The sequence below is a fragment of the Longilinea arvoryzae genome (genome assembly GCF_001050235.1).
Lineage (GTDB): Bacteria > Chloroflexota > Anaerolineae > Anaerolineales > Anaerolineaceae > Longilinea > Longilinea arvoryzae.
Genome location: NZ_DF967972.1, coordinates 893028 through 950698 on the forward strand (window position 1 = coordinate 893028; position 57671 = coordinate 950698).

Here is a 57671-nt window from a genome sequence, read left to right on the forward strand (position 1 = left end):
GCTCCGCTGCACCCTCAGCACCTTGCACATCCGCTTCACCGCGTATTCTCCCTCGTGCGCTGCCATGAACATGTACTTCATGCGTCTTTCTTTGAGAAAATACTCACCACTTTTTTTAGGATCTCGCGCTCTTCGGCCATCTCCTTTAGCTCGCGCTGCAAGCGTTGGATTTCCCGTTTCGCCGCTTCCAAGTCACTTGGCTCTAGCCGTGGCGGTTCTTTCTCGCTCGTCACCATCTGGTATTTGGCCCGCCACTTCAACAGCATTCCCGGCGTGATCCCCAGTTCCCGTTCCAGCTGCCCCGCACTTTTTCCGCTGTTCTTCAGTAGTTCCAGCGCTTCTCGTTTGAACTCCGGCGTGTATGTCCGATATCGTTTGTCTCTCATTTCCTCGCTTCCTTCCCGTTTAGTTTACCGGATTCTCCCTTTTTCCGTGTCCACTTTTTCGGGGGAAGCCCAGACCTCTCCCTAAGAGGGAGAGGGATTAAGCCGTTTTTGATCCAGATGCCGCTTTTTCCAGAAGCCCCGAATTGCACGCCCTTCTCCCTCCGAGGGAGAAGGGTAGGGATGAGGGTTCGATTGAAATACGCTGTATGCGCCAGCGCTGACTCGGGTGTGCGCTCGTAGCCCGGCAGCAAACCGGGCGGCCGTCGGGCAATTATTGGGAAGCGCGCCTCGAAGCGGCGTTCGCCGGAAAAGATATCCCTGTGCGCCGGCCCTCCCGTTTCGATGGAGCCGGCCAGGGACACCACGCGATCGACGGCACGACCCTAAGGAATGGGTTTGGCCAGGAATAATTGATATCCGGAACTTAACTCTTCAACAAGGGGCAAGTCTCGGACGCTCTGCCACTCTTGCGGACAATTCTGGCAAATCACCGCGCAGGGTTTAAAGTTGGCTTTGGCGAATTTTCTCGTCGGCCCTGAAACGATCCATTCGATCTGCAAATCTTTACGCGGCGCATCCATCGCAACCCAGATCGGGTATTCGACCGAAGCGCCGGAAATCATCACGCCGATACTGGAACAATTGGCAGCCCGAATTCGCCCCAGCATTTCGTCATAGATTACTTTTGAATTACGAATGCTGGGCGAAAAATACAGGTCCTCTCGCGATTGCTGGAAGATCGATGGGTAATCGGTGTCGCCTGGTTTCTGGATCACCGGGCGTTCGACCAGATGCACCAGCCAGGTCCAGGACAGCGCTAGCAAGGTCAGCCCAACTACATCCAGACTCCAATCCGGTAAAAACCGGCCGAGCAGCACCCCGAACACGGGAGCAGAAAGCACAAAGAAGGGCAGGTGATAGCGACTGCCAAAAATCTGCCATTTGAACATGGCGCTGAAGAAAATGAAGGTCGAAATAACGATCAAAGTATAGAATACGACGTTCCTGCCCAACTTTTTTCCCAAAATGAGGGTGATCGGAAAACAGAACAATATCAAAACCGCATGCACGGGATTGCCGACATTATTCTCACTCAGATTCAGGGTAATTCTTCGATACGGGCCGATGGAGGTGGTGCGTGGATCATCCATATCCACACCAAGTTTCACATGGACCTTGAGCACAAACATCCACACCTCTTCGGTCACCTTTGGCCAGGGTGTGCCTGTTTGCAGGGCGGCATTTCGAGTGACGTTGGAGAGAATCCCTTGCGGGGTGAGTAAGGCATTGGCATGTTCGGAAACGTGCGTCGGATCGCTGATCAAATTATGATAAGTGAGATAGGTGCGCGAAATGTGGCCGGCCATCACGCTACACGCCAGAAGGATGGCCAGAACCGCCCATCCGATGGATCGTTTCCAGCCAACGCGCCGCACCAGGACAACCGCAAACAGAATTCCAAAAGGAAACAGATAGGCTGCTGCTATTTGTTTGGTCAAGACCGCCAGACCAGCCGCCAGGCTGGCCAGCGCAGGCATGCGCCAGTCGAATGATTCGGTAAGCGCGGCCAGAGTTTCGCTGGCCGCGCAGATCACCCAGAAGGTCACCACATAATCTGTCATGGTGCTGGACGCCTGGGCAATGCCCATTGGCAGCGTGACTGCGAATACGGCCGCAAAGAACTGCCCAATTTTTCTTGCGCCCAACTGAGCCGCCAGCACGCTCACTCCGATCAGACTTCCCAGCATGGCCAGCCATTCGACAAAATTGACCAGGCGATCGCTTTGCGCAAGCACGTAAAATTGCAACAGGATCATCTCTGCCCCGGGCGGCATGTTGTTTTGAGCGTACATACCGGTGGAGTAGAAATGGACAGCCTGATCTTGCGCCCAATGAGCCACTTTTGGCATGTGATAGGCCAATGAATCGATCGTGTTGGGCGGCGCGACCCAGGCGATGATCGCAGTCGCGATACAAATCACGCAAATAATCGATAACAGGATTGAATTTTGAACGGTCAACCGGACTTTAAGGCGTGAGAGGATGATGGGTTTTTTCTGTAATCGGTGAGTTATCGTCATCCATGCCGCACTTGCGACCAACCCTGCCATCCAAAACAAGGCCAATCCCACCTGGGTTACCCAATGAAAGAGGCTGAGCAGCTCTGTGCCAATCACCAGATACACTCCCCAGACCACCGCGGTACGCAGGAGAATTCTGCGCCGGTCGATTTCCGGGTTTCGGTTGTAGAGAAACAGAAAATAGCCACCGTACGTAAGCAGAGGTAGGATTGCTAGCATTTACACTCCAAACAGCCTGAATATTCGCAACAGAATAACTTCGTTTCGTAGAAGAGAATAACCTTTTACGCTATCCAGGAATCCCTGACCCGGCCAGCTCGCGAATCCGATCCGCCAATGCCTGGTTGACCGGGAAATGCTGCTCCAGGAAGGTCAGGATGGCCAGGGCTGACTCGGGTGTGCGCTCGTAGCCCGGCAGCATGCCGGGCAGCAGTTGGGCAATCACCGGGAAGCGCGCCTCGAAACGGCGTTCGCCGGAGAAAATATCTTTGGGGGCCGGCCCTTCCGTTTCGATGGAACCGGCCAGGTCCACCACCCGGTCGACGGCATAGCCCTGGATGAAGCGCGCCGCCGAAAGTTTTTCTCCGCGCCGATAACGGCACAACCCGACGTACAGGTTGGTAAGCGCCTCGCCCAGCAGCCAGTCCACCGATTTCTCTTCCGGCGCGCCGCCCGCCACCGTCGGGTTGGCGATGCTGTCCGGCACATCCGGGCGCTTCCAGACGATTCGCCCCGGCGCGTAGGGCACGCGCAGCAGTTCGCCGCGCTCGAATACCGCGAACTCGCAGAAGATGCCGTCTGCAAAGAGCAGTTTGAACCCGTCCACCGTGTTCCGGAAGGCGTAAACCACGGGGGCTACCTTCTCCAACCAATCGAGGTGGGTAATGTAATGCTCCTTCCAGCCCTCCTCGACCACGGCGAAGAAATCCAGATCCGAATAAGTGTCCAGGCGGTCGAGCTCGATGCCGACCGAGCCGCAGCTGATCAGGGCTTCGGCATGGCCGCTGTTCTCCAACGAACGGGCGATGGCTTCCAGGCGCGCCAACAAGACCTCAGGGCTGTTCATAGTATAACCTCCGAATACAGGTGTATTGTAGCGAAAATAAAACGGAAGGAACCGAAAAAGGGCCTTGTTTTTCCTGCTGTTGTTGTTATAATACAAATAACTTTGTGATGCAAAGTATATTTGATCACAAATGGAGGTAAGGATGTCAACTCCCCTCGATTTACGAAAGCTTGAAAAGAAGACTTTTCGCACGATCTACGAAGATGGCCTTTTGGATATCGACATCGCTGGCGTCGTCGCCAGTATGGCTTTGATGGCTTTCCTGCCGGAGGAGGATGCGGGCCGCTGGTTGCGCTACGGTTTGTTTTTTGGCGGGATGATTGCCAGCACATTAATTTATCAGCTTGGCAAGAAATTCATCACCGGACCGCGGCTGGGACAGGTCGTCTTCGGGCCGGCGCGCAAACGGCGCGGGGCCACCCTGGCCGCCATCCTGGGCGTCATCATCGTCATCCAGGCCCTGGTCGTTCTGGGTTCGGTGGTATTCTGGAACAACCCCGGATTGGCCCAGCGCCTGGGATTGGCCGTCTCACAGCCGCAGCAGGGAAAATTGCTGGTCGCGGTGATCGGCGCGCTGTTCGTCGGCCCGAGTATGACGTTGATGGCTTATTTCAATGATTTCCCGCGTGGCTACTACATCGCCGTGTTACTGTCGCTGGGGGTTTTCCTGCTCATCTGGTTCCGTTCGCCGCTGATGATGCTGGCGGCGGCCGTTCTGATCTTCATCCCGGGCGTGGTGTTGTTCATTCGCTTCCTGCGCAAATACCCGCTGCCCATCGATAAGGCGCCCCATGGCGAATGAGCAGTGGGTTCCGGATCTGTCAACCTTGAACGAGATCGACCGGCTGGTGCATGAGCCTGCCCGCCTGATGTTGATGGCGGTGCTGTACGTGGTCGAAAGCGCCGATTTCATCTTTTTGATGAACCAGACCGGAATGACCTGGGGCAACCTCTCGGCGCACATGAGCAAGTTGGAAGAGGCCGGCTACGTGAAGGTCGAAAAGACCTACAAAGGCAGGCGTCCCAACACGATTTTGCAGCTCACCCCGCAGGGGCGGGATGCTTTCCGCACCTACCGCAAGCGGATGCTGCAGGTATTGGACGATTTACCGGAATGACCGGGGTCAACCGCGAATCAGGTAAATCACGCCGACGATGACACCGATGGACACCACCATCCAGCGCAGGACGACGGGCTTGATTTTCCCGGCCAGTTTGCCGCCCAGCACGCCGCCCAACAGGGCGCACACTGCCATCACGCCCGCCGCCGGCCAGTTGACCTTGCCGGAGAACACGAAGAACACCGCAGCGGCGACATTGACCACCAGCGAAACGGATTGTTTGAGCGCGTTCAGTTTGGTGAGCGAATCCGAAAGCACCAGGCCCAACACGGCCAGCACGATCACGCTTAACCCGGCCCCGAAATAACCGCCGTAGACGGCCGCCAGCGCCACCGGCAGCACGCCCCAGATTTCCATCTTCGATACGTCCGCGCCAACCCCGGCGGCCCGGCGCAGCACCCAGTTGCGCAGCGGGTCGGAGACGGCCAGCAGCAGCGCAGCGGCCAGGATGAGGAATGGCACGACCGAACGGAACAGGCGCTCGCCGGTGTTGAGCAACAATAACGCGCCGGCGATCCCGCCGAAGATGGACGCCGGCAGGTAAAGGATGGCGCGTTTCTTCTGCGCGCGAATCTCATTCCACTGCGCCAGGGTGGCGCCCAGGTAGCCCGGGCAAAGCGCCACCGTGTTGGTGACGTTGGCCACCACCGCCGGAACGCCGACCATGGTGAGCATGGGGAAAGTGATCAGTGTGCCGCCGCCGGCCAGAGCGTTGACCATGCCGGCTGCGATCGCGGCCAGCCCGATGAGGAGATAATTGCCAGGATCGAGGATCAAAATGGTATGCCTGTAAATTTAATTTGAAATCATGGTAAGTATAACGAAGAAGCCGAAAAATGGGAGATGGATTGGCCGGTTTCCGGGGAGCGGAACGGATATTCGGGTGTTTTTATTTGAGGGGGAAATCGCAGCGGGTTGGAATCGCACTAGAAACTGCAACCCATCTGAAATTTACAATTCTGTATTTTCTATTGACTTTCGATTATTACGTGCTAACATGTATTCTTGTAAACACAAGTACACAAGTATACACGTTGTTCTCTTTCCCTTTCCCAAGAGGCAAGCATGCTGAATAAAGATGGCCCGATGCCCATTTTCTATCAGATTGCGAGCAATCTTCGCGAGTTGATCTACCGCGGCGATTATTCCCCTCGTCAAAAATTACCATCTGAAAATGAACTCGCGCTTCACTTTGGCGTGAGTCGCGTGACCATCCGGCACGCGCTGCTGGAGCTGGAGCAAAACCAGTTCATCTACCGCGAAAAGGGAAAGGGCACTTTCGTCGCGCCGCTGCCGTACAAGGGCTTTCTGGGATTTGGAAGTTTCTCGTACAAATGCCGCCTGCTGGGGCACACGCCGTCATCCAAAGTGATCCTCTTCGAGGAAAGACCCTCCATCCCCCCGGAAAGCGAAGGAATCTTCGCGATGCTTCAGGAGGAGTGCGAACTCAGGCCGTTTTATTACATCGAACGCATCCGCCTGATGGACGGGATTCCGGTTGCTTACGAAAACAACTACCTGCCCAAGCATCGCTATCCAGGCCTGGAAGAATTCAACCTGGAAACGCAGTCGCTCTACACCTTGATGGAAGAAAAATGGGGGATCATTCCGGCCAAGGCCGACCAATTCTTTTCCGTCGAGCTTGCCGATGAAACCACAGCCGGATACCTTCAACTTGACCCCGGACAGCCGTTGCTCAAGCTGGCGAGCATCGTGCAGACCGTCAAGAATGAGATGATCGAGTTTTCGGTCACCACGTACTGCCAACGCTTCTTACCCTATCACGTCCGCCAGCAAAGTTACCAGCTTTAATTCCTTATCCCGCATAGGAATAAGGTCCGACCCACCGGCTTTCGAATAAAGTCAAGGAGGCGCCACTGCACGATATTTCCCATTCGCATGTGAACTGAAGCTCGATGTTTTGACAAGATGAACCTTGTCGGGCAAAAGGACCAGAGATGAACGATATCTGGCTCTAGTATTCTTTTTGTCCCTTACCGGGATTATCGATGAATATGGAGAGGATAAAAGAAAATGAAGAGAATTGGTTCCTGCTTGTTAGCCGCTATGCTCATTTGTGTTTTTGTCCTGACGGCCTGCGCTCCGGCTGCCGCGACACAAACCCCCGCCGCAGCAACGGAAGCCCCGGCTGCCACCGAAGCTCCGGCCGCCACCGAGGCTCCCGCGGCGACTGAAGCTGCCACAACCGGCGCCCCCGTGACCCTGGAATTCTGGGCGTACGCCTCCATGGTCCAGAGCGGTTTTGGCGAGTACATGAAGGCCCAGATTGCTGACTTCGAAGCTTCCCATCCGAATGTAACCATCAATCTGACCGGGAAGAACGATGACGATCTTGTCGCCGGTCTGGTCACCAGCGCGGCCAGCGGCACCATGCCGGACGTGTACATTGACAGCACGGGCAACGGCGGCGCCCTGCTCGCAGCCGGCGCGGTGGGCAACATTTATGACCGCTGGATGGCAATGCCGCAAGATTTCCGCGACCAGTTCTATCCGGCCAATATCGCCATGGTTACACCGCAGGATGGTGTGATGTACGCCGTACCCTACACCGGTTATGGCAACCTGATGTATCGGAACCTGACTGTCCTGCGCGCGGCGGGCATCGATCCTTCACAGCCGGTGACCACCTGGGACGAATGGCTGGCCCAGATGAAGCAGATCACGGACGCTGGATATACCGCGATCCCGAATATGGCCACAACCTGGTTTGGATTTGGCAGCATTTATTCAGGCATCGCAACCCGGGATGAGTGGGGCATCGATTTCGCTAATAACAAGACCCTCATCAATCCGGATGAATGGGCGAAAACGGCTGAATTCCTTATCAAAGCGAAGCCCTATACTTCCGAACTACCCGCCCTGGATCAGGGTATGACTGACCAGTTCATTGCCAACCAGTTGGCCTACTACTTCTGCGGCGCCTGGTGCGATCCGACCTTCCAGGAAGCGAAGAAGACGAGCGGTCTGGATTACGATTGGGCTTTGATCCCAGGAGCTACCGCAGACAAGCACGGCGGCTGCAGCGGCTACGAACTGATGTCCATCAACACCAAGGGTGCGAATGCCGACCTGGCCTGGGAATTCCTGACCTTCATGGTCGGGAAAGACTCGATGACCAAGATGGCCGAAGCGGTTGGCCAGTACAATGCCAACAAGGCGGCCATGGAAGCTTCCGCTGCGAACAGCCCGTTGATCGCCATCACCATGAAGGCAGCCGAAGGCGCGATTTATAACACACCTCCGTTCTTCATCGAACCCTATCCCACCAATTACATCAGCACCATGCAGGACAACATGACCTCGATTTATGAAGGTCAAATGACCCCGGCAGAAGGCGCCGCGAAATTGATCGAAGACCTGAACGCCGTCGTCGCGGGACGCAATCAATAGAGTTGGTTCTTGATTAGCGGTAATTTTGGATAATTGGTGTCCCCCATTAATGGTTATTATTTCGGTGACCGGACACCCTGGAAAATGGGGGGGACGATTAAATCCCCCCCATTAGGCAGCTCAAGATGACTTTCGAAGAGCACGGCACGAAGCAACGAAGTCGATGCAAGTCGGCTCTCTTTATCGGATCGAGAATTTCAAATCTGATCCCGCTATATTGAAATTCGCTTTTCCAATCGTGATGACGGCGGGTATTTTCCAAAAGACCGGATCAAGCGAAAGTATCCACGGGTTTGGATCTGCAGGAGGTATTACGATGCATAGATGGTTTTCGAAAAACATCAAGCATTATCTAATGTTGGCGCCTTTTTTCGTTTTATTCGCCGTCTTCTTTATCTACCCGATTCTCTCGGGGTTCTACATCAGTTTCAACAAATGGGACAGCGTTCATCCGGCTCAGTTCGTCGGCCTGACGAATTACATCAATGTCATAAAATCCGCCAATTTTTCCAAGTCATTTCTAAATTTGATTAAATATGTAGGCTTAACCATCCCGATCAATATCCTGGTAGCCTTTGGTCTGGCTGTCCTGGTAAATAGTTTTAAAGGGGTATGGTCGAATATTTTCCGCAGCGCTTATTTTCTGCCGACCATGATGCCGCTCTTTCTGGCGGCTTCGATCTGGCGCTGGTTGTATGCGCCGGATGTAGGTTTTATCAATGTAATTCTGGGACGATTTGGGATCGACAGTGTGGGCTGGCTGACCAATCCCAAGATCATGATCTTTTCGTTGATCATCGTGGACGTCTGGATTTCAGCCGGTTTCAATATGATCATCCTGCTCACCGGGCTCAAGAATATCCCGGATGTTTATTACGACGCGGCCAAGGTGGACGGGGCCAACAAATTCCAGGAAATCTTCTACATTACCATCCCACAGCTCGAGCCGATCCTGTTCCTGGTCATCGTATATGGGTTTATTTCCGCCTTGCAGGTTTTCGATGCGCCCTGGTTATTGACGACTTCAAGTTATACCGCTTATGGCGGACGATCACAGGCTTTAATGTTTCCGGTCATGGATTTGATGGGCCGCGCCTTCAGCGGTTTAAAGTTTGGACCCGCCTCTGCGTATGGCTTCATCCTAACGACCTTCATCATGGTCTTGACATCCATCCAGTTCGCCTTACGCAAGCGCAACCAGGCCTGAGCGTAAAAGAGGTTCCTTATGATCAGTAGATATTCTCATAAAATCATACCCAGCCAGGTCCTTAAATGGATCGTCGCCATGATCATCCTGATTGTGATGGTGTTTCCGATCTGGTGGATGTTCAACGTCGTTTTTACCGAACCTGGCGTCCCGATTTCGATCAATCCGCGCTTATATCCATCCTCCCTCCAGGCGGGTATCGACAATATTTCTCAGGTGCTTTCCGACTCGAAAATCTTGCATGCTTTCCTGATCTCCATTGGTTATGTGGTCTTTCAGGTGATTGGCATTTTGCTGCTTTCCTCGATGGCGGCTTTTGAATTCGCTTTGTTCAAATTCCCGGGCAAGCGATTCTTGTTCATGCTGGCGCTTTTATCCATGATGATCCCAGCAGCAGTGACGCTCGTCCCAACCTACCTTTTGGTTGTAAAGATCGGTTGGCTGAACACACTCCAGGGCTTGGTTGTGCCGGGGCTGGCATCGGCTTTCGGCCTGTTTATGATGACCCAGTTCATGGAGAATCTGCCGCGCGAACTCTTCGACGCCGGGGAAATCGATGGGCTCAATCATTTCGGCCTCTTCTGGCAGATTGCGCTGCCCCTATCGAAGAATGCGATCATCACCCTGGCCATCCTACAATTCGTGCGCACCTGGGGAAATTACATCTGGCCGCTGGTCATTGCTTCGAACCAGCAGGCCTACACCATCAGTCAGGTCGTAGGTTTATACAACAATCCCATGACCTATACGACGGTCAACGTCATCATGGCGACCAACCTGCTGGCTACATTGCCAACCATCCTCTTCTACTTCTTCTTCCAACGCTTCATCCTGGAAGGGATCGCCATGACGGGCATCAAAGGCTAGCCGCTTTATCGACCTGGAGTTTTCCAGGCTTATCCATGGAATCATTTCATTAACGTGAGAGGTAACTATGACGTCAAGAATCGATCAGAAAAAGTTATTCGAATACTGCCGAATCCCGGTGGACCAATTGGAGAATCACCCCGATTCGCGCATCAAGATCAAGATCTTTGATAAAAGCACCCAGACCATGGAATTCGCCGGCAACATGATGACCGAAGAGGTCATCGCCAACAACAAGGCCGGCAAGCCAACCCGCTGGGTGCTGCCGGCCGGCCCAAGCGAGCAATATGAGACCTTTATTCGCCGCGTGAACACCGAAAGAATCAGCCTGAAGAACGTGCACGTTTGCCTGATGGACGACGTTTTGGATTGGAACTGCCGGCCGTTTCCCCTGGATCACCGGTATTTCAGCGCCGAGGGACGCATGCTGCGCGGCTTCTTCAGCCGCTTCGATCCGGAGCTGGCCATCCCGCCCGAGCAGGTCCATTTCCCGCGCTATAATGACCTGGATGCGATGGACGAAACTGTCGATCGGATGGGCGGGTTCGACACCGTTTACGGCGGATTGGGCTTTACCGGGCTGGTCGCTTACTGCGAAGCGCCGCGTTCCCCCTGGTACTCGGTCACCGAAGAAGATTACTGCCAGATGAAGACCCGCATCTTTCCCATCAACGAGGATACGATCATCGCTTCAGCCGAGCGCAGGTTCGGCGGCCTGACCCACATGATGCCGCCGTTGGCCATCTCGATCGGTTTCAAATCGCTTCTCAAGACCCAACGGGTGGTATTCATGAGCACGACCGGCGCCTGGAAACGGACCGCGGTGCGCGTGCTGATGTTCTGCGAGCCAACGGTGGAATATCCGGCGACCCTGTTTACCGATAAGGTCGAGGTCACTTTACTGACCGACCGCAACACGGCCGCCTGCCCGCTTTCGGATTAGCCTGGAAAGGATATCGATCATGGGATCATCCCCGGATATCGTGGTGCTGGGACATCATGGCTGCGGCACGAGCATCGTGCGCGTGCACCATATCCCGGTCGCGGGTGAGACGATCACCGCCTGGGACAGCCAGCACGTGAAGGACGGCGGGAAGGGTTCGCACCAGGCCATCGTGATCAGCCGGCTGGGCGGCAATTCGGCGTTTATCGGTAAGATCGGCAGCGATGAGATGAGCGAGGCTTCGCGGGAATGGCTGGTGGAGGATAAGGTCAACATCCGGCATCTCCTGCGCAGCGACCTGAAGATGCCGAAGGCCGGCCTCATCATGATGGACGACAACGGCGTCAATACCATCGTCAGCAGTAAAGGCGTGCGCAACACCCTGACCTTCGAAGAGGTCAGGCCCTGCATCGAGGACTTTAAATCCGCGAAGATGTTCATCACGGGTTTTGAGATCCCTGAAAAAACCGCGCTGGCTTCGGCAAAACTGGCCAAGGAACTGGGCATGTTCGTCATTTTGAACCCCGCGCCGGCCCCGGAGGAACCGATGGGCGTCCTGGACTACGTCGACGTCATCATCCCCAACGAAACCGAAGCCAAGAGCATCGTCGGCATCGATCTGCACGCTGAGATCGACCCGATCGAGGTCGCCAAAAAGATCCGGGAGATGTACAAGGTGGGCGTGGTGATCATCACCATGGGCGGGAGCGGCGTCTTCGGTTACGACGGCCGGGATTCCTGGAGCTTGCCGCCGGTTCCGGTCGACGTGGTCAATACCACCGGCGCAGGTGATGCCTTCATCGGCAGTTTTTCCTGGGCGTTATTCAACGGCAAATCCATCCCGGAAGCCATGCAATGGGGCAACTATTACGCGGCCCTGTCGGTCACCCGCGCAGGAACCATCACTTCCTTCCCGTATTTGGACGAGGTCGAGGCTTTCATCAAGGAACGCAAACAAGGTTAGCGCCTGTCCCGCGCAAGAAAGTAAGTCGCCCCGGCAGTTCAAAATTGCCGGGGCGCGCCTTCGGGCGGCCACCCTTCTTTATCGATTATCCGGGCCGGATCTCGCGGGAAAGCTCAGGAAGACCGGCAAGATTTAAAGGAAAAGGAATGACAAATTTCGATCGGATCAAGAATCGATTCCCGAATGGAGAAGTTCGGACTGAACCGCCTTTCTACATGGTGGAGGCGATCGCGGACATTCCCGGCTGCCTGGAAGCCTGTATGAGCGCTGACCGGCTGGACTCGATGCGCGCGGCGCTGCAGAAATTGAAGGTGACCCGCGTCATCGCCATGGGATGCGGGACGTCCTTCAATTCGTGCCAGGCGGTGGCTTCGGCCTGCCATACGTTATTGAACATCCCAACCGCGGCTTACGACGCGTTCGATTTCTGCCTGGAAGAGTCGCCGGAAGTTGACGCATCGACCCTGGCGATTTCGATCAGCCATTCCGGCGAGACGCTGATCACCTGCCAGGCGCAGGAAAAAGCCAGAGGGCTGAAGGCGTTCACGATCGGGATTTCCGGCGACGCGGGGTCGCGTCTGGCCCGATCGGCCGACCTGGCTCTGACGGACCCGTACGGGCAGGAGACTCCCTTCGGAAAGACGCGCAGCTACCTCAGCAATGCCTTCCTTGGAATCCTGGCAGCGCTGGCAACGGCTCCGGCCGAAACCCAGGGGGAATTCCTGGGCCACGCCCGCCAGATGACCGGCCTGCTGCGCCAGAACATGAAGACCTGGGAAAGCGCTGCCAGGGTTATCGCCGAAGAGTGGCGCGGTGCGACCACCCATTACCATCTCACCGGCTATGGCATTCAGAAGGGCAACGCCGATGAAATCGGTTTGAAGATCATGGAAGTCCTCGGCGAGAGCGCGACCAGCCTGGGGCTGGAGGAGTTCATGCACGGCCCGTATGCCAGCTTCCGCAAGGACATGGGCATCTTGATCTTCCAGACCGATCCAAGGTCGCTGGAAAAGGCCTTGATGGTCGCCCGGGGCGTGGCCATCTCGGGCGCAAAAGGGGTGGTGATCACGGACCGGGTGGACGCGAGCTGGCCTGAAAATGTGAAGGTCATCGGACTGCCGTGCGTCGAACAGCCCCGGCAACTGGCGCTGTTCCCGGCGGCCATGGCAGCCCAATATCTGGTCTACTTCCTGGCACTCAGTAAGGGGATGATCCCGGACATCAACGGCTTCGAGTTCCACCCCGAACTGCGGAACGTGGTCGACATTTTCTTCCCGCCGGGCACACATTGAGTCTGGTTCAGGAAACGGGCATGAATTTACTGGGTATCGATATCGGGCGCACATCGATCAAATACGGCCGGGTCCGGCTGGAGAACGGGATCGAAGTCATGGATTTCGACCAGATCCCGATTTCGCAGACTTCGCGCTACGCCGGCTACCGGGACGCGTTGATTCACCTGCTGCGGACGGTGCCCGGTTTTCGAGCCGTTGGGGTGGGTTTCCCGTGCGTGATCCGCCAGAACCGGGTTTACAGCCGGGACGTCGATTTCGACGGAATCTGGTCCGAAGTCCAGGCGTTTCTGGAGCCGTCCGGGGCGCCCTGTTTCGCGCTCAACGACGCCGACGCGGCCGGGATGGCCGAAATCACGCGTCCGGAAGCCGGGGACCTGCGCCGCGGGGCGACGATCGTGCTGACCCTGGGCACGGGGATCGGCTCGGCAATCTTCCTGGATGGGAAGCTGCTCCCCAACACCGAACTGGGCCGCATCGAGTTACACGGCGGGCTGGCCGAGCAGTACTGCGCGGCTTCGGTGCGCACGCGGGAGGGCTTGTCTTTCGAGGCCTGGGCCGGCCGTTTGCAGGAATACCTGGCCGAAGTGGACGAACTGTTCGCGCCGGATCACCTGGTGCTGGGCGGCGGGATCAGCGCGGATTTCGAGCAGTACCGCGCGGGTTTGAAGACCCACGCCGATCTGCGCCCGGCGCACTACTGCAACCAGGCCGGCGTCATTGGCGCGGCCATGTTCGCGGCAGGGCGTTTGCAGGATGGCGTTGGATAAGAAATAAATCTGGCCGATTTAGAGATCGACTGCCATTCGCCGGCAGGCTCACGAGCCTGCCGGTTTTTCGTTGACTACGAATTTCGTACCCACACGTAGCGCCCGGTGATGTACTCCCACCAGGATCGCAATTCCGGGAAGGGGCGCACATCGAAGCGGCCGAACAGTTCTTCGCTGAAGGCGGGGATGAAGCGGCCTGCGTCCTTCACCAAACGCTGCCAGACGCCGGTGGCGCTTTCGCCCAGCGAGCGCAACCGCGGCGAGGTGACGCGCCTGAAATCCTGATTGTGGGCCGGAGAGATGTGCATCAGGCTGACCATATCCACGCCGAGTTCACGGGCTTTTTCCATTTCGTGGGCCAGGAACTGCTGGCGCATCAACTGGTAGAAGGGCTCGAAGAAAAGCGCCTCATAGGCCGGCAGGGCGGTTTTGTCCAGCGGGCAATCCGGCGCTTCGAACAAGTACCGGTAAATGTCCGCCCGGCTAACCCCGCTGGCGGCAATTTGCAGATCGGTGCCGGCGTACGATTCGGTGTATTTCCATTCGATCAGCACGACCTGAATGCTCCCATCCAGGCGTTTGAAACGCACAGCGGCATCGGCGCTGGTGAAGTTGGCGCCGCGGCTGCGTGGTTTGCCAGGGTTCTTTTGCTCGTGCAGATAATCGCGATCACCGATCCACTCGAAAGCCACAAAGCGGCCGTCCTCGACCGGCAGCATTTCGGCCAGGTCCGGGAAGCGCGGTTTCAGCAAAGCCGCCAGGGCCCGGGGCTGGTGAGCGAAGGCATCCAGAAAATTGACGCAGCAGACCTGCGAATCGCACAGGTGATGGCTGGGATTGTGATCCTGTCCGTCGTGCCATTGGATCGCATGGGCGGTGAAGTAATCGATGGCATCCTGGCGGATGCCGGCGAACAGATTTTCGGCGGCGCACTCGCGTGGCAGACAGAAGGGGTAAGCGTGATTTTTGTAGATGCCATCCGCCCGGGCGGCTGCGGAGAAATGGTCGCCGTGTTTGAACAGCGTTTGCAAAGGTTTTTCGGATGTGCGGAATGTGGGCATGATGCTCTTTTTTCGAATGAATTATTCTACGTGGCGCAAAGGTGAAATTTATTGTTCGAAGAAGCTGTTGTCTATAAAAAATAATCGATCGATGATTTACGGATTCGATTGTAAGCTGATATTAGCATGAATCTGAAAATCGCCGCTCCTCTCGGGCGGGCGGTTTTCAGCCGGTTGTGAAATATTGGCTCTACAATATAAATCGAATTCGCTGCAGCGAAATCATGGTCTGAAACAGGATCGTTCCGGCCAGGATGAAGAACAGTGCGTTGCTTTTGACCTGCCTCGCCATAAAAAGGGCGGCCGGCACCTGAAAGAAGACGGCCAGGTAGATCCACAGGCGGGTAACCTCGCCGCGGTTGATCCCGAGGAACAGCACGGCACCGAAGGTGAGGATCAGGCCGCAGGTGTAGAACCACTCCAACGGCCAGCGGCGCGCGCCCCGGATGATCTCTTTCCAGCGCGCGAGAAGATCGAAGGCGCAGTAAACGAACACCATCCCGACCGGCAGCCCGACCGCGTAGAAGAATTCCTTGACGTTTTCGCGGAGCCAGACCACGTAGCCGCGATGCTCTCGATCGTTGAAATCGCTGGCATCGGTCCATATATGCTGGAAGGCCTGCCACAGGTCGAATGAGAAGATCCACCAGAACAGGAGATAGGTCGCGGCGAAGGAAAGGAGCGGGATGAGCACCAGGCCGGCGATTTCCTTCCAGGTGATCTTCCGATGGACGATGGCGTGCGCCAGGATGCCGGCGAACAGGATGCCCGTCACCAGCGGGGAAGGCTCGAAAAGGACCAGAATGTAGAGCGATATGCCCAGCAGGATCAGATACCGTCGTTTTTTGGTGTTCAGGTAGGCCAGGAAAAGGTACAGGCTCAGCAGGATGAAAACGGGCGTGACGGTATTCAGGATGGGTAAAAATTCCTGTTTGGCCGGGATCAGCGTATAGAGCACGAAGGCATACAGGGCCGTCCGCCGATCCTGAAACAGGAATTTGCAAATGCCGTAGAGCAGCAGCCCACCCAGGCTCGAAACGGCGATGATCAGATATCCCAGGACCTGGGGGTCTTTCGAGAACAGGGTCAGGAATTGAAATAGCAGGATCTTTCCCGGCATGTTGGTGCGGGCGTGCAGCGGAAGGTCTGGCGCCAGGGTGGAGAACTGCGACAGGATCTCGCCCGGAGAATGCTCCAGCGCGGCCGTGTAAAAAGAATTGGCAATGTCACTGCTGACGATCCGATCCATGCGGATGGGATAGATGCTTTGTAAAATGACCTGGAGGCCGACCGCGATGAGGAAACATCCGATCAGGGTGATCTTTTCATGGTCCCGGATCATCCGGCTGCCGAGGAAAATGAGCATGCCGATCAGGCTAAAACCGGCCGCCGGTATCCAGAGCGGCAGCGACGCTTTTTGGTCCAAATAGCCGTACACCCAGTTCCCGCCACCGGAGCCTAAGACGATATTTTTCGAGATGATCAGATAGATGAATATGCCGCTGATCACGCAAAACGTAAGAATTAAGGAAAAAGCGTGCGCAGGTGAAAGCCTGTCTGGCGAAGATGGTTCGTCCATGATGGATCCCCTTCGGAGAATATTTTTCAAGGTAACTGGCGATCGGACTTTAACGGCCCTCGATTTTTTTATTCTATGATTTCGCCAGCCCGGCCGAATCGAATGGATGTTGAAAATCTGCCACATCCCGATATTCATTCGGAATGCGGCAGGCCACGATCATTCTTCCAGCTTCTGCACCAGCTCAGGCAGCAGACCGATATGCTCGAGCTCGTAAAATCCAGGCGTCCCATCGGGTTTCTCGCCGTTCTCGTGCGCCCAGTTGAGCGGGTGGGGGATGTAAACCGCACTGCCGCCCAGCGCCAGCACGGGCAGCACGTCCGAGCGCAGGGAATTGCCCACCATCAGGAAGCGTCCGGCCGGGATGGCGTGCTGGGCCAGCAACCCGGCGTATTGACTTTCGGTTTTGTCGCTGACGATCTCAACGTGCTGGAAGTACTTTCCCAGCCCCGAGCGGTTTACCTTGGCCTCCTGGTCGAGCAGCTCGCCCTTGGTGATGAGCATCAACGGACAGCGCAGGGCCAGCCGGGGGATGATCTCGGCGACATGCGGCAGCAGTTGAATGTCGGCGGTCAGCATGGATTTGACGGCATCCAAAATGGACTGGATCTCCCGGCCGGTGACGCGCCCATCGCTGACCTGGATGGCGGTCTCGACCAGCGACAATCCGTAGGACTTGATGCCGTAGCCGTAGATCTTCAAATTGCGCATTTCAGTCTGGTAGAGGCGCTCGGCGACCCACGCGGCGGGGCGATAAGGCTCCATCACCCGTTCGAGAACCTGGCGGGTGCGCAAATAGATGACCTCGTTCTCCCACAGGGTATCGTCCGCGTCGAAAGCGATCATGTCGAAAAGTTTCACGGACTTCACTCCTGCAGGGCCCAATCCACGGCCGCTTCAGCGTGGATGCGCGTGGTATCGAAGAGCGGGGCGGGATGGTCCTCCTGTTTCACCAACAGGCCGATCTCCGTGCAGCCCAGGATGACGCCCTGCGCTCCCTGAGCCACCAGGTCGTCGATGATGCGCAGGTAAGCAGCCTTTGATTCGGGGCGGAGAATGCCAAAGCCCAGTTCCTGGTAGATGACGCGGTGGATGATTTCGCGGTCCGCCGCAGTCGGGGTGATCACGCGCAGCCCAAAGCGTTGGCTCAGCCGATCCTTATAGAACCCCTCTTCCATGGTGTATTTCGTTCCCATAAGGGCGATGGTGTTCAGGCCGGCCGCCTTCACGCGCGCGGCGGTGGCGTCGGCGATGTGCAACAGCGGAATGCTCACCGCGGATTGGACGGCGTCCATCACTTTGTGCATGGTATTGGCGCAAATCAGTACGCATTCTGCGCCGGCGTGTTCCAGTTGCCGGGCCGCCTTGGCCAACTCGCGCCCGGCTTCGTCCCATTCGCCGCGTTCCTGCTGCATCTCGAGCGGTGCGAAATCGATCGAAACCATCACGCATTTGGCCGAATGCAACCCTCCCAGGCGCTGGGCCACGCGTTCGTTCAGGATACGGTAATATTCGACGGATGATTCCCAGGTCATGCCGCCAATCAAACCAATCGTACGCATAGGCGCCTCCTGCGCAGGATTATAGCATGATGGCGGGTCAGATCAAACGCTTGAGGCGCGGGTGGGCGGCCAACAGGGCAGCCAATCCGAGCGAGAGCCCGAAAATGGCCAGAGAAACCAGCGGGATGAGCAGCGGTGGCGCGGCATCGACGCGCCCACCGAATTTGATGAACAAATCCAGGAAGATCGGGTGAATCAGATAGACGCCGAAAGTCAACCCGGCCAGGTCGAACAGAGGGCCGCTGACATTTTCCAGGGCAGCCGGGTCAAGGCGCTGGCAGCAGCGGAAAGCCGCCGCGGCAGCCAGTGCCACGCCGGGACTGAAGTATTCGAATGCCAGGTCCCAGGGCAGAGAGGGCGAACCGAGCGCCAGCAGCCCGGCCGCGACGGCGGCTGTCAGCAGGCAGCTCAGGACGAAAACTGCGGCGTAGAAACCGATCGAAAAGCGCGGTGTGTGTTCCGCCAGCCAGCGCCCGAGCAGGAAATAGCCGGTGTAAGGCAGCCAGAGGAAGGGAAACCACATGCCCGAAGCGCCGGCATTGCGCCGCAAATAGATATCCAGCATACCCGCGGCCAGGATGACCCCGGCCAGGGTCAACTGCCCGGCCGGCTTGAGCCTGGCCCGCAGCGCTGAAATCAACGGGGCCGCCAGGTAGAGCCCGGCGATCATGAACATGAACCAAAGGTGATAATAGGGCTTGCCTTCGAGCAGCGGCTGAACGAGGGACGCGAAATCGATGCGCCGGTCGTTCAGGAAGATCCATAAAATGTAGAACACGCTCCAGAAAAGCAGAGGCAGCAGGATGCGCCGGAAACGGGTCCGGTAAAAAAGGCGCGGGTCGCGGTGCAGCGGGCGGTCGAGCAGCAGCGCGCCGCTGAGCAGCACAAAGGCCGGTACGCTCCAGCGGCTGAATGCGGCCAGCACATCGGCGGACAGCCAGCCGGGGCGCTCGAGGGCGGCAGCCGGCATGACGGCCGCGGTGGCGACATGCAGCCACACCACAAAAAAAATGGCGCTGACGCGCAGAATGTCGTATGCAGGATTGCGTCGCATCGATCGTTGAAAAGAGTATACGGGAAAGGCGAGTCTCCGAGGGCGGCGTTGACAGGCGGGAAGGTTAAAAAAACGCCAATGGATGGCGTTCCCTGTATCCGATTGACTAGTCAACAGTAAAAAATTTAATATATGAATCATCCTATATTTAGCACAAAAGTAATATTGAAAAACGGATGATTAGCAGGTATGCTTATTTTTGTGATGTTCATCCCCGACAGATAAAATTTAATCACCTATGTTCGACCTGGCTTATTCGTGCAGGGTTCGTTTAGTGTGTAAAGAAGGGAGTCGATCATGGAGATGGCAATGGATAACATCCTCGCAGTCATATTGGGCGGCGGGCGCGGCAGCCGGCTGTATCCATTGACAAAAATGCGCTCCAAACCGGCCGTTCCCATGGCCGGGAAGTACCGCCTGATCGATATCCCGATCAGCAACTGCATCAATTCCGGCATCTACCGGATCGCGGTGCTGACTCAATTCAATTCGGTCAGCCTGCACCGCCATATTTCGCGCACCTACCAGTTCGACGCATTTCACGTTGGCTGGGTGCAGGTGTGGGCAGCCGAACAGACCATGAGCAACATCGACTGGTACCAGGGCACCGCGGACGCCGTGCGCAAGCAGCTCAATGAAATCCGCTCGGCGGGGGCGGCGTATACGCTCATCCTGGCGGGCGACCACCTGTACCGCATGGATTACGGGTTGATGGCGAACTTCCACGCCGACCTGGACGCCGATATCACCGTGGCCGTGCAGCCGGTGGCGCGCGAAAACGCTTCGCGGTTGGGCATTCTCAAGCGGGGTGAAAATTACCGCATCACCCGCTTCGCCGAAAAGCCCAAAGAGCCGGAAGCGCTCGAAGCCATGGTCAGCCTGCCCAATTCCGACCGGCCCTTCCTGGGGTCGATGGGCATTTACCTGTTTAAAACCGAGGTGTTGGTCAAGCTTTTGGAGGGCACCACATTTACCGATTTTGGCGGCGAGATCATCCCGACCGCCATCGAAAATTATAAAGTCATGGGCTACGATTTCAACGATTACTGGGAGGATATCGGAACCATTCGCTCGTTCTACGAAACCAATTTGGCGCTGGCCTCTCCCAACCCGCCCTTCAATATCTTCGATCCAAAGCGGCCCATCTACTCGCATGCCCGATTTTTACCGGGCACCGTTCTGCAGAACAGCCGGCTGGAAAACGTTCTGCTGTCAGACGGCTGCTGCATCAAGAACGCCGAGCTGCGCAACTGCGTCATTGGCGTGCGCAGCCAGATTCGGGATGGGGTTAAGCTGTACAATACCATCCTGATGGGTTCGGATTACTACGATGAGGTCAGCAGCGCCAGCAGTCCGGATGACGGGCGCATCCCCATGGGGATCGGTGAAGGATCGATCATCGATGGCGCCATCATCGACAAGAATGCGCACATCGGGCGGGGGGTTATCATCCGGCCTTTCCCGCGCGATTGCCGGGATATCGACAACGAAAATTGGTTCGTGCGGGATGGGGTGGTGGTCATTCCCAAAAACGCCACCCTCCTTCCGGGCCTGACCATCGGTCCTGAATTGTTGAACCAAACGGATTAGATTCGGTTTTCACTGGGCAGAAATTTAGACTCTGCCCGGATTTTTAGAGAATAGGAGAAGTGCTTATGACACAAGCAGCAAAAGAAGCCCTCGTGCCGGCCGCCTCAGATGTCGAGGTGACGTGGCATGCCATGAGTACTGACGAGGTCCTGGAAAAACTCCAGACGCCCCTTCAGGACGGGCTGAGTTCCGAAGAAGCTGCCCGCCGTCTGGCGAAGTTCGGCCCCAATCAGTTAGTGGAAGCGCCTCGTCCGTCCTTCCTGTCGCTGGTTTTCGACCAATTAAAGAGCCTGGTCATTATCCTGCTAATCGTTGCTTCCATCATTTCGGCTTTACTAGGTGAAACGGTCGACGCGATTGCCATTATTTCGATCGTTATCCTGAATGCCGTGTTGGGCGTAATTCAGGAAAGCCGCGCCGAACAGGCGCTGGCCGCGCTCAAGAAGCTGGCCGCGCCTGAAGCGCAGGTGCTGCGCGACGGGCACCGCACATCGGTGCCGGCGCGCGACCTGGTGCCCGGCGATGTGGTCTTCCTGGAAGCAGGCAACTTCATCCCGGCGGATGTCCGCCTGCTGGAAGCGATCAATCTGAAGGTCGAGGAAGCCGCGCTGACCGGCGAATCGACGGCCGTGCAGAAGAACGCCGCGGCCGTGCTGCTGCCGGATGCTCCGCTGGGCGACCGCAAGAATACCGTCTTTATGGGTACGGTGGTTTCCTACGGACGCGGCCATGGTGTGGTTGCCTCCACCGGCATGCACACCCAACTCGGTTTGATCGCCACCATGCTGCAAACCGTGGAAGCGGAAGAGACCCCGCTGCAGCGCCGCCTGGATGAACTCGGCCGGATTTTGGTGTGGGGCTCGCTGGCGATTTGTGGCCTGGTATTCGTGGTAGGTTTCATCCGCGCCATCGGCTCGCTGGGTGGTTTCAATCAACTCTTCACCGAAGCCGGCTTGCAGGCCGTCGTCGACATGTTCATGATCGCCGTCAGCCTGGCCATTGCGGCCGTGCCCGAAGGCCTGCCGGCCGTGGTGACCATCAGCCTGGCGTTGGGCATGCAGGAAATGGTTCGCCGACACGCGCTCATCCGCCGGTTGTCATCGGTGGAAACGCTCGGCTCAGCCACGGTCATCTGCTCGGATAAGACCGGCACGCTCACTCAGAACGCCATGACCGTCACCCGTCTGTGGGTGGACGGTTACTTCATCGATATCAGCGGCACCGGTTATAAACCCGAAGGCGAGTTCTTCTATAACGGCAAGAAGATCGACCTGCACGACTATCCCGGCGCGCTGACTACGCTGTGGGTTGGCACGCTGAACAACGACGCCATGCTGGACCAGTTGACCTCCGAATCCGGCGAAATCAGCCACCGCATCGTCGGCGATCCGACCGAAGGTTCCATCCTGGTGGCGGCCGCCAAAGCCGGCCTGCTGACCGAGGCCATGCATTCGGCCTTCCCGCGTTCGGGTGAAATCCCCTTCGACTCGGTTCGCAAGCGCATGGTCACCGTGCACAGCCTGGTGGATCCGCGCATGGAAATCGCCCCGTCAGCGGTTGCCGGACGCACCGAGCAGTATGCCATCGCGGTCAAAGGCGCGCCGGATGTGGTGCTCGGTCTGTGCACCCACTATCTGGATATCAGCGACAAAACCGTCAAGCCGCTGGATGAAGCTGCCCGGCAGCGCATCCTGGCTGCCAACGATGAACTGACCAAGGACGCGCTGCGCGTGCTGGGTATGGCATACCGCGTGATAACGGCCATGCCCGAACAGGCAGACAACGACGAGTTGGAAAAAGATCTGATCTATGCCGGCCTGGTTGGCATGATCGATCCGGCCCGCCCCGAAGTCAAACCGGCGTTGGTGGAAGCGCGCGGCGCTGGCATCCGCACCATCATGATCACCGGCGACTATCCCAATACGGCTCGCGCCATCGCCCAATCGATCAGCCTGCTGCGCCCCGGACACAATGTGTTGACCGGCGCCCAGCTCAATGAAATGAGCGACGCCGACCTGAATGAAGCCGTCAAGACGACGGATGTGTTCGCCCGCGTCTCGCCCGAGCACAAGATGCGCATCGTGGATGCGCTGCGCTCCAACAACGAAGTGGTGGCCATGACCGGCGACGGCGTCAACGACGCCCCGGCCATCAAGCGCGCCGATATCGGCGTGGCGATGGGCATTACCGGCACGGATGTAGCCAAAGAGACCGCCGATATGGTGTTGACGGATGACAACTACGCCACCATCGTCTCGGCCGTCGAGCAGGGCCGCATCATCTACGCCAACATCCGCAAGTTCGTCTTCTTCCTGCTTTCGTCCAACGTGGCCGAAATCATGGTCATCTTCCTGGCCACGCTGGCCGGCCTGCCCACCCCGCTGACCGCCATCCAACTGCTGTGGTTGAACCTGCTCACCGACGGCGCCCCGGCCCTGGCCCTGGCCATGGAGAAGGGCGATCCGGACGTGATGGAGCAGAAACCGCGCGCCAAGTCTGAACCCATCATCAACAAAACCATGGGGTCGGGCATCATCGTCCAGACCATCATGCAGACCTCGGCCGTGCTGCTGGCTTTCTGCACCGGCCTGATCTGGGAACTGGCCGCCGAAGGGCTGCCCGTACCCTCCGGCCTGGCCGGTCTGGGTTACCTTCTGCAGCACGGAGATTGGAACCTGGTGGATGGCGGTGTGCGCACAGCCGAGACCATGGCTTTCATGACCCTGTCCTTATGCGAACTGTTCCGCGCCTACACCGTCCGCTCAGAACGCGTCTCGCTCTTCAAGTTGGGCTTCTTCTCCAACAAGTGGATGCAGTACGCTGTTGGCGCTTCCATCGGCCTGCTGCTGCTGGTGGTTTGCGTGCCGTTCCTGCAGAACGTGTTCGATACCCACTTCCCAACCTTGCGGGAATGGGTGATGGTGATCGGGCTGTCGCTCCTGCCGGCCATCGCCGAAGAAATCACCAAGTACTTCCACCGCCGCGCCGAAGCGAAGGCAAAGGCGCAGGCTGTAGCCGACTGAGAATCACTTTTTCCGACATTAAGGGCGCACTCCGGTGCGCCCTTTTTGATCCAGATAAGAATCTTCTAATCCCACAGGTTTTCAGCGGGTGTCGAGTCCGTTGATTGCCCCTGCCGGGCGTGGTAGAATCGAAATCGGGAGCGTACGGATACGCCGCCTGGCCGGGAATCATCCTGGGCAGGGTAATCATTTATCTTTTTGGAGGATTGAATGGATCAGCAGGTAGCGACCTTTGCGGTGAAATCGGGTTTGGCTCAAATGCTCAAGGGCGGCGTGATTATGGACGTGGTCACACCGGAACATGCGCGCATTGCTGAAGATGCCGGCGCTTGCGCGGTGATGGCCCTGGAACGCGTTCCCGCCGATATCCGCGCCCAGGGCGGCGTGGCGCGCATGAGCGACCCCGATTTGATCGAACGGATCATGTCGACCGTTTCGATCCCGGTGATGGCCAAATGCCGCATCGGTCACTTCGTTGAGGCGCAAATTCTTGAATCGATCGGTGTGGATTATATTGATGAGTCCGAGGTACTGACTCCCGCGGATGAGGAAAACCATATTTACAAGCATAACTTCAAGGTTCCTTTTGTGTGCGGCGCGCGCAATCTGGGTGAGGCCTTGCGGCGCATCGGGGAAGGCGCGGCCATGATTCGCACCAAGGGCGAGGCCGGCACCGGCGATGTGGTGGAAGCCGTGCGCCACGCGCGCACCTTGATGGGTCAGATTCGCCACCTGCAATCGCTGCAGGATGAAGAAGTGATGGCTTTCGCCAAGGAATTGGGCGCCCCCTACGAATTAGTGGTTGAGACCCGAAAATTGGGCCGCCTGCCGGTGGTCAATTTTGCCGCGGGCGGTGTGGCCACCCCGGCGGACGCTGCTTTGATGATGCAGCTCGGCATGGACGGCGTTTTTGTCGGCTCTGGCATTTTCAAGTCCGGCGATCCGGCCAAACGGGCTGCCGCCATCGTCAAATCCGTCACGAACTTCAACAATCCCGCCGTCCTGGCTGAGGTCAGCCGCAATTTGGGCGAGGCCATGGTTGGCATCAATGTCACCAGCATTCCTGAAAAAGAGCTGCTGGCCGGACGGGGCTGGTAAGCGCATGCGGATTGGGGTGCTGGCGCTGCAAGGCGCATTTCATGAGCATCAGGTCATGCTCGAGCATCTGGGAGTGGATGTGGTCCAGGTGCGCCTGCCGGCCGACCTGGAGGGGTTGGATGGATTGATCCTGCCCGGCGGCGAGTCGACCACCATCGGCAAGCTGGCCGTGGATTTTGATCTGATGGACCCGTTGAAGGCTTTTGCCGCGGAACACGCCCTGTGGGGCACCTGCGCCGGGGCCATTTTCATGGCGCGTAAGGTGGGCCGCCCGCAACCGGTGTTGGGTCTGATGGATATTGTGATCGAACGCAACGCGTTTGGCCGCCAGGTGGCCAGTTTCGAGACCGATCTGGACGTGCCAGCGCTGCGGCATTTGAACGGCGGTGGGAAGGCATACCATGCCGTGTTTATCCGCGCGCCGTTGATCGAAGCCGTGCAGGGGACGGCCGAGGCGCTGGCCACACTTCCCGACGGACGGATCGTTGCCGCCCGGCAGGGACGCTGGTTGGTGACCTCGTTCCACCCTGAACTGACCCAGGACGACCGTTTCCATCGTTACTTTCTGGAGCTGGTGCAATCGAAATTCGACCGTTAGACTGGTATGATCTTCCGGCGGTTTTCCGCTACCGAAACCAGGTACTGTACCTCGACAGTGCGCTGCGGCTGACGCATGGAAGTCCATTTAAATTGGCCGGCATGCTCACCCGCCTGCGCCCGACGAACGAATTTTTTACCGCTGTCGCCCCGTCTTCGGATGGGACGACAGCGCTGATCGGCCAGGTCTTTTATCACGGCGGCGAGAAAAGCGCCCGTTTGAGTTACCTTTTACCGCTGGGCCAATTCCCATCGCCGGCGCTGACCGCGCTGGTGGAAGCCCTGGCCTGGCAGGCCGGCGAGTGGGGCGCGTTTCACCTGCTGGCCGAGGTGGAGGAGCGCAGCCCGGCTTTCGAGGGGCTGCGCGCCGCCGGTTTTTCCACCTATGCCCGCCAGCGCGTTTGGCGCATCGATGCCCCGCTTCCGGACCAGCCGGTTCCCAATCACTGGCACGCGGCCGCCGGCATCGATGAACATGCGGTCCGAAACCTGCACAATCTGGTGATACCGCCCCTGGTGCAGGCCGCTGAACCGTTGAATCTGCACCTTTCGCACGGCATGATCTTCCACCGGGGCGGTGAACTGGCCGCCTATGTGGAGGTGATCGGCGGGCCGAACGGCGTTTACCTGCGCCCGTTGATCCACCCGGACGTGGAAGAAACGCCCACATTGCTGACCAGCCTGATCACCCGGCTCCATCCGACGCCCAAGCGGCCTGTCTATGTGGCGGTGCGTTCCTACGAAGCCTGGCTGGAACCTCCGCTGGAAGATCTGGGGGCCAGTGTTGGACCGCGCCAGGCGCTGCTGGTGCGCCATCTGGCTGAAGCGCAGCATGCGATGCAGGCTATGCCGCGCTTGAACATTTTGGAAAATCGGGCTGAACCCGGCGCGCCCATCGCGCGCAATATCCAGTCCAACACCGATCCCGTGAAAATTCAGGAGCCTTGATCGAATTTATGACTCAACGCAGAATAACAGATGATTTACACGCCCTTCTCGGCGTTTTGCCTGTGCCGATTGCCGAGGCCGTTGTTCGCGGTAATAACAGTGATAATTTACTGGAAATCATCCTTGACCTGGGCCGCAAGCCGATGGCGCGTTTTGTCGACAGCGAAATCGAGCTGCTGCCCGAAGAAGTGGCCCACGAGGATATCGATTATGTCGTCTCGCGCATCGGCGAAGTGGACGCCGACAATCGCGCGGGCCTGGAACGCACGCTGCACCGCATTTCGGCCATTCGCAACCGCCGCGGGCATATCGTTGGCCTGACCTGCCGCGTTGGCCGGGCGGTCTACGGCACCATCGATATCATCCAGGATCTGCTGGAGACGGGAAAGAGCATTTTGCTGCTGGGCAAACCCGGCATCGGCAAGACGACCATGCTGCGCGAAGCGGCCCGGATTCTGGCGGAAAGCAAACGCACCATCATCGTCGACACCTCCAATGAAATTGGCGGCGACGGCGACGTGCCCCACCCGGCAGTCGGCCGGGCCCGGCGGATGCAGGTGGCCAAGCCCTCCCTGCAGCATGAGGTGATGATCGAGGCGGTGGAAAACCATAACCCCGAGGTGATCGTCATCGATGAAATTGGGCGCGAGTTGGAAGCCGCTGCTGCGCGCACCATTGCCGAACGCGGCGTGCAGTTGGTGGCGACCGCGCACGGACGGACGCTCGAGAATCTGCTGCTCAACCCGACCCTCTCGGACCTGGTCGGCGGCATCGAATCGGTGACGCTCTCGGATGAAGAGGCCCGCCGGCGCGGCACACAGAAAACCGTGCTGGAACGCCGCTCGCCGCCCACCTTCGATGTGCTGGTTGAGATTCAGGAGCGCGATCGCCTGGCCGTCCATGCCGATGTGGCTGCAGCGGTGGATGCGCTCCTGCGCGGCTACCCGCTGGCGCCGGAGATTCGCGTGCGCGCTGCCAGCGGAGAAATTCAGATCGAAAAACCCGCGCCAACTCAGGCAGTTTCCCGCCAGGCACGTGGGGCCGGCCGCCGGGGTACGGCGGAAGCTTTTGGCGGGCCGCAGCGGGTGAGCGGTCCGGTCCGAACGACGCCGAATTATGCGGAGATGCGGGAGGAACCGGCCGAAGAAAACGCCGTCCAGGCTACCGCCGTGCATACCATCCGTGTTTTCCCCTATGGCGTGGCCCGCAACCGCCTGATGCAGGCTGCCAAACGCCTGGGCGTGCCGGTGCTGGTGGTGCGCGAAGCGGAAGAGGCCGATGTGGTGATGACCCTGCGCGCCTATTACCGCGCGCGCGAACAACCGATCGTTCAGGCCGAAGAGCGCGGTTTGCAAATCTACGCCTTGCGCGCCAACACCATTGCCCAGATCGAACAATCGCTGGCGGCCTTGTTCAACCTGCCGGAGGAAAGCCCGCTGCCCGGCGACCTGGTTAGCGCGGCCAGCCAGACGCAAACTGCCATTCAGGCCGTCCTGGACGGGCAACGTTTCGTCGATCTACCGCCGGCGGTCGCTTCCATCCGGCGCATGCAGCATGAAATGGCCCGCCAGGCACAATTGGTCTCCCATTCATACGGCAAAGAACCCAACCGCCGCGTGCGGATTTTCCGCGATTAATTTTGAACGATATAGAGGCTCAAGCATCCCATGTTCATCACTCTGGAAGGCCCCGAAGGCAGCGGAAAGACCAGCCAACTCCCCGATCTGGCCGCTTTTTTGCGTGAGGATGGCTGGAACGTGCTGACCACGCGCGAACCCGGCGGCACCGATATCGGCGACCAGGTGCGCCAGGTTCTCATGCGCATCGACAACACGGCCATGGATCCGCGCGCCGAAACGTTGCTGTTTCTGGCAGCCCGCGCCCAACTGGTGGCCCAGATCATCCGACCGGCATTGGCCGAGGACCGCGTGGTCATCTCGGACCGTTACGGAGATTCGACGATCGCCTACCAGGGTTACGGTCACAAGAACGATTTGAACACCATTCGCCAGATGCTGGCTTTTGCTACCGGCGGGTTGATCCCGGATTTGACCATCCTGATGGACGTGGATCCGGCCATCGGGCTGCGCCGAAAAAAGAGCGAGGGCGAGTGGAACCGGATGGATGCCTACGAGCTGGAATTCCACCGCCGGGTTCGGGCCGGGTATCTGGAACTGGCGCGCGAAGATCCCAAACGCTGGGTGGTGTTGGATGCCAGCCAATCCCGTGAAATGGTACAATCGGCATTGCGCCAGGTGGTCCTGGCGCGGTTGACACCTCCTTCGGTAGCTCACAACGCGTAGAATACGGTTGGAAACCACCCCAGGACGATCTATTAGAGAGAAGAAGGAAGAACCCTTGAAACGCACATATTGGATTTCAGTATTGATGCTCGTCGCTGTGGCGCTCTCGGCCTGCGGCGCGCAAGCGACCCCCGCGGCAACGGCGACGGTAACTACAGCTCCCTCTCAGGCGGCAACGGAAACCGGTGCTTCCATTACGCCCACGCCGACCGAAGTGGTCGACTGCAAGGTCGAATCCCTGTTCATCGACCAGACGGATAAGAATACGAATTTACCGCCGGTTTCCGATCAGGACTGGAAAATTGGCGCAGACGGCGCCAAAGTAGTCCTGATCGAGTACAGCGATTTTCAATGTCCATATTGCCAGCAGAGCTCGGATGGACTGAAGAAGTTCGTCGAGGACCATGCCGGTGAGGTGCAACTGGTTTATCGTCCCTTCCCGCTGCCCAGCCATGACAAATCGCTCATCTCCGCTCAGGCGGCCGAAGCGGCCGGCCTGCAGGGCAAGTTCTGGGAAATGCACGCCATCCTCTTCAAAACCGCCACCTGGGAAACCTGGACGTCGATGTCGGTGGATGATTTCAAGACCTGGATCGTCGATCAGGCCAAGACGATTGACGGCCTGAATGTCGATCAGTTCTCCAAGGATCTGGTCAGCGACGCCATCGTCAAGAAGGTAGCCGACGAACAGGCTGCGGCGAATACCCTTCAAATTCCGGGTACGCCTTCGTTGTACATTCTGATCGATGGAAAGGTCTATTTCACCCCCGCCGATCAGGTTCCCACCGATGCCAGCACGCTGCAGTTGATCCTGGATCTGTGGGGCTTCAAGGATAAGCAGTACACGGCCTGCCCGCCGACGGTGATCGATGCCAGCAAGAGCTACACGGCCACGTTGGATACCACCAAGGGCAAGATCGTCATCGAACTCTACCCTGATAAGGCTCCGCTGGCGGTGAACAGCTTTGTCTTCCTGGCGCGGGATGGCTGGTTCAATAACATCCCCTGGCACCGGGTGGTGGCCGACTTCGTGGCCCAATCTGGCGATCCGAGCGGCACCGGCGCAGGCGGCCCGGGATACCTGTTCAAGAATGAAACCAACGACCTGAAGTTCGACGCCGCCGGCATGGTGGGCATGGCCAATTCGGGCGCCAACCGGAACGGCAGCCAGTTCTTCATCACCCTGGCCGCGGCTCCCAACCTGGATGGCAGCTATACCGTTTTTGGAAAGGTGATCGAGGGCCTGGATGTCGTCAAGTCGTTGACTCTGCGCGATCCACAGAACGACGCCGTGCTGGCTGATCCGGACATGATCAACAGCGTGACCATCGAGGAAAAGTAGTGCCTTCGGAAAATCGTTTCAACTGGGGCTCATTCGGTCAGCTCCTCATCAGCCTGCTGGGAATTCTCTTCGGGCTGGGAGGAGCTGGCCTGCTGGCGCTTTTGGGGGTGATGCCGCTGATCGATGGTTCGACAGACGGCCAGCAGATCACCAGTGTTTTGACGATGGCTTGGGGCGGATTATTGGTGGCTGCGATTTGCCTGCCTTCGGCAGTGCTGGCGGTGCGCAGCCTGATGGGACACGCTCCATGGATGCGAGGCGGACGCCGCAGGCTGGTTTTTGCCAGCCTGCTTTTACTGTTGTGGCCGCTGGCGCTGGTCCTTGCCAACGCCACCGCCGGCAGTTCGCAGTCCTGGCTCTTTTTGCCGCCACTGCTGATCCTCGTGGTGGGCATCCCGGTCTTCTGGTTGACCAGCGCGGTTCGAAGCGGCTTGCCGCCTGAAAGCGCCCAACGTACCTGGGGTGTGGCCTCCTTTGGCCTGGTCATCGGCCCGCCGCTCAATCTGCTGATCCAGATTGCGGTGCTTTTGGTGGGCGTCGTTGGCTTCGGCGTCTACCTGGCGGGACAACCCGGGCTGCTGGGCGAATTGCAAACGTTGAGTCAATCCTTTAACTTGCAAAGCGACCCCAACCGGGTGCTCGATCAATTGCGCCCTTACCTGGAACAACCGGGTATTCTGACGCTGGGGATGCTGTTCATCTCCGGATTGGTGCCGTTGATCGAAGAATTGTTCAAACCGCTGGGCGTGTGGTTTTTAGCCGGCCGAAAATTGACCCCCGCAGCCGGTTTTGCAGCCGGCGCCTTGAGCGGCGGTATGTTTGCCCTGCTTGAAAGCCTGGGTTATCTGTCGAGCGCCTCGGCGGACGGTTTCATTACTTTCGCGCTGGCGCGCACCGGCACGATGTTGTTGCACGTCACCACTGCCGGACTGGTCGGCTGGGGGCTGGGCTCGGCGCTGGGAGAAAAACGATATCTGCGCCTGGGGTTGACCTATCTGGGCGCGGTCGTGTTGCACAGTCTCTGGAACACGGCCGGAATTCTACCCGCGCTGGTGGAAATTCCCTTTCTTACCGATCGATTACAGGGTCTGGCGACGGCTTCACCCTATTTCCTGGGCGGCCTGAGCCTGATCATGGTTGTGATTTTAGTGGTATTGAACCGCCGTTTACGCGCGCCGGCTGTCGAAGGCGCGCGCATTTGAGTCTGATGACGGTTATGGAGTGAATGGATGAACCTGATTAGTTTGGGAATTGACTTTATTCTGCACATGGATCATTACCTTACCCAGATCATCAATTCGGTAGGGGGATGGACGTATCTGGTGCTGTTCGTGGTGATTTTTATCGAAACCGGGTTGGTTTTTACACCGTTTCTGCCGGGCGATTCACTGCTGTTCGCGGCCGGGGCGCTTTCCGCCCTGCCGGATAGCATTTTGCACGTGCAGTGGATGTACCTGCTGCTGGCGGCGGCTGCTGTGCTGGGCGATACGGCCAATTACTGGATTGGCCATTTCTTCGGCCGAAAACTGTTTGGCAACCGCTTCCTGAAGAAAGAATATCTGGACCGTACGCAGACCTTCTACGAGAAGCACGGCAACATCACCATTTTCCTGGCGCGCTTCATCCCCATCATCCGCACTTTCGCGCCCTTTGTCGCAGGGATCGGCAAGATGTCGTACGTCCATTTCATCACCTACAACATCTTCGGCGGCGTCCTGTGGACAGCGTTATTCATCTTCGGCGGCTATTTCTTTGGCAATCTGCCGTTCGTGCAGGAGCATTTCTCGTTGATCGTGCTGGCCATCATCTTCATTTCCCTGCTGCCGGCCGTATATGAGGTGCTCAAGGCGCGATCGGAGAAGAAACAAAAGGAACCACAACCCAAGCCCGAAATCGAGGCCTGATCGATCGAGCTTGACTTTCAAGAAGGTGGGCGTTGATATGCCTGCCTTCTTCGCTTTTAGAAGGTGGAGAGCAAATTGGCAGCCGGTTTCAGAATGCCGACCTTCGAGCCATCGAGTAAAATAGATTGCATCGGAGTCGTTGGATGAAAAAAGAGACTTTACGCAACACACTTCAATTCCTGTTTCGTCACCTGACGCGGCTGGAATATTACAATCTGGAAAATCTTCCAACCAGCGGACCGATCATCCTGGCGACCAATCATCTCAGCCGGCTGGATATTCCGTTGTTGTTTATCAATCCGGTGCGCGCGGACGCCACTGCGTTGGTTACCGATAAATATTTGCATTACCCGATTTTTCGCTGGTTCACCAAGACTGCCGGCGGCATCTGGTTGGATCGCGAGCACGCTGATTTCGCGGCCCTGTCCGCCTCCAGGGAGGTGCTGAACCAGGGCATGATGTTGGGCATCGCGCCGGAGGGCACGCGCAGCAAGACCAAGGAGCTGCTGGAGGGTAAGCCTGGCACGATCCTCATCGCGCTGCGCAGCGGCGCACCGATCGTGCCGACGGGTCTGTATGGAACCGAAGATTCGATGAGCCGCATCCTCACGCTGCAGCGTCCGCGGATCATTGTCCGCATCGGCAAGCCGTTCCACGTTCCGCCGCTCGACCGTGAGAAACGCAGCGAACAACTCAAGTACTGGACGGACGAGCTGATGCTGCGCATCGCGGCCCTGCTGCCCGAGAAATATCACGGCTTCTACCGCGGTAACCCGCGCATCCAGGAGCTGCAGGCCGAGCAGGGCGAATTTTCCGGACCGGTGTTTCTGTAGACATTCAGCCATGCCATCCAGCGCCTTGATTCTCGTGACTGCTTGCGGATTGTATGGGGTGGTGCATTCACTGCTGGCCTCGCATACTGCCAAGCGCCTGGCCGAAGCGCGCTGGGGAGCGGCCGCCCGGCGCTGGTACCGCCTGGGGTTCAGCTTGCTGGCCGGCTTTTTGCTGCTGCTGCCGATCTTGTGGCTGGCCTGGAAACTACCCGACCGGGTGATCTATCGGATCCCTTTCCCGGCGTTGATCCTGAGCGGCCTGATTCAGTTGGGCGCGGCGCTGGCGCTGCTGGCAGGATTGCTGCAGACCGGCGTAATGCGTTTCCTGGGGGTTGGTCAGGCGCTGCATCCGGAAACAGCCGGCCCATTGATCGCCGGGCGCAGGCCGCAGGAACTGGTGGTCGACGGCGTGTATCGCCGGGTGCGCCATCCGTTGTATACCTGCGGGCTGGTCATCATCTGGCTTTCGCCGGTCATGAGCTGGAACCTGCTGGCATTGAATGTTGGAATGACGGGCTATATTTTGATCGGCATCTACTTCGAGGAGCGCAAGCTGCTGGCGGAGTTTGGCGAGGCTTATGCTGAATACAAGCGCCGTACGCCGGCGTTGATACCGGGGATGAAGAGGTTTCACCACAGAGACGCAGAGGACACAGAGAAGAAATAAAGAGGAAAAAGAGAAGAAGGGTTCACCACGGAGACACGGAGGACACGGAGAAGAAATAAAGAGGAAAAAGAGAAGAGGTTCTCACCACGAAAGTCGTGGAAAAAGATAAAGAGGAAAAAGAGAAGAAGGGTTCACCAGGAGAGCACGGAGAAGAAATTTACAGAAAAAAGAGAAGAGGTTCTCACCACGAAGGGCGTGGAAAAAGATAAAGAGGAAAAAGAGAAAAGAGGTTCACCACGGAGACACGGAGGACACGGAGAAGAGATAAAGAAGGAAGAACAAAAGAGAAAAGGTTTTCACCACGAAGAGCATGAGGAAAGATAAAGAAGAAAAACAAGATAAAAGAATGGTTCACCACGGAGTTCACCGAGAAGAAAAAAAAGAATATTGGAGTCTCCGAAGAAGGTTGTAGAATATTTTTAGCGATTGAATGATCAACCGATTTCGATGGGAGGGATGATCGATGGACAATCCTCTCGCATTCGAATCCAGACATTTCCGCTTGCAGGCTCTGGCGGACGGCGTTCTGACCGCCATCGCGGCCAACGGCGGCTGGGCGATCTGCAATTCCGGCCTGATCGATCTCGGCGAGCAAATTGTAATCTTCGATACCTTCCTGACGCCGCAAGCCGCGCAGGATTTGCGCTGGTTTGCAGTCGAGCAGTACGACCGGACCCCTCAGTTCGTCGTCAACAGCCATTATCACAATGACCATATTTGGGGAAACCAGGTTTTTGCAGCCGATGCCCAGATCCTGTCCAGCGTTCGCACCCGCGAACTCATCGCCACAGAGGGGATGGAGGAACTGCGCTGGAATCAGTCCAACGCAGCCCAGCGCCTGGAGTCTCTCCAAACCCAGTTCCAAAATGCAGGCGATCCCCGACAAAAACAGGAACTACTCCTGTGGATCGGCGAATATGAAGGCATTGTGGAGGCGCTGCCGCAATTGAAGGTCTGCCTGCCGGGCGTCACCTTCGATACCCGGTTGGAGATTCACGGCGCCCGGCGGGCCTGCGAATTGGTCACCTTCGAAGGCGGGCACTCCGGCAGCGATACGATCCTTTACCTTCCCGAGGAAGGGATCGTCTTCATGGGCGATCTGTTGTTCGTTGGCGCCCATCCATTTCTGGCGGATGGCGACCCCCAGGCGCTGCTGATAGCCCTGCGGGAGGTGAGCCGACTGAAGGCAACCTGCTTTGTGCCCGGTCACGGCCCGCCCGGGAGCCGCGCGGATGTCGAACTGCTCAGCGCGTACGTCGAGAGCTGCCTGGAGATCGCGGGCAGGCTGGTGGATGCCGGAAAATTCGACGAAGCGGCGATTAAAGAAGTCCAGATTCCTGAAGCTTTTCAGGCCTGGCAACTGGCCCAATTCTACCGGAGCAATCTGCGTTTCCTGTGCAAACGATTGAGCCTGGCAGAAAACGGTGCTCGGGATGGGTAAAGAAATCAGGTGAAGTATGAAGTCGAGATTCCACTCATCTCTGGCTTTCGGAATATTCCTCCTGGCGCTCTGCTGTTCCGCCTGCACCCCACCTGCACCTACCCCGACACCCCTCGCCAACCTGGATGACCTGCAAACTGCGCCGGGTCATTTGAATGTCGCGCTACAGGCCGCGGAACCGGATACTTTCGCTGGCTTATGGATCGAACATGAGCCGGAATTCAGGGTGATCGTCCTTTTCACCGCGGATGGTGAAAAGACCCTCCAACCCTACATTGCCGGCACCCTTCTGGAAGGGAAAGTTGAAGTCCGTCAGGCGAAATACAGCCTGGCCCAATTGACCTCCACCGAGCATGAGATTAATCAATTGATGCGGGAACAGGCGCTGCCTTTCTCGGCCTCCGTCGAGATCCAGGAAAACCGGGTGGTCGTTTATATTACCGACCAGGCACTGTGGGAAAATGCCCTGCGCGAAAATGGCCTGGCGCTGCCCGACTACGTGGTTGGCGAGGTCATCTATGAACCCCTGCAGGGCCAGCCTGATTTCCCGGTCACGCCGGTCGGCGGCCTTTTCTTTCCACAGTTGCGGGCCCGCAGCGTGGTGTTCATGACAGCCTTATTGGAAGGCCAACTGGTCCTGGAGGACGGCTGCCTGCGTGTGGTGACCGGCTTTGCTCCCCAGGGCAGCCTGATTATCTGGCAGCCGGATTATTTTCCGAGTCAAAAGGGCGATCAAATCGAGATTCTCGACCGGAATGGGCTGTCCGTGGCGCGCGTCGGGGAGTCGATCGCGCTGGGGGGCGGCGAAATCCAACTCAGCGACGATACCACCCGTCAACTGCGCGAATCCATCCCGGCTGCCTGCGCGGGTCCCTATTTTCTGATGGGAGAAATCGTCGGGCAGTCAAAGCTCACGCCGGCGGCGACCGGAACGCCGGCTCTGCAGCGCGCAACGCCGACGCTCTGGCCCACCTCCACGCCTGGACCGGCCACCTCCGTCCCAACAGCTTCAGCGACCCCCACCCGCACAGTGGTTACCTGTACCGGCGCTCCCGATACTTTGTTAAATGTTGGCGACTGGGTGCACGTCAGCCTGGAGCAGCCCATCTCCAATCGAATTCGCAGCACACCCAATATCAATTCTGAAATGCTCGGCAAGATTCAACCCGGTGAGATGGTCCAGGTCCTGGATGGCCCGGAATGCGCCGATGGCTATGTGTGGTGGTTCGTCCACAGCCTGAGCGGGTTGCAAGGCTGGACGGCAGAAGGTGACAGCACCGGCGATTGGATCGTCCGGCCACTGGATGGATTCCTGTACGATACCACCGATGAGAGTTCGACTTCGACGATTATCCTGGAGCAGGAGGAAAAATACCGGATCATCCTGGCCGGGACATACAGCTTATGGATCCCGTCTCAATGGACGGACCCGGGTGTCTGCATCTGGGGAAAATCCGATCCCAGCCCGATGATTCTGTCCCGGGGAAAACCCAACGGCCGGGTGGGTTTGGATCCTTTTGTCGTCTATGCCCGACCTTTCTACCGAAACGATTGCCAGGATCCAAATCTGGTTCCGGCGGAAGAAAGAATCAGCCGGATCGCGATCAGTCTGGATGGCGGCGTCGATTATTCCATCCCGCGTCCGGTGGAAGCTGTGTATCGCACGAACCACACCTATGTGTACACCGTAACCGGCGAAGGCTATCCGTTGAAAATCAGGCTGGATGATCCGGTCTTGAACGACAACTATGGTCAGATATTCGTCATGATCGAGAGAATCAAACAGTGATGTTCCCCGGGTCGCTTCCGGGCGATCATTTCCCTTCGATCCACATCTTCTGGCCATCCGTCGCCAGGCGAATCCACTCGTTCAACTTCGTCCAGTGCGCCGGGCCGTCGCCGTCGGCAATGATCCACTGCGCCTGCCAGGCCTCGAAGGTCCGGTCGGCCTGGCCGAGCACCAGCACCTGAACGGATGGCGACTGATCGGGCGGCAGTCCGTTGGGCCAGGCGATTGCCAGACCGCGCCATTCGAGCGCCAGCGCCGCGCCCTGGGCGGTGCTTCCCAGGGAACGCAGGGTCAGGTCATCATCCAATTGCAGCGCCTCGCCTGCGGCAAGCGATTCCTGGAGGATCTGCAACCGGTCGAGCGCGCTGGCTTCGGGGGCCGCGGCCCAATAGAGCTGCGCCGGCGGGCAGCGTTCCAGCAGATCGGCCAGATCGCGATCGGGTGGGGTGAAGAGGACCAGGGCGTCCAGGCAGCGCATGGAGGGCAGGGCCTCTTCGAGCGCCGGGGAGGGCTGCCCGGCTAAAAGCACACTTCGCCCGGCCGGCGTGGTGATCAGTGCGCTGCTCCCGTTGAAAAATTCCACATGCAGGCGGCCGTCCGGCAGCGGCAGGGTGGCCTGCCAGGCGGTGATCGCCAGCAGACCGACCGCGGCGATGGAAGCTGCCGGGTGAAGCAGGCGACGCAGCGCGTGGCCGGCGGGCAGGCGCGGCAGGAGCGTGACTGCGAACAGAAGGGCGTAGAATAGCAGGGCGGCCGCGGGCGTGATTTGCCCGATCGAGATGGCCCCGGCCGGCAGGCTGGAAAGCAGGGCGGTAAGGCGCAGGGTGTAAGCAGCCAATGGCCAGGCCAGCCAGGCCAGGAGCTGGCCCAGCGGCAGCCAGAGCAGTCCACCCAACAGGGACAGGCCGCCCAAAATCATCAGGGCCGGCTGCGCGGGCAGCACCAGTGGGTTGGCAATCAGCGCCGAAAGCGACAGGCGCCCGAAATGGTAGGCGATGACCGGCAGGGTGGTAATCTGCGCGGCCAATGTGAAGAGCACGTATTCGGCCAGCGGCGCGGCGATCCGCCGCGCCTTGCTGGCGGGCAGGCTGCGCTCCAACCAACCGGTCAGTCCGCTTTGCAGCGGGCCGGCGTACAGCACCAGGCCGAGCGTGGCCATGAATGAAAGCTGGAAGCTGGGATCCCAGGGCAGCCAGGGATCGAACAGGCACATCAGGGCGGCGGTGAAAGTCAGGCTGTTGGCGCCGGCCTGCCGCCGGCCGATCAGCCCGCCGAACATGCCCACTGCGCCCATGATGGCGGCACGCACCACCGGCGGCGAACCACCCACCAGCACGGTGTAGGCGGCGATCAACAGGATGGCGGCGACGGTTGCCGAAACGCGCGGCAGGAGCCGTCCCAGCAGCGCGACGAACAGGCCGGCCAGGATGGCGATGTTGAAGCCTGAAATGGCGACGATGTGGGCCGTGCCCGTATCCCGAAAGGCCTGCTGGGCGCTTTCGGGCAGATCGCTGTCGTCTCCAAGCAAAATGCCGTCCAGCAGGGCAGCCTCCGGCTGCGGGTAGAGCTGCCGTAGCACGGTGGCCGAGCGTTCGGCGAGATCGTAGATGCCCGCGATCAGCGCCGAACCGCAGCCGCGCCCGGTGCGCTTGGCCTGCGGCGCGGCCAACTGGCTGTGAACGCCCTGCCGGGCCAGATACTCGCGGTAGGAAAAACTGCCGCCTTCCGGCGGCGTGACCGGGCGGGCCTGGATTTCCAGACAGTCCCCGTAACGCCAGTTTCCATCCGCCGGCAGCGTCACCAGGGCCAGGCCATGCAGGGGCGCCAGGCTTCCGTCCGCTGCGACCTGGGCTGTGACTGAGAGGCGCAGGCGGGTTCCGGAGGCGGTCCTTTCAGGCGCGCCGGCAACGCTGGCCCGCAGGGTCAACGCGCCGTGATCGTTATAATAGGCCAGGTTCTGAGGGCCGAAAGACGGCCGCGCCAAAGTCCCGCGCAGCCCACCCAGGCTAAGCGCGACCAACAGTAAGGCCATGGGAATGCGCGCGAAACGCCGCCAGCGCAGCAGCGCGGGAATGCGCACATAACGCATTTCCAGCAGGCTTAAAAGCACGCCGGCGGCAGCCCCTCCGGCCCAGAGAAGGGTTGGCAGAGCCGAAAGACCGTCGGCCAGGGCTAATCCAGCCAGGAAGGCAAGCGAAAGCCAGAGCAGCGGCAAATTGTTCTCTCCCTGTCAAAATCATTATAAATTGGAAAGAAAATGGCATGCCAAAACACCGGCTCGAGTTTTGCACTATAATGGCTTGGATTTGATTTTAGCTGTAAGAGGTGTTATTGATGAAAAAAGCCCCCGTCCAATGGATGCCCGTGTTCATTTTGCTTGCACTGCTACTGATACCAGCTTTCAGCGTGGCCGCTCAGGATGGAGGGCTGACAACCTACCTGCCGTTCATCTCCAACCAGACGCCTGAACCGACCCCGATTCCGCAGGCCGTGGAACGGATCGGGCCGTCTGGCGGCACTTTCCCGGCTGTGGCGGTGGATCCGAGCAACCCGACTACGCTCTACCTGGGCACCTGGGGATTGGGCGTGGAGAAAAGCCTGGACGGCGGGCTGACCTGGCAGGCGGTGAACACCGGCCTGGGGAATGGATATATTCAATCCCTGGCCGTCCGTTCGGACGGTCGGGTGTACGCCGGGACGTACGGCAACGGGGTGTATCGCTCGCAGGATGGCGGCGCGAGCTGGGTGGCGATCAACACCGGGGATAGCCGCGTGGCCGGTTTGATCGTCTACGATATCGAGATCGACCCGAATAATACCCAGACGATTTATATTTCCGGGCGCACGACTCAAGGGTCATGTATCAATGATCCTCTTTGTGTGCTTTATGGTTATGCATTTAAAAGCCTCGACGGCGGAGACACCTGGACGCTTTCGTGGAATAGCATGAACTACACTGTCTATGTGAAGGGTCAATATTATAGCAACATTGGAGATTATTCCTACGATATCGAAGTCGACCCAACGAACAGCCAGACCGTCTATCTCGCCGGTCACCGCGGATCGGGCGTGTACAAAAGCACGGATGGCGGAGGCACCTGGGCCATGACCCAGCCGATTACGCTCGACCGCAGCGCGCGGAAACTGCTGATCGTCAAGGGAACGCCGCAGGCGATCTACAACAGCACTTATGATACAGCGGGGGTATATAAGACGACGGATGGAGGCAGTACCTGGGTGCAAAAGAACACCGGATTGCCTTCACCGCTTTACGGTTTTGCACTTTCACGTGATTCGCAAAATCCATCCGATATCTATCTGGGGACCGGTGACCACGGAGTTTATAAATCCAGCGATCTGGCGGATAATTGGACTCCCTGGGGGCTGAGTAGTAATTTCATCTGGGCTTTCGGGCAGGTGCCCGGCACTTCGCCGGCGCTGTATGCGGCGACGGACGGCAACGGCCTGCAGTATTCGGCTGATGGCAGCGCCAACTGGCAATCGGCGCACGCGGGGATTCTCAACACCAACGTCACCGGGTTGGCGACATTCAGCGGTTATCTCTACGCCGGGGTGAATGGCGGCGGTGTTTTCAAGACCAATGATCAGGGCGAAAACTGGCAGGCCGTCAACTCCGGCCTGACAAACCTGAATGTCCAAAATTTACAGGTGATTTCCGGCAGCCTGTATGCCTTCACGACCACCAGCCTGTACGTACTTTCCGGCGATGGATCGAGCTGGAGTGTTGCCGGCAGCGTTTCTTTCGCCCCGTCTTTGGAACAACCTTCTGCGTCTGCCGCGACGACAGCCGCTGAAACGGCCGGGCTGTTCAGCGAACGCAACGAGCTGCCACCGGAAGAACAATACCTGCTGCAAATGAATACCGCGGATGGTTCGGGCGATCCCGCTTCGCTGCAGGCCACCTATCCACGCCAGATCACTTCGGCGGCGCGCAACTGGGCAGGGCTCTGGACCGGCACGGTCGGAGGCGGTTTTTATCTAAACGGCTCTTATAGTTTTTATTCGGGCCGCACTGTTTTTGCCATGCATGTCAGTAATGTCGATGGCGCGTTATATGCCAGCATCACCGGAGCCACCGGCAGTGCCATTCCTTACCAGGTGGTTATCTGGCATGATGGAACGAATTGGGATTCGGCCAATGGCGGATTGGCCAACCCCAACCTTGTGTACAGTTTTGCATCGACCACCCAGAGATTATTCGCCCCTTCCAGTACCGGCATTTACTATCTTTCCAAAGGCGCATATTCGTGGAAAGCGGCAACTGGCGTTTCCGGAGCGGTGTATGCGGTGGCGATCGATCCATCGAACACCAATTTACTTTACGCGGCTGCCGAATCGGGCGCATATGTCAGCACGGATGGCGGTCTGACCTGGGCGCAGGCTTCCAGGGATGAGCTTAAGAACGTACCTTTCCTTTCGGTCAGCATCGACCCGACCAATTCGAACATCATCTATTTCGGCAGTCGGGAGGGCAGCACCTACCGCTGGGATCGCAGCCTGCCGTAAGATTAAAAAACAACCACAGAGACGCAGAGAACACATAGAAAGAGTATTTGTTGGGGAGGGTTTGCGCCTGGACGGACTTCAGCCGTTCACTACCCAAACCCTCCATTTCATTGGATACGAACGGCTACCCGATCGGATAGTACAGAATCAAATCCATTCCTCCCGCTTCACCCGGGACAAGCTCTTCCAGGCATGGGTGATAGCCGCATTTGATTTCCGGATGGGATTGCATCCATTCGTGCAGATAACGCCAGCCGGCGGGGATGGTTTCGAAAGGCGCCGTGAACGGGTCGAACAGGCGCAGCACGGCGTAGCGCCCGCCGGGGAAGCTGCGCACCATCACCCCATCCGCACCGGTCACATCATTGGGTACGCTGTGCCACTGCTCGTAGCCGCGTATGCCGGCCCTGGCTTGCTCGGCGGTCACCGGCACATCGAAGCCGAAACGCCGTCCTCCCTGCAGGTCGCGCGCTTCGATCCATGCGTCCATGAACTTGCCGCCTTCGTCTTCCGGTTCACGGCTGACCACCTGGTAGCAGGCCATCTTCATGGGCGGCAGGTTTTGAAAGCTGACTTCGCTCATCTTCGGATTCGTCATTTTAAAATCCTTTCTGATTAATATTCCATGTGGCATTATTTTAGGCTCGATCCGCTGGAAATTCTTGATCATTTTTCTGATTTTCGGTATTGCAGGAAGGGTTTTACGCCGGGTTGGAGCCGGCCGGGGATAAAATAGAGGAACCATGTATGATCCCTTGCTTCAGCCCTCCCTGGATTTCATCGACCGGCACCTGCTGGATAACCCATCATTGGAAACGATTGCCGCCCAGTCGAGCTATTCGCTGTCCCATTTTTACGCGCTGTTTCAGGCCAGCACCGGCTTTACCATCCGGGATTACATGCGCAGGCGGCGGCTGGCGCTGGCCGCGCGGGAGTTGGTGACCACGCGCCGCCGCGTGCTGGATATCGCGGTCGAACTGGGGTTCGAATCGCACGAGACTTTCACACGCGCCTTCCGCGCGGTGTACGGCCTGGCGCCGAATGTCTACCGCCGCCAGCGACGCGATTTATTACACTACCAGAACCTGGATGCTTTTTCGGCGCAGATGATCGAGCGTACGCCTCGCCCGCTGGAGCCGGTTCACGTGGCCGTGCAGGTACTCGAACGCGGGCCGATCCATTTGATGGGCATGCAGGTGGTCACCTCGGTGGCGGAAAACATCGATCAGCATCTCATCGAGCACTTTATTCAGGACGTCTTTATCCCGCGTTCGGGCGAGATCCACGGGCGGGTGGCGGCGAACGTGCTCTACGGCATGGAGGTCGGCGACCCGTACACCGACCGGTTGGAGCATTTCACCGCCTTCGAGGTGCAGGAACCGGCCCGGCCGCCGGATGGAATGCGGCTGCGCATCCTGCCGCGTCAGGCTTATGCCGTTTTCAGCCCGGAACGCTTCCTGGGGCCGTATGATTACAGCCTGCTGGTGCGCTACGCTTTCGGCGAATGGTTCCCCATGTCCGGCAGGCAGTTCAGCGGCACGTTTACGATGGATGTGTATTATCCAAACCGGTTGGAAGTGTACGTGCCGCTGGTAGGCGCATGAAGATCGATATCGGTTCTCTCGAAGGTTGCGCGGCTGCGGATGGGGTGGTGGTGGTCATCGACGTGCTGCGCGCCTTCAGTACGGCGGCCTTCGCGCTGGCGGCCGGTGCTGCGCGGTTGATCCTGGTGAGCAGCGTGGAAGAGGCCCTGGATTTGCGCAGCCGCATCCCCGATTCGCTGGCGATGGGGGAAGTGGGCGGCATGCGGGCGCCGGGTTTCGACCTGGGCAACTCGCCGGCCGAGGTTCTGTCGCGCGACCTGCGCGGACGGACGTTGATTCACCGCACCAGCGCGGGCACGCAGGGCGTAGTGCGCGCAGAACGGGCGACTCATTTGTTCGGCGCTTCCTTCGTATGCGCCGCGGCAACGGCGCGAGCCGTGCTGGCGCTCGAGCCGCAGCGCGTGACCCTGGTGGCCAGCGGGCTGAGCCCGGACGACCCGGCGGAAGAGGACGTCGCCTGCGCCGAGTATCTGACGCTATTATTGAAGGGCCGGCGGCCGGATCCGCAGCGGTATCTGCAGCGGGTGTCGAGTTCGCAGAATGCGGACAAGTTCCTCGATCCGGCCCAGCCGGAATTTTCGAGCGCCGACCTGGCATTGTGCACGCAGTTGGACCGCTTCGATTTCGCCATGCCGGTGCGGCGCGTGGGCAGCCTGCTGGAGCTGACCGGGTCATGAACGACTGACGTCATCCCTACCGGTATTCGTAGTGACGACGTCAGTCATCTCTTGCAAAAGCAAACGACTTACGTCGTTACTACGAATTTCCTGTACTGATGACGTTCGTCATCAGTGGGCGTATCTTTAAACACCGTCCGAAACCGGACCGTTTTCGGGTAAAATTGGAGAGGCCCATCTCCGCTGCCACAAAACCTGATCACCCTATTATCTGTGTCTGTTCGTGGCTGCGGTATAAAAATCTACTTCTTAGCGGTTTCATACCGCAACCCTGGTGTATGCAAATTCCCATCGAAACGCCCCACCCGGCATCTTCGCAGTCGCGGCTGCTGCTGCGCTGCTTTGGCTATTTACGTCCGCATTGGAAATTAACCGTCGTTGCGTACTCATCGATGCTGGCCATCGACGCGCTCAATATGATCTCTCCCCAGATCATCCGCTGGACGATCGACAAGGGCATCCTGGCCGGCGATTTTTCGCTGCTGGCGCTGGCTTCGGCCGCGCTGCTGGGACTGGTGATCGTCAAAGGCGTTTTGAGTTACTTCCAGGGGCGCTGCACCGAGGTGGCCTCGCAAAATGTGGCCTATGATATGCGCAACGAACTCCAGCGCAAGATTACCCAGCTCTCCTTCTCGTTTCACGATCAGGCCCAGGCCGGCGACTTGCTCTCCCGGGCCATTCAGGATGTGGAACGCATCCGCTTCCTGACCGGCCGGGCGACCTTCCGGGTGGTCGAGGGCGTGGTGATGATGGCGGCGACCGCCGTGGTCATGGTGGTGATGAACCCACGCCTTTCACTGCTGGCCGTGCTGGCCATTCCGCTGCTGGCCTTCCAATCCATCCGTTTCGGCCGGATTTTCCGGCCACTCTCGCGCCTGATCCAGGAGCAACTGGCGGCGCTGACCACGCGCGTGGAACAAAACCTGCGCGGGGTGCGCGTGGTGAAAACGTTTGCCCAGGAAGCGCAGGAAATCGAACGCTTCGAAGTCGAAAACCAGCGCTGGTTCGAACTTTCATCGACCTCGGCGCGCTTGCAGGCAGTGCACATGCCGCTGTTGCAGTGGATTGCCAACATTAGCAGCGTGGCCATCCTGCTCTACGGCGGCATGCTGGTGATCAACGGCCAGATGACCATCGGCGAACTGGTGGCCTTCAATACCTACATGGGCCAACTGGTCACGCCAGTGCGTTTTCTGGGGATGATCCTGCCGGCCATCACCATGGCGGCCGCTTCAGCCGAACGCATCTTCGAGATTCTGGACCAGGTGCCGGAGGTATATGAACAACCGGATGCTCCGCAGCTTAAAGTCGAGCAGGGCTGCGTGCGTTTCGAGAACGTGTCCTTCTCCTACGGCAAGAACCGCGTGTTGCGGGAGATCAGCTTTGAGGCGCAGCCCAACCAGGTGGTGGCCCTGCTGGGATTGACCGGATCGGGCAAGACCAGCATCGTCAACCTGATCCCGCGCTTCTACGATCCCACCGAGGGCCGCATTACCATCGATGGGACGGACATCCGCGATGTGACCCTGGCTTCGCTGCGCGCGCAGATCGGCATGGTGCTGCAGGAAACCACCCTGTTCGAGGCATCCATTCGCGACAATATCCGCTTTGGGCATCCGGACGCCACGGAAGAGGAGATCGTCGCCGCCGCGCAGGCCGCGCAGGCGCACGAGTTCATCCTTGAGTCGGCAAAGGGCTACGATACCGAGGTGGGCGAGCGCGGCGCCACGCTTTCGGGTGGACAGAAACAGCGCCTGGCCATCGCCCGCGCGCTGCTGACCGATCCGCACATCCTCATCCTGGACGATGCCACGTCGAGCGTCGATTCAGAGACTGAATACCGCATCCAACTGGCCCTGGAGCAGGTGATGCGCGGCCGCACCACCTTTGTCATCGCCCACCGCCTGAGTACGGTGCAGCGCGCCGACCTGATCCTGGTGCTGGAAAAGGGCCGCATCGCCGCCCGCGGGCGGCATGCCGAACTGCTCAATTCATCGCCGCTGTACGCCAGCATCTGCCGCCAGCAGTTGAAGGGTTAGGGGAGGAGAGCAAGCATGGGATTCGGAATCGGAGTATCCAACCCGGGTATGGGACCGCGCGGCGCGCTGGACAGTTTTTCGGGCGGCGAGGAGGACCGGCGCGGGGCGGTGTTCAACCGCACGGTCGTGTCGCGTATGCTGGCCTATTTGCGCCCCTATGCGCGCCAGATGAGCCTGGCTTTCGGCACGATGCTGGCCATTACCGGCCTGACCCTGCTGACGCCTTACCTGCTCAAGCAAATCATCGATCAGGCCATCACCCACAGCAACCGCGCGGACCTGATCCGGCTTTCGATTTATACGGCGCTCGCGTTTACCGCGCTGTACGGCGCCACCACGGTCCAGCAATATTTGCTCTCCTGGGTCGGGCAGCGTGTGCTGGCCAACCTGCGCAGCGAACTGTTCACCCACCTGCAGAAGCTCTCGTTAAGTTATCACGATACGCACATCGTGGGCGTGACCGTCTCGCGCGTGATGAACGACGTGGCGGCCATCAACGAACTGCTCTCGCAGGGCGTGATCACCCTGGTGGGCGATCTGCTGGTGCTGGTGGGCATCATGATCATCATGTTGAGCATGAGCCCCTACCTGGCCCTGTTGACCTTTATCGTGCTGCCGTTGATGGTGCTGGCCACGGTGTGGTTTTCCCATCATGCCCGTGGAGCCTTTCGCCGGACGCGCACCTCGGTGGCAAAGGTGGTCGGCGATCTGGCCGAGGATATCTCCGGGGTGCGAGTGATCCAGGCTTTCGGCCAGGAGGGCACCACCCAGGAACGCTTCAGCCAGGTCAACGAGGCCAACCGGGACGCCAACATCGACGCGATGAATTTGTCGTTCATCTTCCTGCCGGTTATCGAATTCCTGGGCGTGCTGGCGACGGTGATCGTGCTGTGGTTCGGCGGCCAGGCCGTCGCCCGCGGCATCGTGACGCTGGGCACGCTGGTGGCTTTCCTCTCGTACGTCACGCGCTTTTTCCAGCCGATTCAGGAACTGAGCCGCATGGTCACCACGCTGCAAACGGCCATGGCCGGCGGTGAGCAGGTGCTGCGCCTGCTGGATACGGTCCCGGACGTGCAGGACCGGCCCGGCGCGAGAGAATTGAAGCTGGCCGGCGCGCCGCGCATCACCTTCGAACAGGTCGGCTTCCGCTATCGCCCCGGCCTGCCCGAGGTGCTGCACGACCTGAACCTGACCATCCAACCCGGGCAAACCGTGGCGTTGGTGGGTGCGACCGGCGCGGGCAAATCCTCGATCGCCAACCTGATCGGGCGTTTCTACGAGGTCGAAAAGGGCGCGGTGCGCATCGATGGGGTGGATGTGCGGGAGATGACCCAGGCTTCGCTGCACCGCCAGATCGGGCTGGTGCCGCAGGACGCTTTCCTGTTCTCGGATACGCTGGCTGATAACATTCGTTTCGGCCGTCCGGAAGCCAGCGATGCGGAAGTGGAACGCGCCGCGCGCCTGGCCAATGCCCACGATTTCATCGCCGCCCGCCCCGAAAGTTATCAGACGCGCGTGCAGGAGGGCGCGGCCAATCTTTCAGTCGGCCAGCGCCAGTTGGTGTGCATCGCGCGCGCCATCCTGACCGACCCGCACATCCTCATCCTGGACGAGGCCACCTCGAACGTGGACAGCCTGACCGAGGCACTGATCCAGGATGCCCTGCGCACGCTGTTCAAAGGGCGCACTTCGGTGGTCATCGCCCACCGCCTGAGCACCATTCGCAACGCCGATCTGATCTGCGTGGTGGACGGCGGTACGATCGTCGAGCAGGGCACGCACGCCGATCTGCTGGCGCGGGGTGGAGCTTACGCCGCGTTGTACCAGAGGCAGTTTGGGGAGGAAAGTGAAGCGTGATGGGAGAAGGGGGATGCGGTATAAAGAACACGGTATTCGGTATTCGTTGATTCGGGAAGGGAACCAGAAATACTGGCCGGTTGGCGGTTGACAAAATAGAATATTAGTTCTAAAATCATTGCATTGAATTCATTCTGTATTCGGGGAGAAAAAAACCATGGACATTCAATGTGAGGTCAAAGAGCGATCAGACATGCCGGTAATGTCGGTGCGCACGCGCTGCCCGGTCGCGGAATTGAAGCCGACCATCGGCCAGAATTATGCCAGAATCGCAACCTATCTGGCCGGGCTGGGCAAACAGCCCACCTACGCCCCCTTTGTGGTCTATTACAACATGGATATGAACGACCTGGATGTCGAGGTGGGGTTCCCGGCCGAAGCCGGCCTGCCTGGGGAAGGCGAAATCCAGGCCAACACACTGCCGTCCGGTAAGGCGTTGTCGGCGATGTACACCGGCTCGTATGAGAAGATGGCCGAAGCTTATGCGGTCATCGATCATTGGGCCAAAGAACACAACCTGAAGTATACCGGGGTGGTCTACGAGTTCTACCACAACGATCCGGCCGTCACGCCGCCCGAGCAGCTCATCACGGAGATCGTGTTTCCGCTGGCGGATTGAAACGTGATTGGTGTAACGTAGAACTGTAGCGGAAGGTTTGTGATTGGAACGGCACTGAAGATTCGACCAACCGAACCCTCCACGGTTTCAATTCACGGATTTTGACAATCAACAAGCGCAGCCGGGAAATCAAATTTCCCGGCTGCGTTCTTTCCTTGATCAATTCGTACGAAGAGACTCTTCTACAACTGCGACGTGCAATTCGGGCAGCGTGTGGCTTTGATGGGGATGGCCGTCTGGCAATACGGGCAGTCCTTGGTGGTGGGGGCTGCGGGCGCCTCGGGTTTCTTCATTTTATTGAAGGCGCGCACGATCAGGAAGATAACAAGAGCGATGATGAGGAAATTGATGATGGTATTGATGAAATTGCCGTAGTTGATGGTAGCAGCTCCGGCTTTCTGCGCGTCAGCCAGCGAGGCATAAGGCGTGCCTGAAAGATTGATGAACAGGTCCTTGAAGTTGATTCTGCCCAGCAGCATGCCGATGGGCGGCATAATGATGTCGTTGACCAGTGAAGTGATAATGCCTCCAAAGGCGCCGCCGATGATGACCGCGACAGCCAGGTCGAGAACGTTGCCGCGCATGACGAATTTCTTGAATTCAGCGAACATAGGTTGTCTCCTTGGCGAGAAAGAGTACCGTACGGATACAAAACCATTCTATATCAATTGAGGGAAAAATACCCATCAACATCAAACATTGCACCTTGAGTATGGTGAGCAATTCGCCTAAAATGTGATTACGATATTCCAATGCCTATGGAGTGGTTGTGAACGTTCGATTTTACGCCACGTTTCGCGCCTTGGTCGGGGCGAAGAATGCCGAATTTTTGATTCCAGACGGAACCACCGTGCGTGGCCTGTTGTCCGAGATCATTCGACGTTATCCGTCACTCGAGCCGGAATTGCTGGATGAAAAGCGCGAGCTGCACCGGCATGTCCACGTCCTCATCAACGGACGCGATACCTATTACCTGCCACAGAAAATGGAAACGGTGCTGGAGGAACAGGATACGGTGGATATCTTTCCTCCGGTAGCGGGTGGATAACGGGATGGTGCTTGAGAACCGCGAACTGCGCGCCCTGCCGTTGTGGCTGATGCGCGATTATCTACTCGAGTTGGGCGGCGTCGAGAAGCCAGATGGATCGATTGAAGGGGATGGCTGGCAGGCGCGCCTGACGCAGTTGGAGGATTTCAGCATCGGATCCCTGAAGGTTGGGCAAATCCGATTGGAATGGCAAGCCGAGGAAGCAGCCAATGCGCGGGTTTGGCCGATATTGGAAAAGAAGCTGCTCCGGGCGGGCGGATAGAAAGCAAAACGGGCAGGTTCATTCCCCGCCCGTTTGTTTTACCACGCGTGAAAGCGCGACTAGATAATCTCGAGTTCTTTGAGCTTCTTTTCGGGCACCACGCCTTCTTCCCAACCGCGAAGCATGTAGTAATCCTTCAGCATCAGGTCCAGTTCACACACGTGCCCCTTCGAGCCGGGCATGGTGGAGGGTTCCTTGAGGAAGCGTTCCGGTAGCGTGTCGCTGCCCTCGCGGAAGCCGGCCAGGTTGTTGTAGTAGCGCTCGAGGTTGTAGATGCGTTCACCTGTCTTCAACACGTCGTCGGCCGTAAACGGAATGCCGACATACGCCGAGTACTGCGCGGCATATTCGTCGCCGCCCTCGGCAAACGCGCTGAACTTGCACAGATCCAGGCTGTCGGAGAAGGCGTGCAGGTCCTGCAGCAGCTTGAGCAGCGCGCCTTTGCCCTCCCAGGCCAGTGGATCCGTCTTGAATGCGATCAGGCCCAGTTCGGAGGCAGGGCTGTAGCCGCGCAAGTGGCAAGCGCCTCGGTTGCTGGTTGCATAGCCCAGACCCATGCCTTTCAGGCCGCGCGGGTCGTAGGCCGGGATGGCCTGTCCCTTGACGGTGAGCGACATTTCGGGATGGCCATATTGCTTCGCAATTCTGGCTGCGCCTTCTGCCAATAGATCGCCGATACCTTCCCGGTAGGCGATTTTCTTGCAGAGTTTCATCATGGCGGCGTGATCACCCCAGGCCAGTTCTTCGCCCTTCTTGACGTAGCCGCGTTCGGTGGCTTCCATATAACAGGAGAAGGCCACGCCGACTTCGATGGCGTCGAAGCCGTATTCGTTGGCAGCATCAATCAATGCGGCGACCGAATTGATGTCGTCGTTATAACAGTTGGCGCCTACCGACCAGGACGGTTCGTATTCGACGCTCTCCATACGCAGACCTTTGTAGGGTCCTTCCGTGATCTCAACCTCTTTCTTACAGGCCACCGGGCAGGCGTGGCAGGTGGGATCATTCACCAGAATGTGTTCTTTGACGTATTCGCCGCTGATCTTTTCACCCTGCGCGCCGAAGGAGGTGAGCTGGCCGTTCCGGGTGGGCAAGCCGCCCATCGAATTGGTAATGTTCATTAACACGTTGGTGCCGTAGACCGAAAGGCCGCCCTTGCGCGGGCTGGTGACGTTGGCTGTATCCATGATGGTCGCCAGGGCGCGTTTCTGGGCTGCTTTCCAGGCTTCGTGATCGAGCGCCTTGGTCATTTTCTTTTCGGATTTAACCACAATGGCCTTGAGCAGCTTGGAGCCGCCCACGCAGCCCGTACCGCCGCGGCCGCTGGCGCGATCGTCTTCGTTGATCCAGCAGGCATATTTGACCAGGTGTTCGCCGGCCGGGCCGATGGCGATGACAGTCAGGTCGTTCTTGCCATACAGGTCTTTGAAGTATTGAATGGTCTCATGAACGCCCTTGCCCCATACGGCTCCGGCATCCATGATTTCTGCTTTGTCATCATGGATGTAGAGATAAACCGGGCTGGAGGCCTTGCCAGAGAAGACAAGTCCGTCGAAACCAGCCCAGCGCAGGCGCGCCGCCGACCAACCGCCGTGGTGGCTGTCGGTGACGGTGCCGGTGAGCGGCGATTTGGTGACCACCGCCATGCGCCCGCTCATATTGGCCTCCGAACCGGTCAGAGGGCCGTTCATGAAGCACAGGATGTTTTCAGGGGAGAGGGGATCGACCTGTGGACCGTTATCGAAGACCAGTTTCACACCCAGGCCGCGCCCGCCGATATACTTGCGCGCCAGATCTTCGGGGATGGGCTTAAATTCCACATTCCGACGCGTCAAGTCGATGTATGCCAATCGATTCGCATATCCGCCGAGTGTCATCGTGCTGTTCCTCCATTGATCATGGAAAGGGAATGTGACGCTTGAATAAGAGCGGGACGAAAAGGGCGCACCTCCTTTCCAGAGTCGCTGAACCTGGCGAGTCAAATGACTCACTGGTTCGTTTCGTTTTCATGGATGCCTTACTATTCGATGCAGAATTGGGCCGGGAAGCCGGTTCGATGGATCGATCCGGTCCTTAAATTATACCGAGCAAACCGGATTTTACAAGTATGGTTGATCAGAATAGATTATGGATTATCATTGGCGCAAATGTTTATATTTTTCAGCTGCAAATATCTTCGATATTATGCTTATTTAACTCTAAATTATCTGATATAATGCGACCATGACCATCGACCGTTTTGGACGCAGCATTCACTACCTGCGCATCAGCCTGACCGATCACTGTAACCTGCGCTGTGTGTACTGCATGCCGGAGAGCATGATCTTTCGGCCGAATGCGGCCCTGATGCAGGATGACGAACTGCTGCGCCTGGTAAATGTGTTTGCCCGCCTGGGTTTCGACAAGATCCACCTGACCGGCGGCGAGCCGACCGTGCGCCTTCACGTGGTGGACCTGGTGCGCCAGATCGCGGCCGTGCCGGGCATCACCTCTCTTTCGATGACCACCAACGGCGTCCTGCTGGAAAAGCTGGCCCACCCACTGAAAGAGGCCGGCCTGCAGCGCGTCAACGTCAGCCTGGATACGCTGGATGTGCAGCGCTTCCACAGCATCACCCGCTGGGGTTCCCTCGAACGGGTCTGGGCGGGAATCCTGGCCGCTGAAGAGGCCGGCCTGACGCCGGTCAAAATCAACACGGTGGTGGTGCGCGGTTTTAACGATGGCGATGTGAGCGGCCTGGCCCGCCTGACCCTGGAACATCCATGGCAGGTGCGCTTCATCGAAATGATGCCCTTCGGTGGCGATACGACCTTCCAACAATCCCAGGTCGTGAGCGACGCTGAGATTCGCGAACGCATTCAGGCCGAACTGGGACCCCTGGAACTGCAGGAGGATGGCCGGTTGGACGGCGAGGCGCGCATCTACCGCCTGCCCGGAGCTCAGGGTGAATTGGGCTTCATCTCGTCGGTGACGCTGCCGTTTTGCGCCTCCTGCTCGCGCGCGCGCCTGACCGCCGACGGCAAGCTGCGCCTGTGCCTGCTGCGAGACAAGGAACTGGATCTGCTGACACCCCTTCGCCAGGGCGCGACGGACGAGGAACTGCGCCAATTGGTGGTGGCGGGCATCTGGGTCAAGCCGTGGGGGCACGGCCTGGCCGACGGTGAGGTGGCGACCAACAGCGTGATGAATGAAATCGGGGGATAAGGATCCATTTTTTCAGGGCGTGGGGGACGAAAATATTTTCTCAACCGGGTTGGATTGACAACCCGGCGGCTCATCCATAAAATAGATGGAATATTATTGTTAATAGTTTAGAACACAAAGTCATCGCGGCCTGAACCATCCGGCCCAGCATCGCACGATCTTTAAAAACTTTTCGAAAATCGAACAGGATATCGAGCATGAACGGATACGCCGGGAAGCTGTTGTTTGTTGATTTATCTAAAGGCACCTTGCAAGACGAGCCATTGACCGATGAAATGGCGCGCAACTTTATCGGAGGTTACGGCCTCGGGGCGCGTATCCTGTACAGCCGGATGAAACCGGGCGCCGATGCGCTCGGCCCGGATAGCATGCTGGGCTTTGTCACCGGTCCGGTCACCGGCACCGAGGCCAATTTCAGCGGCCGCTACACGGTGGTGTGCAAGTCGCCGGTCTCCGGCACCTGGAACGACTCGAACTCGGGCGGTTATTTTGGCCCGGAGTTGAAGAAGGCGGGTTATGACGGCGTGTTCATCACGGGCATCTCCCCCAGCCCGGTCTACCTGTGGATCCATGAGGGGACGGCCGAACTGCGCGACGCGGCCAACCTGTGGGGGCTGGACGCCAAAGAAACCCAGACGGCACTCGAAACCGAAACCGGCGAGCCCAAACTGCGCGCGGCGGTCATCGGCCCGGCCGGGGAGCGGTTGTCGCTGATCTCATGCGTGATCAACGACGGCCATCGCGCAGCCGGCCGGGGCGGGTTGGGCGCCGTGATGGGCTCGAAGCGTTTGAAAGCGGTGGCAGCCCGCGGCACGGGCAGGATCGAGGTCGCCGATCCCGAAAGGGCCAGGGAGATCAACCTCGCCATCCGGGCGGCCCTGAAGGCCGACCCGTACGCGGGCTATTTTCGCAGTGGCGGGACCGGTGCCGGAACCCCGGATTCGGTCTTCAACGGCGATTCACCGGTAAAAAACTGGGGCCAGGCGGGCGTGGATGTGTTTGCCCCCCAGCAGACCGAATCCCTGAGCGGGATCAAGATCTCGGAAAAATACCTGGTCAAACACTACGCCTGCGCGCATTGTCCGTTGGGCTGCGGCGCCGAGCTTACCGTCGACGACGGACGTTATCCCCTGCAAAGCACCGAACGGCCGGAGTACGAGACCCTGGCCGCTTTCGGCCCGTTGTGCGGCAACACTCAGGTCGAAGCGATCATCCAATGCAACGAACTCTGCAATCGGGCCGGGCTGGATACCATCAGCGCTGGGGCGACGATCGCCTGGGCCATCGAATGCTTCGAAAACGGGGTGATCGGCCGGGAAGAAACCGGCGGGTTGGAATTGGTCTGGGGAAACGCGGACGCGATCGTGGAGGTCACCCGGGAAATGGCGGATGGACGCGGCTTTGGCGCTGTCCTCGGGCTGGGATCGCAGGGCGCCGCCAATAAGCTGGAAAAAGGACACGAATACTTGCAGACCGTGCGCGGCATCGAGCTGCCCATGCACGACCCGCGCCTTTATCCCGGTCTGGCCCGCACCTACCAGTTCGATCCCACCCCGGGCCGGCACGTCAAGGGCGGCATCGGATTAACGCAGGGCTACCTGGGACCCGAAAAATATCAGACCCAGGGCAGCGGTCCGGCGGATGTGCAGGCCACGACGTTCAACGAGATGCTCAGCAGCGGCGGCTTCTGTTTGTTCATTTCCTACTTCGGCGGTTCGGACCAGGTGTTACCGATGGTTACGGCGGTGACCGGTTTCGACCTGCCCACCCTGGAGAGCGCCGCGATCCGAATCCTGACCATGCGCCAGGCCTTCAACCAGCGCGAGGGGCTGACCCGCGCCGATTTCAAATTGCCGGCACGCAGCGTGGGTCAGCCGCCCCTGGCCGCCGGCCCGTCCGCCGGGGGTGTGGTGGACAGCGAGGCCCTGGGGGATAATTTCTTCGCCGAGCTGGGTTGGGATGTGAAGACGGGAAAGCCTTCCCGCGAGGCGCTGATGAAGCTGGGTGGGATGGAAGATGTGATCAGAGATTTGTACTGAAAAGATCGATTATCTTTTAAACCACCCACAACCAATCAGGTGGACATGTACGAGAAGAAGAAGTCGGCCATAACTACCGTCATTGATTAACAAGAAATCTTTATTGTGAACAATAAGATGAATTCGGTTGTGGGTATGCCTGATTTTGAAAGATTCAGGGAGGGATGAATTTATAATTCAATGAAAAAATAATATATTTTTGCTTGAATGTGGGGGAAATGATGGGATTGTACCGGATATATATTGATGAAGTTGGGAATCATGATTTATCTCATACCGATGATCCCAATCACCGATTCCTATCACTAACGGGTGTGATTTTAGAGTCCAAATACACTTACCAGGTTCTAATTCCTGAAATGGATGCGATTAAACGGAAATATTTCCAAACTGATCCTGATGTACCGGTCATTTTTCATCGTTCCGATATGATTAATCACCGGCCTCCTTTTTCTTGTTTAAACGACCTAACGATAGAGCAACAATTCAATCGTGATATTTTGGATGCTCTGGCAGGGTGGAATTATCTGGTGATAACGGTCGCAATAGATAAAAAAGAACACCTCAATAAATACGCCGTCTGGCATTATCACCCTTACCATTATTGTCTCTCTGTACTATTGGAACGATTCGTTTTATTTTTATATTACAAAAACAATTTAGGAGATGTGATGGTTGAAACTCGTGGCGGGAAAGAAGATGAAAAATTGAAATCATCATTTACTCGTCTTTATGAACAAGGAACAGATCATATTGCATCTGACTTATGGCAGAGAACTCTGACATCTCGAGAATTGAAAGTAAAACCAAAAACTGCCAATATAGCTGGTCTCCAATTAGCAGATCTTATTGCTCATCCTTCTAGGCGGGAGATCCTGATCGAGCATCAAATGGTTATCGATCAGCGGAATATATTTGGAGATCAGATTAGTGCTATTCTCCGACAAAGCAAGTACTATCGAAGTGGTAACGGTCAGATAGAAGGCTATGGGAAGAAATTACTGCCATAAATATTAAAGAGAAAACGCCCTTTCGGGCGCTCTCCGATGACCTACGGTCATCCACCTCCACTAAATGGATTAACAACAATATAGCATTATCAACTTACTATGTCAAGTTAATTTTATTTCGTGAAAATAAATCGGAATTTTGATTTTCCAAACCATTTCTAATATTTCTGCACACCACTTATTTACTTTTTCTCTCTTTACCCACCGATTTTTCCAGCGGCACCGTTTTCAGCGACTGCCCGGCGTTCGGGCGCGAGTTGCTGCGCTGTTCCATTAACCACTCCAGCGCCTCGCGGATCGCTTCCTCCGCCGGGCGGGGTTCCGGCAGGCCCAGGTCGCCGCGCGCTTTGCTGCCGTCGTAATAGAAGTAATAGCCGGCCAGGGGTAATAAGCTGGGGGATACCGGCAGGTCGATGAAGGACTGCAGCAGATGCAGCGGCCCGGCCAGGCTGCGCACCAGTCCGGCGGGCAACACCAGCGTCGGCGCCGGCACGCCGGCCGCGGCGCTGGCGATTTGCAGGAGTTCGAGGTGGGTCAGGTTCTGGCCGCACAGCAGGTAGCGTTCGCCGCGCCGGCCCTTTTCCAACGCGGCCAGGTGCCCGGCGACCACGTCCCGGATGTGAACCACGTTCAGCCCGCCCTCGGTCACGAAGCCCACCTGACGGTCAGCAGCGCGTGCCAGAATGGAGCGGGACGCATTGTAGATGTCGCCGGCGCCGAAGACCAGGCTGGGGTTGACGATGACCACATCCTGCCCGGTGGCCACCGATTTTTGAATTTCCAATTCCGCCTGATATTTGGTATAAGCATACGGCCAGTGCTGGGGAATGAAATTCCAGGTGTGGCGTTCGTCGACCGGCGCGGGGCCGGAGAGCGGCACGCCCAGCGCGGAGGCCGAGCTGGTAAAGACCACGCGCCGCACGCCGGCCGTCCGGGCGGCCTCCAGCAGGGCGCGCGTGCCTTCCACGTTGACGGCGTAGAGACGTCCGGGCTGCGCGCTGGCGCTGACCAGACCGGCGGTGTGAAAGACAGCCTCGACTCCCTGCAACGCGGCAGGCAGGGTTTCAGGTTGGGTCACGTCGCCAATGATGTGTTCCAGGCAGCCGGGTTGATCGGGTCCGCTGCAATCGGGGAGGCCTTCCAGCGCGCCCAGCGAGGAGGAGGCGCGGTGAAACGCCAGCACATGGTGGCCAGCTTCGACCAGGGCGCGGCACAATTGCGATCCGATGAAACCGGTGGAACCGGTGACGAGGATTTTCATAAGGGGTATTTCACCACGGAGACACGGAGAACACAGAGAAGAGAGAAAGAAATAAAGGAAGAGAAACCATACTTGCAAAAAAAGGTTGGAATGGATGTTTAGGAAGGAATATCAGGCTCATCGGAGACTCATGTTGTCATTCGGGATAGGAAACACGGAGTTATTAAGAATAGAGAAAATACCTACAGGCAAAATCCAAGGATATTCTCATACCGAATGATCTTCCTCCGTGTCTCCGTGGTGATTTATCCTTATAAATACTCGATGATCGTGGCTTCACCCTGGCCGACGCCCACGCACAGCGTTGCCAGGCCATAGAACGGCCGGCGGGCCTGCGGAGCACGTTTCTGCATCTCATGCAGCAGGGTGGTGAGAATGCGCGCACCGGAACAGCCCAGTGGGTGGCCGAGGGCGATGGCGCCGCCGTTGACATTGGTGATCTCTTCCGAGATGCCCAGTTCGTGCAGGACGGCCAGGGACTGCACGGCGAAGGCTTCGTTGAGTTCGACCAGGCCGATATCTTCCACGCGCAGACCGGCGCGTTTGAGGGCCTTGCGTGTAGCCGGAATGGGCCCCAACCCCATGACGCGGGGTTCGACGCCGGCAGCGGCCGAGGTGACGACGC

The 57671-nt window shown here is 58.2% G+C and carries 50 protein-coding genes (1 of these 50 only partly in view); 35 read left to right on the forward strand and 15 right to left on the reverse strand.

Annotated elements, in window-relative coordinates:
- Window positions 1–77 precede the first annotated feature (77 nt).
- The 3 genes from LARV_RS04025 to LARV_RS04040 all read right to left on the reverse strand — a co-directional run bounded on the left by LARV_RS04025 (window position 78) and on the right by LARV_RS04040 (window position 3533).
- Entirely contained in the window at window positions 78–386 is a 309-nt protein-coding gene (locus LARV_RS04025; protein ID WP_075072109.1) for a transposase, read from the reverse strand.
- 383 nt (window positions 387–769) lie between these two features.
- Window positions 770–2686 carry a hypothetical protein gene (locus tag LARV_RS04035; protein WP_075072428.1) on the reverse strand — a complete coding sequence of 639 codons (1917 nt, stop codon included), beginning with the start codon at window positions 2684–2686 and terminating at the stop codon, window positions 770–772.
- A 70-nt stretch (window positions 2687–2756) separates the two neighbouring features.
- Complete coding sequence (locus tag LARV_RS04040; protein ID WP_075072429.1) at window positions 2757–3533, reverse strand: hypothetical protein; 777 nt, start codon at window positions 3531–3533, stop codon at window positions 2757–2759.
- A 142-nt stretch (window positions 3534–3675) separates the two neighbouring features.
- Here LARV_RS04040 and LARV_RS04045 point away from each other — a divergent pair, with 142 nt between their 5' ends.
- Window positions 3676–4335 (forward strand): hypothetical protein, encoded by a 660-nt coding sequence (locus tag LARV_RS04045; protein ID WP_075072430.1) that lies wholly within the window; start codon window positions 3676–3678, stop codon window positions 4333–4335.
- Window positions 4325–4651 (forward strand): winged helix-turn-helix domain-containing protein, encoded by a 327-nt coding sequence (locus LARV_RS04050; RefSeq protein ID WP_075072431.1) that lies wholly within the window; start codon window positions 4325–4327, stop codon window positions 4649–4651. Before LARV_RS04045 ends, LARV_RS04050 begins: the two co-directional genes overlap by 11 nt.
- Before the next feature lie 6 nt (window positions 4652–4657).
- Here the strand turns inward: LARV_RS04050 and LARV_RS04055 are convergent, their stop codons facing one another.
- The gene (locus tag LARV_RS04055) at window positions 4658–5428 is read right to left on the reverse strand and encodes a sulfite exporter TauE/SafE family protein (RefSeq protein ID WP_075075105.1); all 771 of its coding nucleotides are present in this window, start codon (window positions 5426–5428) and stop codon (window positions 4658–4660) included.
- A 291-nt stretch (window positions 5429–5719) separates the two neighbouring features.
- Between LARV_RS04055 and LARV_RS04060 the strand changes: the two genes are divergently transcribed.
- The 8 genes from LARV_RS04060 to LARV_RS04095 all read left to right on the forward strand — a co-directional run bounded on the left by LARV_RS04060 (window position 5720) and on the right by LARV_RS04095 (window position 14108).
- Window positions 5720–6466, forward strand: coding sequence for a GntR family transcriptional regulator (locus tag LARV_RS04060; protein ID WP_075072432.1), 747 nt, complete (start codon window positions 5720–5722; stop codon window positions 6464–6466).
- 222 nt (window positions 6467–6688) lie between these two features.
- Window positions 6689–8065: an extracellular solute-binding protein gene (locus LARV_RS04065; protein WP_152031685.1), complete on the forward strand. Its 1377-nt coding sequence runs from the start codon at window positions 6689–6691 to the stop codon at window positions 8063–8065.
- A gap of 316 nt (window positions 8066–8381) precedes the next feature.
- Window positions 8382–9272: a carbohydrate ABC transporter permease gene (locus LARV_RS04070; protein ID WP_075072433.1), complete on the forward strand. Its 891-nt coding sequence runs from the start codon at window positions 8382–8384 to the stop codon at window positions 9270–9272.
- 18 nt (window positions 9273–9290) lie between these two features.
- Window positions 9291–10139, forward strand: coding sequence for a carbohydrate ABC transporter permease (locus LARV_RS04075; protein ID WP_075072434.1), 849 nt, complete (start codon window positions 9291–9293; stop codon window positions 10137–10139).
- 67 nt (window positions 10140–10206) lie between these two features.
- Window positions 10207–11082 (forward strand): 6-phosphogluconolactonase, encoded by an 876-nt coding sequence (locus LARV_RS04080; protein ID WP_075072435.1) that lies wholly within the window; start codon window positions 10207–10209, stop codon window positions 11080–11082.
- A 19-nt stretch (window positions 11083–11101) separates the two neighbouring features.
- Window positions 11102–12046: a ribokinase gene (locus LARV_RS04085; protein WP_075072436.1), complete on the forward strand. Its 945-nt coding sequence runs from the start codon at window positions 11102–11104 to the stop codon at window positions 12044–12046.
- Window positions 12047–12192: 146 nt separating this feature from the next.
- Complete coding sequence (locus tag LARV_RS04090) at window positions 12193–13338, forward strand: SIS domain-containing protein (RefSeq protein ID WP_075072437.1); 1146 nt, start codon at window positions 12193–12195, stop codon at window positions 13336–13338.
- Between the two features lie 20 nt (window positions 13339–13358).
- A complete protein-coding gene (locus LARV_RS04095) occupies window positions 13359–14108 on the forward strand; it encodes an ROK family protein (RefSeq protein WP_075072438.1) in 750 nt (249 codons plus the stop codon).
- Between the two features lie 74 nt (window positions 14109–14182).
- On the opposite strand, the gene LARV_RS04100 is transcribed toward LARV_RS04095, so the two are convergent.
- From LARV_RS04100 to LARV_RS04120, 5 genes are all read right to left on the reverse strand, one after another.
- Window positions 14183–15169 (reverse strand): PGN_0703 family putative restriction endonuclease, encoded by a 987-nt coding sequence (locus tag LARV_RS04100; protein ID WP_075072439.1) that lies wholly within the window; start codon window positions 15167–15169, stop codon window positions 14183–14185.
- Between the two features lie 190 nt (window positions 15170–15359).
- Window positions 15360–16748: a hypothetical protein gene (locus LARV_RS04105; RefSeq protein ID WP_075072440.1), complete on the reverse strand. Its 1389-nt coding sequence runs from the start codon at window positions 16746–16748 to the stop codon at window positions 15360–15362.
- Between the two features lie 159 nt (window positions 16749–16907).
- Window positions 16908–17609, reverse strand: coding sequence for an HAD family hydrolase (locus LARV_RS04110; RefSeq protein ID WP_201785873.1), 702 nt, complete (start codon window positions 17607–17609; stop codon window positions 16908–16910).
- A 5-nt stretch (window positions 17610–17614) separates the two neighbouring features.
- Window positions 17615–18310, reverse strand: a complete 696-nt coding sequence (locus tag LARV_RS04115) for an aspartate/glutamate racemase family protein (RefSeq protein WP_075072441.1) — start codon at window positions 18308–18310, stop codon at window positions 17615–17617.
- A gap of 37 nt (window positions 18311–18347) precedes the next feature.
- Window positions 18348–19364 carry an acyltransferase gene (locus LARV_RS04120; protein WP_075072442.1) on the reverse strand — a complete coding sequence of 339 codons (1017 nt, stop codon included), beginning with the start codon at window positions 19362–19364 and terminating at the stop codon, window positions 18348–18350.
- Window positions 19365–19673: 309 nt separating this feature from the next.
- Here LARV_RS04120 and LARV_RS04125 point away from each other — a divergent pair, with 309 nt between their 5' ends.
- The 14 genes from LARV_RS04125 to LARV_RS04195 all read left to right on the forward strand — a co-directional run bounded on the left by LARV_RS04125 (window position 19674) and on the right by LARV_RS04195 (window position 36899).
- Window positions 19674–20954: a glucose-1-phosphate adenylyltransferase gene (locus tag LARV_RS04125; RefSeq protein WP_236709922.1), complete on the forward strand. Its 1281-nt coding sequence runs from the start codon at window positions 19674–19676 to the stop codon at window positions 20952–20954.
- 65 nt (window positions 20955–21019) lie between these two features.
- A complete protein-coding gene (locus LARV_RS04130) occupies window positions 21020–23977 on the forward strand; it encodes a cation-translocating P-type ATPase (protein ID WP_075072443.1) in 2958 nt (985 codons plus the stop codon).
- Between the two features lie 210 nt (window positions 23978–24187).
- Window positions 24188–25075: a pyridoxal 5'-phosphate synthase lyase subunit PdxS gene (gene pdxS, locus LARV_RS04135; protein WP_075072444.1), complete on the forward strand. Its 888-nt coding sequence runs from the start codon at window positions 24188–24190 to the stop codon at window positions 25073–25075.
- A gap of 4 nt (window positions 25076–25079) precedes the next feature.
- Window positions 25080–25673 (forward strand): pyridoxal 5'-phosphate synthase glutaminase subunit PdxT, encoded by a 594-nt coding sequence (pdxT, locus tag LARV_RS04140; protein WP_075072445.1) that lies wholly within the window; start codon window positions 25080–25082, stop codon window positions 25671–25673.
- 92 nt (window positions 25674–25765) lie between these two features.
- A complete protein-coding gene (locus LARV_RS04145; protein ID WP_075072446.1) occupies window positions 25766–26620 on the forward strand; it encodes a hypothetical protein in 855 nt (284 codons plus the stop codon).
- 8 nt (window positions 26621–26628) lie between these two features.
- The gene (locus tag LARV_RS04150; RefSeq protein WP_075075108.1) at window positions 26629–28257 is read left to right on the forward strand and encodes a R3H domain-containing nucleic acid-binding protein; all 1629 of its coding nucleotides are present in this window, start codon (window positions 26629–26631) and stop codon (window positions 28255–28257) included.
- Between the two features lie 30 nt (window positions 28258–28287).
- Entirely contained in the window at window positions 28288–28923 is a 636-nt protein-coding gene (tmk, locus tag LARV_RS04155) for a dTMP kinase (RefSeq protein WP_075072447.1), read from the forward strand.
- A 55-nt stretch (window positions 28924–28978) separates the two neighbouring features.
- On the forward strand, window positions 28979–30265 hold the full coding sequence (locus tag LARV_RS19835) for a peptidylprolyl isomerase (RefSeq protein ID WP_083522308.1): 1287 nt from the start codon (window positions 28979–28981) through the stop codon (window positions 30263–30265).
- The gene (locus tag LARV_RS04170; RefSeq protein ID WP_075072448.1) at window positions 30265–31467 is read left to right on the forward strand and encodes a PrsW family glutamic-type intramembrane protease; all 1203 of its coding nucleotides are present in this window, start codon (window positions 30265–30267) and stop codon (window positions 31465–31467) included. Before LARV_RS19835 ends, LARV_RS04170 begins: the two co-directional genes overlap by 1 nt.
- 27 nt (window positions 31468–31494) lie before the next feature.
- Window positions 31495–32169: a DedA family protein gene (locus LARV_RS04175; RefSeq protein WP_075072449.1), complete on the forward strand. Its 675-nt coding sequence runs from the start codon at window positions 31495–31497 to the stop codon at window positions 32167–32169.
- A gap of 143 nt (window positions 32170–32312) precedes the next feature.
- Window positions 32313–33002: a lysophospholipid acyltransferase family protein gene (locus LARV_RS04180; RefSeq protein ID WP_075072450.1), complete on the forward strand. Its 690-nt coding sequence runs from the start codon at window positions 32313–32315 to the stop codon at window positions 33000–33002.
- Between the two features lie 10 nt (window positions 33003–33012).
- Window positions 33013–33669: a methyltransferase family protein gene (locus LARV_RS04185; protein ID WP_075072451.1), complete on the forward strand. Its 657-nt coding sequence runs from the start codon at window positions 33013–33015 to the stop codon at window positions 33667–33669.
- 463 nt (window positions 33670–34132) lie between these two features.
- On the forward strand, window positions 34133–35110 hold the full coding sequence (locus LARV_RS04190) for an MBL fold metallo-hydrolase (RefSeq protein ID WP_075072452.1): 978 nt from the start codon (window positions 34133–34135) through the stop codon (window positions 35108–35110).
- 16 nt (window positions 35111–35126) lie between these two features.
- On the forward strand, window positions 35127–36899 hold the full coding sequence (locus LARV_RS04195; RefSeq protein ID WP_152031686.1) for an SH3 domain-containing protein: 1773 nt from the start codon (window positions 35127–35129) through the stop codon (window positions 36897–36899).
- Window positions 36900–36924: 25 nt separating this feature from the next.
- Here LARV_RS04195 and LARV_RS04200 read toward each other — a convergent pair whose 3' ends face one another.
- Window positions 36925–39114: a ComEC/Rec2 family competence protein gene (locus LARV_RS04200; RefSeq protein WP_075072454.1), complete on the reverse strand. Its 2190-nt coding sequence runs from the start codon at window positions 39112–39114 to the stop codon at window positions 36925–36927.
- A 119-nt stretch (window positions 39115–39233) separates the two neighbouring features.
- Here LARV_RS04200 and LARV_RS04205 point away from each other — a divergent pair, with 119 nt between their 5' ends.
- A complete protein-coding gene (locus LARV_RS04205) occupies window positions 39234–41426 on the forward strand; it encodes a WD40/YVTN/BNR-like repeat-containing protein (RefSeq protein WP_075072455.1) in 2193 nt (730 codons plus the stop codon).
- Window positions 41427–41550: 124 nt separating this feature from the next.
- On the opposite strand, the gene LARV_RS04210 is transcribed toward LARV_RS04205, so the two are convergent.
- Entirely contained in the window at window positions 41551–42024 is a 474-nt protein-coding gene (locus tag LARV_RS04210) for an effector binding domain-containing protein (protein ID WP_075072456.1), read from the reverse strand.
- 145 nt (window positions 42025–42169) lie between these two features.
- Between LARV_RS04210 and LARV_RS04215 the strand changes: the two genes are divergently transcribed.
- The 5 genes from LARV_RS04215 (at window position 42170) to LARV_RS04235 (ending at window position 48222) form a co-directional block, all read left to right on the forward strand.
- Window positions 42170–43030, forward strand: a complete 861-nt coding sequence (locus LARV_RS04215; RefSeq protein ID WP_075072457.1) for a helix-turn-helix domain-containing protein — start codon at window positions 42170–42172, stop codon at window positions 43028–43030.
- Complete coding sequence (locus tag LARV_RS04220; RefSeq protein WP_075072458.1) at window positions 43027–43707, forward strand: 2-phosphosulfolactate phosphatase; 681 nt, start codon at window positions 43027–43029, stop codon at window positions 43705–43707. Before LARV_RS04215 ends, LARV_RS04220 begins: the two co-directional genes overlap by 4 nt.
- 278 nt (window positions 43708–43985) lie before the next feature.
- Complete coding sequence (locus LARV_RS04225; RefSeq protein WP_075072459.1) at window positions 43986–45746, forward strand: ABC transporter ATP-binding protein; 1761 nt, start codon at window positions 43986–43988, stop codon at window positions 45744–45746.
- A 15-nt stretch (window positions 45747–45761) separates the two neighbouring features.
- On the forward strand, window positions 45762–47603 hold the full coding sequence (locus LARV_RS04230; protein WP_083522310.1) for an ABC transporter ATP-binding protein: 1842 nt from the start codon (window positions 45762–45764) through the stop codon (window positions 47601–47603).
- Between the two features lie 157 nt (window positions 47604–47760).
- On the forward strand, window positions 47761–48222 hold the full coding sequence (locus tag LARV_RS04235) for a GyrI-like domain-containing protein (RefSeq protein ID WP_075072460.1): 462 nt from the start codon (window positions 47761–47763) through the stop codon (window positions 48220–48222).
- 182 nt (window positions 48223–48404) lie between these two features.
- On the opposite strand, the gene mscL is transcribed toward LARV_RS04235, so the two are convergent.
- The gene (gene mscL, locus LARV_RS04240; protein ID WP_075072461.1) at window positions 48405–48833 is read right to left on the reverse strand and encodes a large conductance mechanosensitive channel protein MscL; all 429 of its coding nucleotides are present in this window, start codon (window positions 48831–48833) and stop codon (window positions 48405–48407) included.
- 158 nt (window positions 48834–48991) lie between these two features.
- Here mscL and LARV_RS04245 point away from each other — a divergent pair, with 158 nt between their 5' ends.
- Window positions 48992–49270 carry a ubiquitin-like small modifier protein 1 gene (locus LARV_RS04245; RefSeq protein ID WP_083522311.1) on the forward strand — a complete coding sequence of 93 codons (279 nt, stop codon included), beginning with the start codon at window positions 48992–48994 and terminating at the stop codon, window positions 49268–49270.
- A 4-nt stretch (window positions 49271–49274) separates the two neighbouring features.
- Entirely contained in the window at window positions 49275–49532 is a 258-nt protein-coding gene (locus LARV_RS04250) for a DUF1952 domain-containing protein (RefSeq protein WP_075072463.1), read from the forward strand.
- 59 nt (window positions 49533–49591) lie between these two features.
- Here LARV_RS04250 and LARV_RS04255 read toward each other — a convergent pair whose 3' ends face one another.
- Window positions 49592–51409, reverse strand: a complete 1818-nt coding sequence (locus tag LARV_RS04255; protein WP_075072464.1) for an aldehyde ferredoxin oxidoreductase family protein — start codon at window positions 51407–51409, stop codon at window positions 49592–49594.
- A gap of 346 nt (window positions 51410–51755) precedes the next feature.
- On the opposite strand from LARV_RS04255, the gene moaA reads away from it, so the two are divergent.
- The 3 genes from moaA to LARV_RS04270 all read left to right on the forward strand — a co-directional run bounded on the left by moaA (window position 51756) and on the right by LARV_RS04270 (window position 55785).
- Window positions 51756–52736 carry a GTP 3',8-cyclase MoaA gene (gene moaA, locus LARV_RS04260; protein WP_075072465.1) on the forward strand — a complete coding sequence of 327 codons (981 nt, stop codon included), beginning with the start codon at window positions 51756–51758 and terminating at the stop codon, window positions 52734–52736.
- Between the two features lie 197 nt (window positions 52737–52933).
- A complete protein-coding gene (locus LARV_RS04265; RefSeq protein ID WP_075072466.1) occupies window positions 52934–54775 on the forward strand; it encodes an aldehyde ferredoxin oxidoreductase family protein in 1842 nt (613 codons plus the stop codon).
- A 218-nt stretch (window positions 54776–54993) separates the two neighbouring features.
- Window positions 54994–55785 (forward strand): DUF3800 domain-containing protein, encoded by a 792-nt coding sequence (locus LARV_RS04270; protein WP_083522312.1) that lies wholly within the window; start codon window positions 54994–54996, stop codon window positions 55783–55785.
- Between the two features lie 178 nt (window positions 55786–55963).
- Here the strand turns inward: LARV_RS04270 and LARV_RS04275 are convergent, their stop codons facing one another.
- Together LARV_RS04275 and LARV_RS04280 are read right to left on the reverse strand one after the other, a co-directional pair.
- Window positions 55964–57046, reverse strand: a complete 1083-nt coding sequence (locus LARV_RS04275; RefSeq protein ID WP_075072468.1) for an NAD-dependent epimerase/dehydratase family protein — start codon at window positions 57044–57046, stop codon at window positions 55964–55966.
- A 251-nt stretch (window positions 57047–57297) separates the two neighbouring features.
- Window positions 57298–57671: the 3' portion of a thiolase family protein gene (locus tag LARV_RS04280; RefSeq protein ID WP_075072469.1), read on the reverse strand. The gene runs 841 nt beyond the window's last position; only the last 374 of its 1215 coding nucleotides appear in the window; its start codon lies off the right edge, out of view; it ends in the stop codon at window positions 57298–57300.

What these genes read in the sequence shown, in the direction of transcription:
- moaA (WP_075072465.1), top strand. Translation starts at nt 51,756, where the DNA reads ATGACCATCGACCGTTTTGGACGCAGCATTCACTACCTGCGCATCAGC.
- LARV_RS04035 (WP_075072428.1), bottom strand. Translation starts at nt 2,686, where the DNA reads ATGCTAGCAATCCTACCTCTGCTTACGTACGGTGGCTATTTTCTGTTT.
- LARV_RS04270 (WP_083522312.1), top strand. Translation starts at nt 54,994, where the DNA reads ATGATGGGATTGTACCGGATATATATTGATGAAGTTGGGAATCATGAT.
- LARV_RS04080 (WP_075072435.1), top strand. Translation starts at nt 10,207, where the DNA reads ATGACGTCAAGAATCGATCAGAAAAAGTTATTCGAATACTGCCGAATC.
- LARV_RS04070 (WP_075072433.1), top strand. Translation starts at nt 8,382, where the DNA reads ATGCATAGATGGTTTTCGAAAAACATCAAGCATTATCTAATGTTGGCG.
- LARV_RS04150 (WP_075075108.1), top strand. Translation starts at nt 26,629, where the DNA reads ATGACTCAACGCAGAATAACAGATGATTTACACGCCCTTCTCGGCGTT.
- LARV_RS04075 (WP_075072434.1), top strand. Translation starts at nt 9,291, where the DNA reads ATGATCAGTAGATATTCTCATAAAATCATACCCAGCCAGGTCCTTAAA.
- LARV_RS04065 (WP_152031685.1), top strand. Translation starts at nt 6,689, where the DNA reads ATGAAGAGAATTGGTTCCTGCTTGTTAGCCGCTATGCTCATTTGTGTT.
- LARV_RS04225 (WP_075072459.1), top strand. Translation starts at nt 43,986, where the DNA reads ATGCAAATTCCCATCGAAACGCCCCACCCGGCATCTTCGCAGTCGCGG.
- LARV_RS04185 (WP_075072451.1), top strand. Translation starts at nt 33,013, where the DNA reads ATGCCATCCAGCGCCTTGATTCTCGTGACTGCTTGCGGATTGTATGGG.
- pdxT (WP_075072445.1), top strand. Translation starts at nt 25,080, where the DNA reads ATGCGGATTGGGGTGCTGGCGCTGCAAGGCGCATTTCATGAGCATCAG.
- LARV_RS04105 (WP_075072440.1), bottom strand. Translation starts at nt 16,748, where the DNA reads ATGGACGAACCATCTTCGCCAGACAGGCTTTCACCTGCGCACGCTTTT.
- LARV_RS04265 (WP_075072466.1), top strand. Translation starts at nt 52,934, where the DNA reads ATGAACGGATACGCCGGGAAGCTGTTGTTTGTTGATTTATCTAAAGGC.
- LARV_RS04120 (WP_075072442.1), bottom strand. Translation starts at nt 19,364, where the DNA reads ATGCGACGCAATCCTGCATACGACATTCTGCGCGTCAGCGCCATTTTT.
- mscL (WP_075072461.1), bottom strand. Translation starts at nt 48,833, where the DNA reads ATGTTCGCTGAATTCAAGAAATTCGTCATGCGCGGCAACGTTCTCGAC.
- LARV_RS04090 (WP_075072437.1), top strand. Translation starts at nt 12,193, where the DNA reads ATGACAAATTTCGATCGGATCAAGAATCGATTCCCGAATGGAGAAGTT.
- LARV_RS04040 (WP_075072429.1), bottom strand. Translation starts at nt 3,533, where the DNA reads ATGAACAGCCCTGAGGTCTTGTTGGCGCGCCTGGAAGCCATCGCCCGT.
- LARV_RS04095 (WP_075072438.1), top strand. Translation starts at nt 13,359, where the DNA reads ATGAATTTACTGGGTATCGATATCGGGCGCACATCGATCAAATACGGC.
- LARV_RS04215 (WP_075072457.1), top strand. Translation starts at nt 42,170, where the DNA reads ATGTATGATCCCTTGCTTCAGCCCTCCCTGGATTTCATCGACCGGCAC.
- LARV_RS04230 (WP_083522310.1), top strand. Translation starts at nt 45,762, where the DNA reads ATGGGATTCGGAATCGGAGTATCCAACCCGGGTATGGGACCGCGCGGC.
- LARV_RS04195 (WP_152031686.1), top strand. Translation starts at nt 35,127, where the DNA reads ATGAAGTCGAGATTCCACTCATCTCTGGCTTTCGGAATATTCCTCCTG.
- LARV_RS04115 (WP_075072441.1), bottom strand. Translation starts at nt 18,310, where the DNA reads ATGCGTACGATTGGTTTGATTGGCGGCATGACCTGGGAATCATCCGTC.
- LARV_RS04085 (WP_075072436.1), top strand. Translation starts at nt 11,102, where the DNA reads ATGGGATCATCCCCGGATATCGTGGTGCTGGGACATCATGGCTGCGGC.
- LARV_RS04025 (WP_075072109.1), bottom strand. Translation starts at nt 386, where the DNA reads ATGAGAGACAAACGATATCGGACATACACGCCGGAGTTCAAACGAGAA.
- LARV_RS04045 (WP_075072430.1), top strand. Translation starts at nt 3,676, where the DNA reads ATGTCAACTCCCCTCGATTTACGAAAGCTTGAAAAGAAGACTTTTCGC.
- tmk (WP_075072447.1), top strand. Translation starts at nt 28,288, where the DNA reads ATGTTCATCACTCTGGAAGGCCCCGAAGGCAGCGGAAAGACCAGCCAA.
- LARV_RS04125 (WP_236709922.1), top strand. Translation starts at nt 19,674, where the DNA reads ATGGATAACATCCTCGCAGTCATATTGGGCGGCGGGCGCGGCAGCCGG.
- LARV_RS04205 (WP_075072455.1), top strand. Translation starts at nt 39,234, where the DNA reads ATGAAAAAAGCCCCCGTCCAATGGATGCCCGTGTTCATTTTGCTTGCA.
- LARV_RS04220 (WP_075072458.1), top strand. Translation starts at nt 43,027, where the DNA reads ATGAAGATCGATATCGGTTCTCTCGAAGGTTGCGCGGCTGCGGATGGG.
- LARV_RS04235 (WP_075072460.1), top strand. Translation starts at nt 47,761, where the DNA reads ATGGACATTCAATGTGAGGTCAAAGAGCGATCAGACATGCCGGTAATG.
- LARV_RS04130 (WP_075072443.1), top strand. Translation starts at nt 21,020, where the DNA reads ATGACACAAGCAGCAAAAGAAGCCCTCGTGCCGGCCGCCTCAGATGTC.
- LARV_RS04275 (WP_075072468.1), bottom strand. Translation starts at nt 57,046, where the DNA reads ATGAAAATCCTCGTCACCGGTTCCACCGGTTTCATCGGATCGCAATTG.
- LARV_RS04250 (WP_075072463.1), top strand. Translation starts at nt 49,275, where the DNA reads ATGGTGCTTGAGAACCGCGAACTGCGCGCCCTGCCGTTGTGGCTGATG.
- LARV_RS04175 (WP_075072449.1), top strand. Translation starts at nt 31,495, where the DNA reads ATGAACCTGATTAGTTTGGGAATTGACTTTATTCTGCACATGGATCAT.
- LARV_RS04190 (WP_075072452.1), top strand. Translation starts at nt 34,133, where the DNA reads ATGGACAATCCTCTCGCATTCGAATCCAGACATTTCCGCTTGCAGGCT.
- LARV_RS04060 (WP_075072432.1), top strand. Translation starts at nt 5,720, where the DNA reads ATGCTGAATAAAGATGGCCCGATGCCCATTTTCTATCAGATTGCGAGC.
- LARV_RS04210 (WP_075072456.1), bottom strand. Translation starts at nt 42,024, where the DNA reads ATGACGAATCCGAAGATGAGCGAAGTCAGCTTTCAAAACCTGCCGCCC.
- LARV_RS04180 (WP_075072450.1), top strand. Translation starts at nt 32,313, where the DNA reads ATGAAAAAAGAGACTTTACGCAACACACTTCAATTCCTGTTTCGTCAC.
- pdxS (WP_075072444.1), top strand. Translation starts at nt 24,188, where the DNA reads ATGGATCAGCAGGTAGCGACCTTTGCGGTGAAATCGGGTTTGGCTCAA.
- LARV_RS04255 (WP_075072464.1), bottom strand. Translation starts at nt 51,409, where the DNA reads ATGACACTCGGCGGATATGCGAATCGATTGGCATACATCGACTTGACG.
- LARV_RS04050 (WP_075072431.1), top strand. Translation starts at nt 4,325, where the DNA reads ATGGCGAATGAGCAGTGGGTTCCGGATCTGTCAACCTTGAACGAGATC.
- LARV_RS04100 (WP_075072439.1), bottom strand. Translation starts at nt 15,169, where the DNA reads ATGCCCACATTCCGCACATCCGAAAAACCTTTGCAAACGCTGTTCAAA.